The sequence below is a fragment of the Pantoea sp. USHLN298 genome, assembly GCF_037149395.1.
Taxonomy (GTDB): Bacteria; Pseudomonadota; Gammaproteobacteria; order Enterobacterales; family Enterobacteriaceae; genus Pantoea; species Pantoea astica.
The window spans coordinates 282,489-340,159 of record NZ_JBBCRO010000001.1; the positions used below are offsets into that span (position 1 = coordinate 282,489).

At 56.0% G+C, this 57,671-nt stretch carries 52 protein-coding genes and 7 tRNA genes (2 of these 59 cut by a window edge); 24 read left to right on the plus strand and 35 right to left on the minus strand.

Going from position 1 to position 57,671, the window contains the following annotated elements; translation table 11 throughout:
• The 8 genes from mrdB to leuS all read right to left on the minus strand — a co-directional run.
• Window positions 1-710 carry the 5' portion of a peptidoglycan glycosyltransferase MrdB gene (mrdB, locus tag WFK59_RS01450; protein ID WP_233988208.1) on the minus strand. Its footprint begins 403 nt before the window's first position, so 710 of the gene's 1,113 nt are visible here — the first part of the coding sequence; its start codon is at window positions 708-710; its stop codon lies beyond the left edge, outside the window.
• 8 nt (window positions 711-718) lie between these two features.
• Complete coding sequence (gene mrdA / locus WFK59_RS01455) at window positions 719-2,623, minus strand: peptidoglycan DD-transpeptidase MrdA (protein WP_233984931.1); 1,905 nt, start codon at window positions 2,621-2,623, stop codon at window positions 719-721.
• Window positions 2,624-2,657: 34 nt separating this feature from the next.
• A complete protein-coding gene (gene rlmH, locus WFK59_RS01460) occupies window positions 2,658-3,128 on the minus strand; it encodes a 23S rRNA (pseudouridine(1915)-N(3))-methyltransferase RlmH (RefSeq protein WP_031377197.1) in 471 nt (156 codons plus the stop codon).
• A gap of 3 nt (window positions 3,129-3,131) precedes the next feature.
• Window positions 3,132-3,449: a ribosome silencing factor gene (gene rsfS, locus WFK59_RS01465; RefSeq protein WP_336754861.1), complete on the minus strand. Its 318-nt coding sequence runs from the start codon at window positions 3,447-3,449 to the stop codon at window positions 3,132-3,134.
• 92 nt (window positions 3,450-3,541) lie between these two features.
• Window positions 3,542-4,186: a nicotinate-nucleotide adenylyltransferase gene (gene nadD, locus WFK59_RS01470; protein WP_233984929.1), complete on the minus strand. Its 645-nt coding sequence runs from the start codon at window positions 4,184-4,186 to the stop codon at window positions 3,542-3,544.
• Window positions 4,179-5,210 carry a DNA polymerase III subunit delta gene (gene holA / locus WFK59_RS01475; RefSeq protein WP_233984928.1) on the minus strand — a complete coding sequence of 344 codons (1,032 nt, stop codon included), beginning with the start codon at window positions 5,208-5,210 and terminating at the stop codon, window positions 4,179-4,181. Before holA ends, nadD begins: the two co-directional genes overlap by 8 nt.
• Window positions 5,207-5,806, minus strand: a complete 600-nt coding sequence (gene lptE / locus WFK59_RS01480) for an LPS assembly lipoprotein LptE (protein WP_233984927.1) — start codon at window positions 5,804-5,806, stop codon at window positions 5,207-5,209. Before lptE ends, holA begins: the two co-directional genes overlap by 4 nt.
• 14 nt (window positions 5,807-5,820) lie before the next feature.
• Entirely contained in the window at window positions 5,821-8,403 is a 2,583-nt protein-coding gene (gene leuS, locus WFK59_RS01485; protein WP_233984926.1) for a leucine--tRNA ligase, read from the minus strand.
• A gap of 222 nt (window positions 8,404-8,625) precedes the next feature.
• On the opposite strand from leuS, the gene WFK59_RS01490 reads away from it, so the two are divergent.
• Window positions 8,626-9,108 carry a zinc ribbon-containing protein gene (locus WFK59_RS01490; protein ID WP_233984924.1) on the plus strand — a complete coding sequence of 161 codons (483 nt, stop codon included), beginning with the start codon at window positions 8,626-8,628 and terminating at the stop codon, window positions 9,106-9,108.
• 633 nt (window positions 9,109-9,741) lie between these two features.
• Here the strand turns inward: WFK59_RS01490 and WFK59_RS01495 are convergent.
• The 9 genes from WFK59_RS01495 to miaB all read right to left on the minus strand — a co-directional run bounded on the left by WFK59_RS01495 (window position 9,742) and on the right by miaB (window position 19,155).
• Window positions 9,742-10,467 carry an amino acid ABC transporter ATP-binding protein gene (locus WFK59_RS01495; RefSeq protein WP_233984923.1) on the minus strand — a complete coding sequence of 242 codons (726 nt, stop codon included), beginning with the start codon at window positions 10,465-10,467 and terminating at the stop codon, window positions 9,742-9,744.
• Entirely contained in the window at window positions 10,468-11,145 is a 678-nt protein-coding gene (gene gltK, locus WFK59_RS01500; protein ID WP_233984922.1) for a glutamate/aspartate ABC transporter permease GltK, read from the minus strand.
• On the minus strand, window positions 11,145-11,885 hold the full coding sequence (locus tag WFK59_RS01505; RefSeq protein WP_233984921.1) for an amino acid ABC transporter permease: 741 nt from the start codon (window positions 11,883-11,885) through the stop codon (window positions 11,145-11,147). The genes gltK and WFK59_RS01505 overlap by 1 nt, the downstream gene beginning before the upstream one ends.
• Window positions 11,886-12,165: 280 nt before the next feature.
• On the minus strand, window positions 12,166-13,062 hold the full coding sequence (locus tag WFK59_RS01510; protein ID WP_233984920.1) for an amino acid ABC transporter substrate-binding protein: 897 nt from the start codon (window positions 13,060-13,062) through the stop codon (window positions 12,166-12,168).
• Window positions 13,063-13,500: 438 nt separating this feature from the next.
• Window positions 13,501-15,024, minus strand: a complete 1,524-nt coding sequence (gene lnt, locus WFK59_RS01515; protein WP_233984919.1) for an apolipoprotein N-acyltransferase — start codon at window positions 15,022-15,024, stop codon at window positions 13,501-13,503.
• A gap of 4 nt (window positions 15,025-15,028) precedes the next feature.
• Window positions 15,029-15,910, minus strand: coding sequence for a CNNM family magnesium/cobalt transport protein CorC (corC, locus tag WFK59_RS01520; protein WP_094119641.1), 882 nt, complete (start codon window positions 15,908-15,910; stop codon window positions 15,029-15,031).
• Window positions 15,911-15,990: 80 nt separating this feature from the next.
• Entirely contained in the window at window positions 15,991-16,464 is a 474-nt protein-coding gene (gene ybeY, locus WFK59_RS01525; protein WP_336754862.1) for an rRNA maturation RNase YbeY, read from the minus strand.
• Window positions 16,461-17,522, minus strand: coding sequence for a PhoH family protein (locus tag WFK59_RS01530; protein ID WP_233984916.1), 1,062 nt, complete (start codon window positions 17,520-17,522; stop codon window positions 16,461-16,463). The genes ybeY and WFK59_RS01530 overlap by 4 nt, the downstream gene beginning before the upstream one ends.
• Before the next feature lie 208 nt (window positions 17,523-17,730).
• Window positions 17,731-19,155: a tRNA (N6-isopentenyl adenosine(37)-C2)-methylthiotransferase MiaB gene (gene miaB / locus WFK59_RS01535; protein WP_233984915.1), complete on the minus strand. Its 1,425-nt coding sequence runs from the start codon at window positions 19,153-19,155 to the stop codon at window positions 17,731-17,733.
• A gap of 172 nt (window positions 19,156-19,327) precedes the next feature.
• Between miaB and ubiF the strand changes: the two genes are divergently transcribed.
• On the plus strand, window positions 19,328-20,500 hold the full coding sequence (gene ubiF / locus WFK59_RS01540; protein ID WP_233984914.1) for a 3-demethoxyubiquinol 3-hydroxylase: 1,173 nt from the start codon (window positions 19,328-19,330) through the stop codon (window positions 20,498-20,500).
• A gap of 117 nt (window positions 20,501-20,617) precedes the next feature.
• On the opposite strand, the gene WFK59_RS01545 is transcribed toward ubiF, so the two are convergent.
• The 12 genes from WFK59_RS01545 to nagB form a co-directional block, all read right to left on the minus strand.
• Window positions 20,618-20,692 (minus strand) — tRNA-Gln (locus tag WFK59_RS01545).
• A gap of 29 nt (window positions 20,693-20,721) precedes the next feature.
• A tRNA-Gln gene (locus WFK59_RS01550) sits at window positions 20,722-20,796 on the minus strand.
• Between the two features lie 6 nt (window positions 20,797-20,802).
• Window positions 20,803-20,879 (minus strand) — tRNA-Met (locus tag WFK59_RS01555).
• A gap of 22 nt (window positions 20,880-20,901) precedes the next feature.
• Window positions 20,902-20,976: transfer RNA gene (locus WFK59_RS01560), tRNA-Gln, on the minus strand.
• A 34-nt stretch (window positions 20,977-21,010) separates the two neighbouring features.
• Window positions 21,011-21,085 (minus strand) — tRNA-Gln (locus WFK59_RS01565).
• Between the two features lie 22 nt (window positions 21,086-21,107).
• Window positions 21,108-21,192 (minus strand) — tRNA-Leu (locus WFK59_RS01570).
• Between the two features lie 9 nt (window positions 21,193-21,201).
• A tRNA-Met gene (locus WFK59_RS01575) sits at window positions 21,202-21,278 on the minus strand.
• Window positions 21,279-21,497: 219 nt separating this feature from the next.
• Window positions 21,498-23,165, minus strand: coding sequence for an asparagine synthase B (gene asnB, locus WFK59_RS01580; RefSeq protein ID WP_233984913.1), 1,668 nt, complete (start codon window positions 23,163-23,165; stop codon window positions 21,498-21,500).
• Between the two features lie 308 nt (window positions 23,166-23,473).
• Window positions 23,474-24,226 carry an HAD-IIA family hydrolase gene (locus tag WFK59_RS01585; protein WP_233984912.1) on the minus strand — a complete coding sequence of 251 codons (753 nt, stop codon included), beginning with the start codon at window positions 24,224-24,226 and terminating at the stop codon, window positions 23,474-23,476.
• 40 nt (window positions 24,227-24,266) lie between these two features.
• Complete coding sequence (nagC, locus tag WFK59_RS01590; protein WP_233984911.1) at window positions 24,267-25,487, minus strand: DNA-binding transcriptional regulator NagC; 1,221 nt, start codon at window positions 25,485-25,487, stop codon at window positions 24,267-24,269.
• Window positions 25,488-25,494: 7 nt separating this feature from the next.
• Entirely contained in the window at window positions 25,495-26,643 is a 1,149-nt protein-coding gene (gene nagA / locus WFK59_RS01595) for an N-acetylglucosamine-6-phosphate deacetylase (protein ID WP_336754863.1), read from the minus strand.
• Window positions 26,644-26,706: 63 nt separating this feature from the next.
• Window positions 26,707-27,507, minus strand: coding sequence for a glucosamine-6-phosphate deaminase (gene nagB / locus WFK59_RS01600; RefSeq protein WP_094119650.1), 801 nt, complete (start codon window positions 27,505-27,507; stop codon window positions 26,707-26,709).
• Window positions 27,508-27,835: 328 nt separating this feature from the next.
• Between nagB and nagE the strand changes: the two genes are divergently transcribed.
• From nagE to WFK59_RS01615, 3 genes are all read left to right on the plus strand, one after another.
• Window positions 27,836-29,869: an N-acetylglucosamine-specific PTS transporter subunit IIBC gene (nagE, locus tag WFK59_RS01605; RefSeq protein WP_336754864.1), complete on the plus strand. Its 2,034-nt coding sequence runs from the start codon at window positions 27,836-27,838 to the stop codon at window positions 29,867-29,869.
• Window positions 29,870-30,021: 152 nt separating this feature from the next.
• Window positions 30,022-31,689 (plus strand): glutamine--tRNA ligase, encoded by a 1,668-nt coding sequence (gene glnS / locus WFK59_RS01610; RefSeq protein ID WP_336754865.1) that lies wholly within the window; start codon window positions 30,022-30,024, stop codon window positions 31,687-31,689.
• A 232-nt stretch (window positions 31,690-31,921) separates the two neighbouring features.
• Window positions 31,922-32,317, plus strand: coding sequence for a hypothetical protein (locus WFK59_RS01615; RefSeq protein ID WP_233984906.1), 396 nt, complete (start codon window positions 31,922-31,924; stop codon window positions 32,315-32,317).
• Between the two features lie 71 nt (window positions 32,318-32,388).
• On the opposite strand, the gene fur is transcribed toward WFK59_RS01615, so the two are convergent.
• From fur to ybfF, 4 genes are all read right to left on the minus strand, one after another.
• A complete protein-coding gene (fur, locus tag WFK59_RS01620; protein ID WP_031374805.1) occupies window positions 32,389-32,832 on the minus strand; it encodes a ferric iron uptake transcriptional regulator in 444 nt (147 codons plus the stop codon).
• A 352-nt stretch (window positions 32,833-33,184) separates the two neighbouring features.
• Entirely contained in the window at window positions 33,185-33,715 is a 531-nt protein-coding gene (fldA, locus tag WFK59_RS01625; protein ID WP_094119655.1) for a flavodoxin FldA, read from the minus strand.
• A 132-nt stretch (window positions 33,716-33,847) separates the two neighbouring features.
• Entirely contained in the window at window positions 33,848-34,123 is a 276-nt protein-coding gene (gene ybfE / locus WFK59_RS01630) for a LexA regulated protein (RefSeq protein ID WP_069728027.1), read from the minus strand.
• A 166-nt stretch (window positions 34,124-34,289) separates the two neighbouring features.
• Window positions 34,290-35,054: an esterase gene (gene ybfF / locus WFK59_RS01635; RefSeq protein WP_233984905.1), complete on the minus strand. Its 765-nt coding sequence runs from the start codon at window positions 35,052-35,054 to the stop codon at window positions 34,290-34,292.
• A 250-nt stretch (window positions 35,055-35,304) separates the two neighbouring features.
• Here ybfF and seqA point away from each other — a divergent pair, with 250 nt between their 5' ends.
• Together seqA and pgm are read left to right on the plus strand one after the other, a co-directional pair.
• The gene (gene seqA, locus WFK59_RS01640) at window positions 35,305-35,853 is read left to right on the plus strand and encodes a replication initiation negative regulator SeqA (protein WP_233984904.1); all 549 of its coding nucleotides are present in this window, start codon (window positions 35,305-35,307) and stop codon (window positions 35,851-35,853) included.
• Window positions 35,854-35,878: 25 nt separating this feature from the next.
• Complete coding sequence (pgm, locus tag WFK59_RS01645) at window positions 35,879-37,519, plus strand: phosphoglucomutase (alpha-D-glucose-1,6-bisphosphate-dependent) (RefSeq protein ID WP_336754867.1); 1,641 nt, start codon at window positions 35,879-35,881, stop codon at window positions 37,517-37,519.
• Window positions 37,520-37,558: 39 nt separating this feature from the next.
• On the opposite strand, the gene kdpE is transcribed toward pgm, so the two are convergent.
• Window positions 37,559-38,233: a two-component system response regulator KdpE gene (gene kdpE / locus WFK59_RS01650; protein ID WP_233984902.1), complete on the minus strand. Its 675-nt coding sequence runs from the start codon at window positions 38,231-38,233 to the stop codon at window positions 37,559-37,561.
• 257 nt (window positions 38,234-38,490) lie between these two features.
• On the opposite strand from kdpE, the gene WFK59_RS01655 reads away from it, so the two are divergent.
• The 11 genes from WFK59_RS01655 (at window position 38,491) to nei (ending at window position 47,721) form a co-directional block, all read left to right on the plus strand.
• Window positions 38,491-38,691: a DUF2517 family protein gene (locus WFK59_RS01655; RefSeq protein WP_233984901.1), complete on the plus strand. Its 201-nt coding sequence runs from the start codon at window positions 38,491-38,493 to the stop codon at window positions 38,689-38,691.
• Window positions 38,692-38,844: 153 nt separating this feature from the next.
• The gene (locus tag WFK59_RS01660; RefSeq protein WP_336754868.1) at window positions 38,845-39,801 is read left to right on the plus strand and encodes a YbgA family protein; all 957 of its coding nucleotides are present in this window, start codon (window positions 38,845-38,847) and stop codon (window positions 39,799-39,801) included.
• 12 nt (window positions 39,802-39,813) lie between these two features.
• The gene (phrB, locus tag WFK59_RS01665) at window positions 39,814-41,238 is read left to right on the plus strand and encodes a deoxyribodipyrimidine photo-lyase (RefSeq protein WP_336754869.1); all 1,425 of its coding nucleotides are present in this window, start codon (window positions 39,814-39,816) and stop codon (window positions 41,236-41,238) included.
• Window positions 41,239-41,256: 18 nt separating this feature from the next.
• Window positions 41,257-42,000, plus strand: a complete 744-nt coding sequence (locus tag WFK59_RS01670) for a type 2 GTP cyclohydrolase I (protein WP_233984898.1) — start codon at window positions 41,257-41,259, stop codon at window positions 41,998-42,000.
• 160 nt (window positions 42,001-42,160) lie between these two features.
• The gene (gene pxpB / locus WFK59_RS01675) at window positions 42,161-42,817 is read left to right on the plus strand and encodes a 5-oxoprolinase subunit PxpB (protein WP_336754870.1); all 657 of its coding nucleotides are present in this window, start codon (window positions 42,161-42,163) and stop codon (window positions 42,815-42,817) included.
• Window positions 42,811-43,743 carry a 5-oxoprolinase subunit PxpC gene (gene pxpC, locus WFK59_RS01680; RefSeq protein WP_336754871.1) on the plus strand — a complete coding sequence of 311 codons (933 nt, stop codon included), beginning with the start codon at window positions 42,811-42,813 and terminating at the stop codon, window positions 43,741-43,743. The genes pxpB and pxpC overlap by 7 nt, the downstream gene beginning before the upstream one ends.
• Window positions 43,733-44,470, plus strand: a complete 738-nt coding sequence (pxpA, locus tag WFK59_RS01685) for a 5-oxoprolinase subunit PxpA (RefSeq protein WP_336754872.1) — start codon at window positions 43,733-43,735, stop codon at window positions 44,468-44,470. The genes pxpC and pxpA overlap by 11 nt, the downstream gene beginning before the upstream one ends.
• Before the next feature lie 52 nt (window positions 44,471-44,522).
• The gene (locus WFK59_RS01690; protein WP_336754873.1) at window positions 44,523-45,251 is read left to right on the plus strand and encodes a DUF969 domain-containing protein; all 729 of its coding nucleotides are present in this window, start codon (window positions 44,523-44,525) and stop codon (window positions 45,249-45,251) included.
• Window positions 45,248-46,267 (plus strand): DUF979 domain-containing protein, encoded by a 1,020-nt coding sequence (locus WFK59_RS01695; protein WP_336754874.1) that lies wholly within the window; start codon window positions 45,248-45,250, stop codon window positions 46,265-46,267. Before WFK59_RS01690 ends, WFK59_RS01695 begins: the two co-directional genes overlap by 4 nt.
• Before the next feature lie 6 nt (window positions 46,268-46,273).
• The gene (pcp, locus tag WFK59_RS01700) at window positions 46,274-46,921 is read left to right on the plus strand and encodes a pyroglutamyl-peptidase I (RefSeq protein WP_336754875.1); all 648 of its coding nucleotides are present in this window, start codon (window positions 46,274-46,276) and stop codon (window positions 46,919-46,921) included.
• Window positions 46,922-46,932: 11 nt separating this feature from the next.
• Window positions 46,933-47,721 carry an endonuclease VIII gene (gene nei / locus WFK59_RS01705; RefSeq protein WP_336754876.1) on the plus strand — a complete coding sequence of 263 codons (789 nt, stop codon included), beginning with the start codon at window positions 46,933-46,935 and terminating at the stop codon, window positions 47,719-47,721.
• Between the two features lie 638 nt (window positions 47,722-48,359).
• Here the strand turns inward: nei and WFK59_RS01710 are convergent.
• On the minus strand, window positions 48,360-49,643 hold the full coding sequence (locus tag WFK59_RS01710; RefSeq protein WP_233984890.1) for a citrate synthase: 1,284 nt from the start codon (window positions 49,641-49,643) through the stop codon (window positions 48,360-48,362).
• Window positions 49,644-50,275: 632 nt separating this feature from the next.
• Between WFK59_RS01710 and sdhC the strand changes: the two genes are divergently transcribed.
• The 6 genes from sdhC to odhB all read left to right on the plus strand — a co-directional run.
• Window positions 50,276-50,665 carry a succinate dehydrogenase cytochrome b556 subunit gene (gene sdhC / locus WFK59_RS01715; RefSeq protein WP_046288454.1) on the plus strand — a complete coding sequence of 130 codons (390 nt, stop codon included), beginning with the start codon at window positions 50,276-50,278 and terminating at the stop codon, window positions 50,663-50,665.
• Entirely contained in the window at window positions 50,659-51,006 is a 348-nt protein-coding gene (gene sdhD / locus WFK59_RS01720) for a succinate dehydrogenase membrane anchor subunit (protein WP_233984889.1), read from the plus strand. The genes sdhC and sdhD overlap by 7 nt, the downstream gene beginning before the upstream one ends.
• Window positions 51,007-52,773 carry a succinate dehydrogenase flavoprotein subunit gene (sdhA, locus tag WFK59_RS01725; protein WP_336754877.1) on the plus strand — a complete coding sequence of 589 codons (1,767 nt, stop codon included), beginning with the start codon at window positions 51,007-51,009 and terminating at the stop codon, window positions 52,771-52,773.
• Between the two features lie 14 nt (window positions 52,774-52,787).
• Window positions 52,788-53,504: a succinate dehydrogenase iron-sulfur subunit gene (locus WFK59_RS01730; protein ID WP_233988207.1), complete on the plus strand. Its 717-nt coding sequence runs from the start codon at window positions 52,788-52,790 to the stop codon at window positions 53,502-53,504.
• Between the two features lie 205 nt (window positions 53,505-53,709).
• Window positions 53,710-56,517, plus strand: coding sequence for a 2-oxoglutarate dehydrogenase E1 component (gene sucA, locus WFK59_RS01735; RefSeq protein ID WP_233984887.1), 2,808 nt, complete (start codon window positions 53,710-53,712; stop codon window positions 56,515-56,517).
• Window positions 56,518-56,532: 15 nt separating this feature from the next.
• A protein-coding gene (gene odhB, locus WFK59_RS01740) for a 2-oxoglutarate dehydrogenase complex dihydrolipoyllysine-residue succinyltransferase (RefSeq protein WP_233984886.1) crosses the window boundary here: on the plus strand, window positions 56,533-57,671 show its 5' portion. Its footprint extends 82 nt past the window's final position; only the first 1,139 of its 1,221 coding nucleotides appear in the window; its start codon is at window positions 56,533-56,535; its stop codon lies off the right edge, out of view.

Consider the following 57,671-nt stretch of genomic DNA (forward strand, 5'->3'; position numbering starts at 1 on the left):
GAACCAATCGCAATTTTCGACTGAATAATATGGTAACCGGCGCCCAGCGGGTCGCTTTCCGGATCGAGCAGCATCATCACGCGGTCACGTTGATAGTCGTGCATCAGGAAGAACCACAGAATCGGGATAAAGGCCGCCACCAGCAGCACCGCAACGCCAATCAGTTTCCAGCTCATGCCGGACAGGAACAGCACAAACAGTCCCGAAGCGGCAATCAGGATCGAGGTGCCGAGATCGGGCTGCGCCGCCACCAGCAGAGTGGGCACAAAAATCAGGATCAGTGCGATACCGGTATTCTTCAGGGTTGGCGGGCAGACGTCACGGTTAATAAAGCGCGCCACCATCAGCGGCACGGCAATCTTCGCGATCTCCGACGGCTGAAAGCGGACGATACCGAGGTCGAGCCAGCGCTGCGCCCCTTTACTGATCTGCCCAAACGCATCCACCGCAATCAGCAAAATGACGCAGATGATATAGAGGTAGGGCGCCCAGCCTTCGTAGACGCGCGGCGGCACCTGCGCCAGCACAATCATGATCACCAGCCCCATCGCGATCTGACCGATTTTGCGTTCCATCATGCCCGGGTCCTGACCACTGGCGCTCCAGATCACCACGGCGCTGTAAATCAGCAGGCCGAGAATCACCAGCATAAACAGCGGATCAATATGGATGCGGGTCCAGATTGATCGTTTCTGCGGACTATCGTTCATCGACATGTTTATTCACCTTCATAGCCGGGCGGCGTGGGGGCGGCGTCCGGCAGGACAGTATTGTTATCACCTAACATGATGTGATCCAGAATCTGGCGCATAACGGTACCCACAGCCGGTCCGGCGCCGCCGTTTTCCAGGATAATGGTCACCGCGACCCGAGGCTTGTCATAGGGAGCAAACGCGGTCATCAGCTTATGGTCGCGTAATCGTTCGGCAATTTTATGTGCGTTATAGGTTTCATTCTCTTTCAGGCCAAACACCTGCGCCGTTCCCGATTTGGCGGCGATTTTATAGGGTGCGTCAGCAAAGCTCTTGTGCGCGGTGCCGTTAGGGCGATTTGCCACGCCATACATGCCGTCTTTGGCAATTTCCCAGTAGCCGGAATGAATGTCGCCAATCGGCGTGGCTGGCGGCTGGCGATAGGGCACCAGGGTGCGTCCTTCGCGGGTCGCGCGCAGCATGTGCGGCACCCTGATCACGCCGTCGTTAATCAGAATCATCATCGCTTTGTTCATCTGCAGCGGCGTCGCCGTCCAGTAACCCTGGCCGATGCCCACCGGGATGGTGTCGCCCTGATACCACGGCTTTTTAAAGCGTCTGAGCTTCCAGTCACGGGTTGGCATGTTACCGGCGCTCTCCTGCGGCAAATCGATGCCGGTACGGTTGCCGTAGCCAAACTTGTTCATCCATTCCGATAGCCGATCGATGCCCATGTCATAGGCAACCTGATAGAAGAAGGTATCGGCAGACTCTTCCAGCGCTTTGGTGACGTTCAGCCGGCCGTGGCCCCATTTTTTCCAGTCACGAAAACGCTTCTCAGAGCCCGGCAACTGCCACCAGCCCGGATCGAACAGGCTGGTATTGCGGTTAATGACGCCAGCACTTAGCGCAGAGACCGCCACATAAGGTTTCACCGTCGAGGCGGGAGGATAAGCGGCCTGAATGGCACGGTTATACAGCGGTCGGTTTTCATCGCTGAGCAGGCCGCGATAATCCTTGCTGGAGATACCGTCGACAAACAGGTTCGGGTCATAGCTGGGGGTAGAAACCATAGCGAGGATCTCGCCGGTACGCGGATCGCTGACCACCACGGCGGCGCGACTGCCGGTCAGCAGCGTTTCGATATACTGCTGCAGCTTCAGGTCGATGGTCAGGTAGATATCACGGCCCGCCTGCGGCGACTCTTCGTGCAACTGACGGATCACCCGGCCACGGTTGTTGACTTCAACCTCTTCAAAACCGGTTTTGCCATGTAGCAGATCTTCGTAATAGGCTTCAATGCCCAGCTTACCGATGTCGTGCGTGGCTGCGTAGTTCGGCCATTTCCCCTCTTTATCAAGGCGGGCGACGTCACGATCGTTAATTTTTGACACATAACCGACCACGTGCGTCAGGGTCTGGCCAAACGGGTAGTAGCGGCGCTGATAGCCTTTAACTTCAACGCCGGGAAAGCGGTACTGATTAACGGCAAAGCGCGCGACCTGCACTTCGTTCAGGCCAGTCTTCACCGGAATAGAGGTAAAACGACGCGAGCGTTTGCGCTCTTTTTGAAAGTTTTCGAGGTCGTCGTCGGTGAGTTCAAGAATCGGGCGCAGATTATCCAGCGTCTGCTGCAGATTATCGACTTTTTCCGGCACCAGTTCGGCCTGATAGATGGTGCGGTTCAGCGCCAGCGGCGTGCCGGTCCGGTCATAGATAATGCCGCGGCTGGGCGCAACCGGCACCAGCTTGATGCGGTTTTCGTTTGAGCGGGTGCTGTAATCGTCAAAGCGTAAAATTTGCAGGTGGTAAAGGTTAACCACCAGCACGGAGGAGAGCAGTAAGATCCCGACGAAAGCGATAAATGCCCGGCGGACAAAGAGTTTCTGTTCGGCACTGTAATCGCGAAAGGCGTTGCTTTGTAATTTCATCCGCTACTTGTCATGTCTGATGTGGGCTGATCGGTCATTCACGATGATAAGGATGATTTGTCGTTATGCTCCATGCACGATACAGGCTTTCGGCCACCAGCACGCGCACCAGCGGATGGGGCAGCGTCAATGCTGACAGTGACCAGCTCTGTTCGGCCGCCGCTTTACACGCCGGGGCCAGACCTTCAGGACCGCCAATCAACAGGCTGACATCGCGACCATCCAGCTTCCAGCGTTCAAGCTGCTGTGCCAGCTGCGGGGTTTCCCACGGATGTCCGGGAATATCCAGCGTCACGATGCGATTGCCTTTGCCGACCGCCGCTAACATCGCCTCACCCTCTTTTTCAAGGATGCGTTTAATGTCAGCATTTTTGCCGCGTTTACCTGCGGTGACTTCGGTCAGCTCCAGCGGCATATCTTTCGGGAAGCGGCGCAGATACTCCATAAAACCGGTCTGCACCCAGTCAGGCATTTTGGTGCCGACGGCAACAAGTTGCAGTTTCACCGGTTAGCCCCAGAGTTTTTCCAGCTCATACAGCTGGCGACTCTCTTCCTGCATCACATGCACGATGACATCACCGAGATCAACCACAACCCAATCTGCTGTGCTTTTGCCTTCAATGCCTAACGGCATCAGGCCAGCTAAACGCGACTCCTGCTCAACGTGCTCAGCGATCGAGGTGACGTGACGCGTGGAGGTGCCGGTGCAGATGATCATGAAATCGGTGATGCTGGATTTGCCCTGAACGTTGATGGTGACAATGTCCTGGCCTTTGAGATCATCAATCTTATCAATAACGAACTCTTGGAGTGCTTTACCTTGCAAAAGGTTCCCCTCTAAAACTGGTGGTGACGAGCCGGCTGTAAGCCCGGATTATGCAGCCAAAAAATTAAGCGGCGCAGTATAGCATGCCCGGATCAGTCGCGATATAAGCCTGCGCGGTCGATATAATCGATAACCGCAGCGGGCAGCAGGTCGTCGCAGGATTGATGATGATGGCGACGGCGACGGATCTCGGTAGCGGAGATGTCAACCAGCGGCGTTTCTGCCAGCCAGATATGGCCAGCGGGCTGAAGATGGAGCTGTTGTACGTCGTGCGTCACATGCTGATCGAGCCAGCGCTGCATCTCTGGTGACGCCATCTGCGTCGGATAACCCGGCCGCTGGCACACCAGCAGATGACAGAGCGTCAGCAGATCCTGCCAGCGATGCCACTTTGATAAGCTGAGCAGCGAATCCTGACCGATGATAAAGCCCAGCGGTTGCCGGGCACCGCGCTCGGCACGCAGGTTTTCCAGCGTGGCCACGGTCCAGGAAGGCGTATCGCGCTTCAGTTCGCGGGTATCAATGTCAAACAGCGGCAAGTCGGCGATGGCGCAACGCAGCATATCGACCCGCTGATCCGCGCTGGCTTCCGGCTGCGGACGATGCGGCGGGACGTTGTTGGGCAACAGCGTGACTTTTTGCAGCCCGGTCTGCTGCGCCAGCGCTTCAACCGGACGCAGGTGGCCGAAATGAATCGGATCGAAGGTGCCGCCAAACAGCGCGTGTAACTCAGACATGGGCGAAGCTCGCGGGAAACGCGCGGCTGCTGAGCAGCAGCGTCAGGGTTTGCAGCTGCGGCCAGACCGGCTGACCGTAATCCTGCTTTAAGGTGATCTCTATCTGACTCAGCAGATGAATAGCGCGTTGCAGACGCACCGCATCCAGCCGTTGCAGCGCCTCCGTGAACAGGGCACGGCGATTCTGCCAGATGCGCTGCTGATCCATCAGCGTACGCAGCGGCTGTTGTGTTTGATGGCGTTGCAGATGCAGCAGCGTCAGTAAGTCGCGTTGCAGAGTACGCAGCAGGATCACCACTTCGCTCTCTTCCCGCTCCAGCTGATGCAGGATGTGCAACGCGCGGCGACTTTTGCCCGCCAGCACGGCATCAACCCAGTGGAAAGGGGTAAAGTGCGCCGCATCGCTGACCGCTTCTTCAACCCGTGGCAGCGTCAGTTTGCCATCCGGCCACTGCAGCGACAGCCGCTCCAGCGCCTGGGCCAGCGCCAGCAGATTGCCCTCATAGCAGTAGCACAGCAGCTGAATCGCCGCGTCATCTACCGCCAGCTTCAGCGCTTTGGCGCGGTTCGCCACCCAGCGCGGCAGTTGTGCCTGTTCCGGGGTCTGGCAGGGGACTAACACGGCGGAAGCGGAAAGGGCTTTAAACCAGGCGCTGTTTTCCTGCGCTTTGGTCAGCTTCGGCATCCGGCATATCAGCAGAATATCGGCATGCAGCAGTTGTGACAGCTTAACCAGCTGCTCAGCCATCGCGGCATTCGGGCCATTGTCGGGGAATTGCAGGGTGAGCGTCTGCCGCTGGGCAAACAGACTCAGCGACTGACAGCTGACGAACAGGCTCTCCCAGTCGGTCTGGGCATCAAGACTGACGCTGAAGTGCTCTTCAAAGCCCTGCGTGGTGGCGGCTGCCCGGATCGCGTCTGCGCTCTCCTGCAACAGTAAGGGTTCGTTACCGGCTAACAAATAACAGGCGCGCAGCCCCTCACGGAGCTGCGCGCTGAGTTGCTCAGGATAAATCCTGATCATTGCAGACTGGTGGCAGAGGAAGAAGGGACTTCCTCTGAGTCCTGACCCGGCACCGGAATCGTCGTCTGGCGCAGGGTGTCTTTATTGTTGAGCTGGGCGGCATGAACCGTCAGCAGCTTACGCACCAGCTGTTCGGCAGCACGCTGACGCATCTCCTGCGTAATCATGTCCTGCTCAGCATCTTTCGCCAGCGCCGCATTCGGGTTATCGAAGAACGAACGATAGACCGTGGTGCTGATCGGATAGATACCTTTGCCCGGCAACAACACCTGCGCGGTAATGGTCATCACCAGCTGGTACTCGGCGGCGGTACCAGTGATAAAGACCGACGCGGTATCGCGGCCCTGCAATTCGCTACCCAGACGCAGCGTCGGGATATCGGTGCGGTTCTGCTTGCTGTCCTCAACAATGCGCACATTGTTGATACGCAGCTGCTGACGAACGGTACGCGCCAGTGGCCCGTAAGGATCGCCGGTAGAAACAATCAGGGTTTTCAGTTCACTCGGCACCTGGGTGGTGCCGCGTGGATGAAAACCACAGCCAGCGGTGATCACCACCGCCAGCATGACAAACAACCTGATAATCGGATGTCGCACAGTTCCTCCTGAACTTAACCCACGACCAGGTTAAGCAGTTTGCCCGGTACATAAATGACTTTACGAATCGTCACGCCGTTCAGGTACTTCGCCACCAGATGCTCCTGGGCAGCGCGTGCCTGAACCTGTTCCTGTGTGGCATCGGCCGGCACAGTAATTTTACCGCGCACTTTACCGTTAACCTGCACCACCACCAGCAGTGAATCTTCCACCATTGCGGCTTCATCAGCAACCGGCCACGCGGCTTCATCAATCGTGCCTTCGCCACCCAGCGTCTGCCACAGCACATAGCTGGCATGCGGAGTGAACGGATAGAGCAGACGGACGATCGCCAGCAGCGCTTCCTGCATCAGCGCACGATCCTGCTCGCTCTCCTGTGGCGCGCGCGCCAGCTTGTTCATCAGCTCCATAATGGCGGCAATGGCGGTGTTGAACGTCTGACGACGGCCAATGTCATCCGCCACTTTGGCGATGGTTTTGTGCAGATCGCGACGCAGCGATTTCTGCTCATCATTGAGGCTGGCGACGTCGAGCGCTACGGTAGCGCCTTTCTGCGTATGGTCGAACACCAGTTTCCAGACGCGCTTCAGGAAGCGGTTAGCGCCTTCTACGCCTGATTCCTGCCACTCCAGCGTCATATCAGCTGGAGAAGCAAACATCATAAACAGACGCACGGTATCGGCGCCGTAACGCTCGACCATCAGCTGAGGATCGATGCCGTTGTTCTTCGACTTCGACATCTTGCTCATGCCCGCATAGATCACCTCGCGGCCCTGAGTATCAACCGCCTTGATGATGCGGCCTTTCTCATCGCGTTCCACGTTAACGTCGACCGGAGAGACCCAGTTACGCTCGCCGCTGGCACCCAGGTAATAGAAGGCGTCGGCCAGTACCATACCCTGACACAGCAGGCGTTTGGCCGGTTCACTGGAGTTAACCAGACCGGCGTCACGCAGCAGTTTGTGGAAGAAGCGGAAATACATCAGGTGCATGATGGCGTGTTCAATCCCGCCCACATACTGATCGACCGGCAGCCAGTAGTTCGCCGCCGCCGGGTCCAGCATGCCATCTTTGTAGTCTGCACAGGTATAGCGCGCGTAGTACCAGGACGATTCCATAAAGGTATCGAAAGTGTCGGTTTCACGCAGCGCTGGCTGGCCGTTCACCGTGGTTTTTGCCCACTCCGGATCGGCTTTGATCGGGCTGGTAATACCGTCCATCACCACATCTTCCGGCAGGATCACCGGCAGTTGGTCTTCTGGCGCAGGCATGACCGTACCATCTTCCAGCGTGACCATCGGGATTGGCGCACCCCAGTAACGCTGGCGTGAGACACCCCAGTCGCGCAGGCGGTAGTTCACTTTACGCACGCCCACGCCTTTTGCGGCCAGCGCTTCGGCAATGGCGTTGAAGCCGGCGGCATGATCCAGACCGTTAAATTCACCTGAGTTAAACAGCGCACCTTTCTCGGTCATCGCCGCAGTGCTGACGTCTGGCACGCTGCCGTCAAGGTTCAGGACCACGGGCTTGATCGGCAGATCGTATTTGATGGCAAATTCCCAGTCACGCTGATCGTGTGCCGGAACCGCCATGACCGCGCCGGTGCCATATTCCATCAGCACGAAGTTAGCCACCCAGACCGGGATGGGCTCGCCGGTCAGCGGATGGATAGCAGACAGGCCGGTAGCCATGCCTTTCTTCTCCATGGTCGCCATTTCCGCTTCAGCCACTTTGGTATTGCGACATTCGGCGATAAAGTCAGCCAGCGCCGGGTTATTCACCGAAGCCTGGGTAGCCAGCGGGTGACCGGCCGCTACCGCGACATAGGTCGCACCGTAAAAAGTGTCCGGACGGGTGGTATAGACGGTGACTTTTTCTTCACTCTCCGCCACGTCAAAAGTGATTTCTACCCCTTCAGAGCGGCCAATCCAGTTACGCTGCATGGTTTTGACCTGCTCAGGCCACTCTTCCAGCGTATCAAGGTCGTTCAGCAGCTCTTCGGCGTAATCGGTGATTTTAATAAACCACTGCGGGATCTCTTTGCGTTCAACTTTGGTATCACAGCGCCAGCAGCAGCCATCAATCACCTGCTCGTTAGCCAGCACGGTCTGGTCATTCGGGCACCAGTTCACCGCAGATGTTTTCTTATACACCAGGCCTTTTTCATACAGCTTAGTGAAGAACCACTGTTCCCAGCGATAATATTCCGGCTGACAGGTCGCCAGTTCACGGCTCCAGTCATAACCAAAACCCAGCAGTTTAAGCTGGTTTTTCATGTAGGCGATGTTGTCGTAGGTCCAGGGGGCCGGTGCGGTATTGTTTTTGACCGCCGCGCCTTCCGCAGGCAGACCGAAGGCATCCCAGCCGATCGGCTGTAGCACGTTTTTGCCGAGCATACGCTGATAACGCGCGATTACGTCGCCGATGGTGTAGTTACGAACGTGGCCCATATGCAGGCGACCAGAAGGATAGGGCAACATGGAGAGGCAATAGTATTTTTCTTTGCCTTCCTGCTCAGTCACTTTAAACGTTTCGTTTTCATCCCAGTGCTGCTGCACACGGGATTCAATCTCTTCCGGGCGGTATTGCTCTTGCATGGCTGCCTGTGGTCCTTAATGAATAACACTTTGCTGATATTAAGATCCGCATAGCATACCCATAAGGCCGCGCATCAACAACACTTCCCACTTTTGCTGGCGCGATTTCTGCGGAAAGCGTCAATGCCTTCACCCTTTTGTAATTCCCTGTACAGACGACACGGCAAACAGCGCAAAGCGACTAAACTTACTGCAGCGATTATCTACATAAAGGAGAACAAAATGAATAAAGTGGCTCAGGAATATCGCGAGTCGTTAGCGGTGCTGACCGAACGGCTGCGTCAGGGCGATCGGAATATTGATAGTCTGATTAGCGAACGGCGCAGCCAGCTGATGGCGCGTCCGGATCTGACCACCGCTGAGGTCGATCAGGCGCTCAGCTCGGTGCGCCGCGATTTAGAAGAATTTGCACGCAGCTACACCGATGTAGAAGAACCGCTGGCCGATTCCCTGTTTATGCGGATTATCCGCGAAAGCGTCTGGAAAGAGCTGGCGGATATCACCGATAAAAGCCAGCTTGAGTGGCGTGAAGTGTTTCAGGATCTGCATCACCATGGCGTTTATCAGAGCGGCGAGGTGGTGGGGCTGGGCAATCTGGTATGTGAAAAGTGCCAGTTCACCCGGGCGATCTACACGCCGGAAACCCTGTCGCGCTGTCCGGAGTGCGGTCACGATCAGTTTCAGCGTCAGCCATTCGAACCCTGAAAAAAAGGTGAGCTACCTGGCCTGATGCTGGGCAGTTAAGCGACCGGTGATAACGCAGCCTGGTGCCGCTCAGGGGCTGGCGGTCCTCGCGCCGCTGCGCGGTGCCTTCACTTCATTCCTCTGCCTGACGGACCGCCGGGGATGGCACATCCTGTGCCGCCCCGCCTTTCGCCCGCGTCCTGCGGGCTCTCCTGGCAGACTCATTCAGCTCAGCGCTGCGGATTGCCTGCCCCTGATCGGCCCCAGCCTGCTCTGAAACTTCAGTGCGTGTTGTTAAAAAGGGCACAAGAGTGGAGGCCTGGGCGCCTCTGCCGCTGAAAGGGCTATCCGCAGCGCTGAGGCGTGACGTTGGGCCAGAACGCCACGCCGGGAAGCGTGGACAGTTCGGGGCCGGCCAGGGAAGGCCGATCCCCGAACGGTTCGTCGGCACGACGTCAAAGCCGAAGGAACCGCGAAGCGGCGCGAGGACGGCCCGGCAGCAGCAGCGGTGCTCAGGCCCGCACTCCGGCACGTCTGCCAGGAAAAAAGCTGCCACGTTTGACCGTGGCAGCTTTTGCAAATTTAATCTTAACTGACCAGCATCAGGGCAACCGGGCCCGCCTTTCTCTGGTGCAAAAGATCCCGCGCAGAAAATCAGTGCAGAATTTTTGCGAGGAAATCTTTGGCGCGGTCAGACTGCGGGTTATTAAAGAAGTCATCTTTGTTGGTGTCTTCGATAATTTTACCCTCATCCATGAAGATCACGCGATTGGCCACTTTCCGGGCAAAGCCCATCTCATGCGTCACCACCATCATCGTCATCCCTTCCTGCGCCAGTTCAACCATCACATCCAGCACTTCGTTAATCATCTCGGGATCAAGCGCGGAGGTCGGCTCGTCAAACAGCATCGCAATCGGGTCCATGCAAAGCGCGCGGGCAATCGCCACACGCTGCTGCTGGCCGCCCGAGAGCTGACCTGGAAACTTCTCGGCGTGCGCCGATAATCCCACCCGATTGAGCAGCTTCAGCCCCTTATCACGCGCTGCCGCTTTATCGCGCTTCAGCACTTTGACCTGCGCCAGCACCAGGTTGTTGATGATGCTGAGGTGCGGAAACAGTTCGAAGTGCTGGAACACCATCCCGACCTTGCTGCGTAGCTGGGCGAGATTGGTTTTCTTGTTGTTCACTTCGGTGCCGTTTACCGCGATCACGCCTTGCTGAATCGGCTCAAGGCCATTCACTGTCTTAATCAGGGTCGATTTACCGGAGCCGGACGGTCCGCATACCACCACCACTTCACCTTTTTTAACTTCGGTAGAGCAGTCGGTCAGCACCTGAAAGTGACCATACCACTTAGAAACGTTTTTCAGGCTAATCATTTAAACCGTCCTTTTTCTTTTTAGATAACTGACCAGCAGTGACGCGCTCAGGCTGATAACGAAGTAGACCAGACCGGCAAACAGAACCATTTCAACCTGGGTGCCGTCGCGTTCACCAATGGTGGACGCCGTACGGAAGAAGTCCGCCAGGCTTAACACATAGACCAGCGAGGTATCCTGAAACAGCACGATACCCTGGGTCAGCAGCAGCGGAACCATGGCGCGGAACGCCTGTGGCAGGATAATCAGTTTCATCGATTGCCACTGAGTCATGCCCAGCGCCAGCGCGGCGTTGCCCTGACCGCGTGAGATACTGATGATCCCGGCGCGAATAATTTCCGAATAATAGGCGGCTTCAAACAGCGAGAAGGCCACCATGGCGGAAATCAGTCGGATATCAGTTTTGGGTGACAGCCCCAGCACCTGCTGCAGGAAACTTGGCACCACCAGATAGAACCACAGCAGTACCATCACCAGCGGCACCGAGCGGAACAGGTTGACATAAATTCTGGCGAACCAGCTGATGGGCTTAAAGGTCGACAGACGCATCACCGCCAGCAGCGTGCCCCAGAGAATACCGAAGACCACGGCGGTGATGGTGATCTTGAAGGTGATCACCAGACCGTTCAGCAGATAGGGCAGGCTGGGGGTAATTGAACTCCAGTCAAACTCGTACATTACTTGCCTCCCCCATTGCCAGGCAGACGCACTTTGCGTTCGACCAGGCTCATCAACAACATGATCACCAGGTTAATGGCGATGTAGGCCAGCGTAATGGCGGTAAAGGATTCATAGGCGTGCGCGGAGTAGTCGAGCAGTTTGCCCGCCTGCGCCGCCATATCAACCAGACCGATAGTGGAGGCGATGGCGGAGTTCTTGACCAGGTTAAGCATTTCCGAGGTCATCGGCGGCACGATCACCCGATAAGCGTTCGGCAGCAGAACATAGCGGTAGGTCTGCGGCAGCGTTAAACCCATCGCCAGACCGGCATTCTTTTGACCACGCGGCAGCGACTGAATCGCGGCGCGTACCTGCTCGCAGACGCGGGCAGCGGTAAACAGGCCAAGACAGATCACCGATGAGACGAAGAACTGAATATTGGGATCGAGCTCGGCCTTGAACCACATACCGAGGTTCTCGCCCACCAGTTCCGGTGCCACCAGATACCAGAAGAAGAACTGCACAATCAGCGGAATGTTGCGAAACAGTTCGACATAGCAGGTGCCAATGGTCGACAGCAGTCGATTAGGCACGGTGCGCAGAATGCCGAAGAATGAACCCACGCAGAAAGCAATAATCCAGGCGCAGCAGGAGACGGCAATCGTCACCTGAAAACCGGACCACAGCCAGCCGAGGTAGGTCGTGTTACCGAACGGGGCCTGTTCGAGGAAAATGCCCCAGTTCCAATCGATACCCATAACGAGCTCCGGTAAAAAAGGGTAGCTAAGCTACCCTGAAGATTGATGAACGGCGTTTTCTCTCCTGGACCAGGGGAACGACCCGGTTCAGTCTGTCTGTCCGCGCCGCGGTTTCAGCAATCGAGAGGGCAGCCAGGCCGCCCTTGGTATACCCGTCGTCTTTCAGGCTGCATTTTTGTTGGCTACGTTCACTCACCCGAATCACTTACCTGAGTAAGCTCATCGGGATTCATTCTCTTGCCGTCTCAATGCAAACTGAAATCCATTGGGTATTTTGTTGTTAGTTCAGTGCTTTATCATTTGGCGTCTTGAACAGCGCTTTCATGTCATCTGACAGTTCAAAGTTCATGTTCAGGTTTTTCGGTGGGATCGGCTGTTTGAACCAGGTATCGAACCATTTTTCAGCCTGACCTGAGGTCTGGGCTTTGGCGATGGTTTCATCCACTAAGGTTTTAAACTGCGGATCGTCTTTACGCAGCATACAACCGTAAGCCTCTTTGGACTGCGGCGTCCCTAAGATCTCCCAGTTGTCTGGTTTTTTCGCTTTGGCACGTTCACCAGCCAGCAGCGCATCATCCATCATAAAGGCCACGGCACGGCCGGTTTCCAGCGTACGGAACGAGTCACCATGATCCTTCGCGCTGATAATACGCAGGTCCAGTTTCTGTTCATCATTCAGCTTGTGCAGTAACACTTCAGAAGTGGTACCGGAGGTCACCACCACGGTTTTGCCTTTCAGGTCGGTGAAATCTTTAATCGGACCGCCTTTTTTCACCAGCAGACGAGTACCAATGACGAAAATGGTGTCTGAGAACGCGGCTTGTTTCTGGCGCTCCAGGTTGTTGGTGGTAGAGCCACACTCAAAATCGTAGGTGCCGTTTTGCAACAGCGGAATACGGTTTTGTGAGGTGATTGGGATCATTTTGATCTGCAGATCAGGCTTGTTCAGCTTCGCTTTAATGGCGTCCACAATGGCTGCGGAATAGGCCTGTGAGTAGCCGACGACTTTTTGCTGGTTGTCATAGTAAGAAAAGGGAACTGATGATTCGCGATGCCCGACCACAATGACGCCATTGTCATTGATCTTCTTCAGGGTGCCGCTGAGATCTTCCGCCTGGGCCGCTCCCGCTGCTGCGCCGATCAGCAGAAGAGATAATGCCACTTTGCGTAGTTGCATGTTCCAACTCCTTCGTATGGAAAATGCACAGGATATAACCTGTGCTGATTATGATGTTGTGTGTATTTGCTGCTGCTTTTCTTCGGTTTACCCTGCAGCGCGGCTGCGCGCAGAATAGTCACTAACATAGCGGATTGTTAACGCGATGAAACAAAAAAGTTTCTTTTTTGCGAGGTGATACGCACCAAAAAAAGGCAGTTTTTCCTGCCTGCGCGGTAAAGGTGCAGGCGAAGTAACTATTTTGGTGCAACCGGACTCACGTCAGCGCGTACAACGAGCCTGTTTGCGAAAAACACTGAAATATTTAGCAATCATCGTGCCAGAAACGGGTTCAGACGCGATAACGCAGCAGAGTCTGCGGTCAGGGAAGGGGAAAATAGCGGGGAAAAGCGATAAAAAAAGGCGAAGCAACCGCTTCGCCTTTCAGCATACTGGCAATCAGCGGCGGCGACGCAGCAGGGCAATCAGCGCCGCCAGGGCGGTGAGGATCCAGACTGGCCAGACGCCAGCCTGCGCATACGGTGTTTCACCGGTAGTCGGAGTGACCTTGTCGGTTAAGACGCCGCGGGTGAACTGTGGCAGCATCTTTTCCACGTCACCACGGGCATTAACCACCGCCGTCACACCATTATTAGTGCTGCGTAACAGTGGACGACCCAGCTCCAGCGCCCGCATCCGCGCCATCTGGAAATGCTGCCACGGACCAATAGAGTGACCAAACCAGGCATCGTTAGAAACCGTCAGCAGGAAATTGGTATCGGGATGGAAGTTGGCGCGCACCTGTTCACCGAGCACGATCTCGTAGCAGATGGCGCTGGTCAGGTTGTAGCCCGCGACCCGAAGCTGCGGCTGAAGATAAGCGCCACGGCTGAACGCCGACATCGGCAGATCGAAGAACGGCGCGAGGGGACGCAGCAGATCGGCCAGCGGCACAAATTCACCAAACGGCACCAGATGGTTTTTCTGGTAGCGGTTACCGCTGAAGTAGTTATACGGCGCATGACCGCCCAGCACGATCACCGTGTTGTAATCGTGGTAACGGTTCTGCTCCAGTCGCGAGTCGACGATGCCGGTAACCAGCGAGCTGCCACGTGCGCGCAGTTCATCGTCCAGCGAGCGCAGAAACGGCTGCTGATTACTCTCCAGATCGGTAATGGCCGATTCCGGCCAGATGATAATCGGCGTTTTGCCCATCAGCGGCTGACTGAGCTCGCTATAGATGCGCAGCGTGTTCAGTAACTGCTGCGGGTCCCACTTCATCGACTGGGGAATATTGCCCTGTACCAGCGCCACATCCACCGCGCGTGCCGGTAACGGCTGTACCCACTGAACGTAGCGCAGCGGCCACGGCAGGGCCAGCAGCAGCAGTGCCGCCACCAGGCTTTTCATATTGCGCTGTTGCAGGGCATAGACCAGCAGGCCAGCGATTGCCATCAGCAGGAAAGTCAGCGTTTCCACGCCGCCCAGTGGCGCCACGCCTTTCAGCGGGCCATCTATCTGGCTGTAGCCAAACTGCAGCCACGGAAAGCCGGTCAGGATCCAGCCGCGCAGAAACTCGGTGATCTGCCATAACGCCGGTGCGGCCAGCGCCAGACGCCACAGCGTCGTGCGCGGCCAGAGGCGATTCAGTACGCCGGCAAACAGCGCCGGGTAGATCGACAGATAAGCTGCCAGCAATGCCACGATAAAGACATTAACCGGGCCAGGCATGCCGCCAAAGGTGGCGACACTGACGTAAACCCAGTTGATGCCGCTGCCGAACAGACCCAGTCCCCAGACAAAGCCAATCGCGGTGGCCTGCGGGCTGGAGCGGTTCAGGGTCAGAAGCTGTAAACCGCACAGCGACAGCAGCGCGGCGGGCCAGAAATCGTAAGGAGAGAAGGCGAGGGTGCCAGACGCACCCGTTAATAAAGCCAGCAGCAGGCGAACCCGCTGACGCGGGTAAAGTGAGGCTAAAGCCATAGACTTATTCGTCATCCAGTTGAGGTTGTGGCGAGTTTTCCGGAATTGTGACATGAACCTGGATGATACGGCGGCTATCGGCCATCGCTATTTTGAACTGGTAACCCTCAATTTCGATGCTCTCACCGCGCGCCGGCAGATGACCGAATCCCTGCATCACCAGACCACCGATGGTATCGACCTCATCATCGCTGAACTGCGTGCCGAACACCTCATTGAAATCTTCAATCGCGGTCAATGCCCGCACCGTAAAGGTGTGGCGGTTGAGCTGACGGATATCACGATCTTCTTCGTCGTCATACTCATCCTCAATTTCACCGACAATCAGTTCCAGAATGTCTTCGATGGTCACCAGGCCTGAGACGCCACCAAATTCATCGATCACAATCGCCATGTGATAACGCTGAGAACGGAACTCTTTCAGCATCCGGTCTACGCGCTTGCTTTCAGGCACCACTACCGCCGGACGCAGCACTTTTTCAATGCTGAACGGTTCAGATTCGCTGCTCATAAACGGCAGTAAATCTTTGGCCATCAGAATCCCTTCAACGTGATCTTTGTCTTCGCTGATCACCGGGAAGCGCGAATGGGCCGACTCGATAATCACATCCAGACACTCTTCGAGGTTCTGATTGCGTTTCAGGGTAATCATCTGCGAGCGCGGGATCATGATGTCACGCACGCGCTGCTCCGCAATATCCAGCACCCCTTCGAGCATGTCGCGGGTATCCTGGTCAATCAGGTCTTTATGATTTGAGTCGCGGATCAGCTCCAGTAGCTCATCACGGTTTTTCGGTTCACCGTGAAAAAGTTGGTTGATCAACAGGGAAAAGAATCCCTTTTTACTACTGGGTGCATCGCTGTTTTGAGAATGGTCGTCGCTCATGGCGGTTTTTAAAGATCTCTCTGGTGAGGAATTAACGCTGCCAGCAAAGCACTGGCAGCAGGATAGCCGGAACCCAGGGTTCAGGCGTCTTGTTTCTCCGAAATGTACGGATCAGGATAACCAAGAGCAAGCATTATCTCGGTCTCCAGTGACTCCATCTCTTCGGCTTCGTCGTCTTCAATATGGTCGTAACCCAGCAGGTGAAGCGTGCCGTGGACCACCATATGCGCCCAGTGGGCTTCTACACTTTTGTTTTGCTCAGCCGCTTCCTGCTCCACCACCTGACGACAAATAATCAGGTCGCCCAGCAGCGGCAGTTCGATGCCCGGCGGAGCCTCGAACGGGAAAGAGAGCACGTTGGTGGGTTTATCTTTACCGCGATAGGTCAGATTCAGCTCATGACTTTCCGCTTCATCCACCAGACGCACCGTGACTTCGCTTTCCGGCTGAAAAGGAGTGACCGCCGCTGACAGCCAGCGGTGAAACTGGCTTTCAGTGGGCAGATCGGCGCTGCTTTCACAGGCGATCTGCAGGTCAAGAATCACCGCGCTCATTTGCTCTCCTGCGTCACGCTCTGGGCGGCCAGCGCCTCACGTTTACGCTCTTCAGCCTGCTGATCGCGGCGTTTCTGATCGGCCTCTTCCCAGGCTTCATAGGCGGTGACGATACGCGCCACAACCGGATGTCGCACCACATCTTCACTGTGGAAGAAGTTGAAGCTGATCTCTTCCACGTCCGACAGCACTTCAATCGCATGGCGCAGACCCGATTTAACGTGGCGTGGCAGGTCAATCTGGGTCACGTCACCGGTGATCACCGCTTTCGAGTTGAAGCCGATGCGCGTCAGGAACATCTTCATCTGTTCGATGGTGGTGTTCTGGCTCTCATCAAGAATGATAAAGGCGTCATTCAGCGTACGGCCGCGCATGTAAGCCAGCGGAGCTACTTCGATGACGTTGCGCTCCATCAGCTTCTCAACCCGTTCAAATCCAAGCATCTCGAACAGCGCGTCATACAGCGGGCGCAGATACGGGTCTACCTTCTGGCTCAGATCGCCGGGCAGAAAGCCGAGCTTCTCACCTGCTTCTACCGCCGGACGGGTCAGCAGGATACGGCGAATCTCCTGACGTTCCAGCGCATCCACGGCTGCTGCCACCGCCAGATAGGTTTTACCGGTACCGGCAGGACCGACGCCAAAGGTGATGTCATGGTCGAGCACGTTGGCGATATACTGCGCCTGGTTTGGCGTGCGTGGTTTGATCACGCCGCGCCTGGTCTTGATATTGACCGCTTTGCCATACTCCGGCACGCTTTCGGCAGTCTGCTCCAGCACCCGGCTCTCTTTGATCGCCAGATGGATCTGGTCCGGCTCAATATCCGGAATGTCACCGCGTACCGGCGCGGTATCCACATAGAGTGTTTTCAGAATGTCAGCCGCCGCATTCACGCAGAGTGCGCGCCCGACCAGCTTAAAGACGTTGTCCCGACGATTGATCTCAATACCCAGACGACGTTCAAGCTGTTTCACATTATCGTCAAATGGACCGCACAGGCTCATCAGACGACGATTATCGGCCGGTTCAAGGGCGATTTCACGAGTTTCGATATTCAAACGAATCCTTTGGGTCACTCAGGGCCAGTTATGAAGGTTGTCTGACGCACCGTTGGGCTTAAACGGATGCACCATAACGAAATTATTTATGCCGTAACGCCTGGGCGCAAGCTTAAGGAAAGATATTTGGGCGGCACTTTCAGAAACCAAGTGCAACAAAGTGAAATTGGCGGCAATGCTGCGCGCATTGCCGCAAGTATGGCAGGCATCAAGGCTGGAACAGACCCACGCCGATCTCGTTCTCTTTACGGGTGCGGGCAATGACGGAAGCCGGGCTTTCGGCCATGCGCAGCCCCATCTCTTCTTCAGTACGCACCAGCTTACCGCGCAGCGAGTTGGTGTAGACATCGACGATTTCGACATCAACGAACTTGCCGATCATCTCAGGCGAACCTTCAAAGTTCACCACCCGATTATTTTCGGTGCGACCAGAGACTTCCATCACGTTCTTACGGGAGATGCCTTCCACCAGAATACGCTGCACCGTGCCGAGCATCCGGCGGCTGATCGCCTGCGCCTGCTGGTTGATGCGATCCTGCAGAATCCACAGGCGCTGCTTTTTCTCCTCTTCGCTGACGTCATCCGGCAGGTCAGCTGCCGGCGTGCCCGGTCGCGCCGAGTAGATAAAGCTGAAGCTGACGTCGAAATTGACATCGGCGATGAGCTTCATGGTCTGCTCGAAATCCTGCTGGGTTTCACCCGGGAAGCCGATGATGAAGTCGGAACTGATCTCAATATCCGGGCGCGCCGCGCGCAGCTTACGGATAATCGCCTTATACTCCAGCGCAGTGTGCGCCCGTTTCATCAGCGTCAGGATCCGGTCGGCGCCGCTCTGGACCGGCAGATGCAGGAAGCTCACCAGTTCCGGCGTATCACGGTAGACCTCGATGATGTCATCGGTGAACTCAATCGGGTGACTGGTGGTGAAGCGAATGCGGTCGATACCGTCAATGGCCGCCACCAGGCGCAGCAGTTCCGCGAAGGTGCAGACGCCGCCATCAAAGGTAGCCCCGCGATAGGCGTTAACGTTCTGGCCGAGCAGGTTGACTTCGCGCACGCCCTGGGCCGCCAGCTGGGCGATCTCCAGCAGAATGTCGTCGCTCGGACGGCTGACTTCTTCACCACGGGTATAGGGCACCACGCAGAAGGTACAGTATTTGTTGCAGCCTTCCATGATCGAGACGAACGCGGTAGGACCTTCTGCGCGCGGGTCCGGCAGACGGTCAAATTTCTCGATTTCCGGGAAGCTGATGTCAACCACCGGGCTTTTACTGCCGCGTACGGTGTTAATCATTTCCGGCAGACGGTGCAGCGTCTGCGGGCCAAAAACGATATCCACGCAGGGCGCACGCTGGCGAATGTGATCCCCTTCCTGCGACGCCACGCAGCCGCCGACGCCGATGATCAAATCCGGGTTACGCTCTTTTAACTTTTTCCAGCGTCCCAACTGGTGGAAAACCTTCTCCTGCGCTTTCTCGCGAATAGAACAGGTGTTGAGCAGCAGAATATCCGCCTCTTCAGCGACCTCGGTCAGCGTGTAGCCGTGCGTACTGTTCAGCAGGTCAGACATCTTAGATGAATCATACTCATTCATCTGACATCCCCAGGTTTTGATATGCAGTTTTTTTGTCATCGAACTAGCCATTGATTCAGTGCAGTGAAGTGCAGGGCGCGTATTGTAATGCTTTGATGCTGTTGTGACCAGCCTAAGGGCTTTTCTGATCGTGCCAGAATTTTCCGGTACACTTTGCTTCAATCAGACCCGTGTTGCGCAGGCTGGCGGGAAAAGAAGAAGGATAAAAGCAATGCAGGATAACCAGTTTGATGTGGTGATCGTCGGCGGCGGCATGGTGGGTGCGGCGCTGGCGTGTGGACTGACGCAGCATAAATTTCGCGTGGCGGTGATTGAGCGCGCGGAGCCGGCCCCTTTTGCCGCGGAGAGCGATCCCGATCTGCGGATCTCAGCGATCGGTTCATCCTCGGTGGCGTTATTAAAGCAGCTTAACGTCTGGTCCCGGGTTGAAGCGATGCGCTGTGCGCCCTATCGCAAGCTGGAAACCTGGGAGTGGCAATCCGCGCAGGTCAGCTTTGATGCCGCCTCGCTCGGGCTGCCGGAACTCGGTTTTATGGTAGAGAATAGCGTGCTGCAACGGGCGCTGTGGGAAGAGATGCAGGCGCTTGGCGTCACGCTCTGTTGCCCGGCCACGCTGGAGAACCTGCAGCAGGAGAATGGCGGCTGGCGTGTTGATCTGAGCGGCGGCGAGACGCTGCATAGCCGGCTGGTGGTGGGCGCAGATGGCGCTAACTCTCAGGTGCGGCAGATGGCGGGGATTGGCATTCACGGCTGGAGCTATGCCCAGTCCTGTTTGCTGATTAGCGTCAGCTGTGAACATCCGGCAGGCGATGCCACCTGGCAACACTTTACCCCGCAGGGACCGCGCGCCTTCCTGCCGCTGTATGACAATCGCGCCTCGCTGGTGTGGTATGACGCCCCTGCGCGGATACGTCAGTTGCAGGCGATGGCGCTGCCTCAGCTTGAGAAAGAGGTTGCCAGCCACTTCCCGGCGCGTCTGGGGCGGTTTAAAGCCCACGCCGCGGGCGGGTTTCCGCTGGTGCGACGTCATGCGGCGCGTTATGTGCTGCCCGGGCTGGCGCTGGTGGGCGATGCGGCCCACACCATCAACCCGCTGGCGGGGCAGGGCGTCAATCTTGGCTATCGCGATATTGATGCGTTGATCGATGTGCTGGTCACCGCGCGCGGTGCGGCGGAAGACTGGGCGGCGGAGCGGATATTACAACGCTATCAGCGACAGCGCCGTACCGACAACATGCTGATGCAGGGCGGGATGGATCTCTTCTATTTCGCCTTCAGCAATCAGCTGGCGCCGCTGCGGTTTGCGCGTAATCTGGGGTTGATTGCGGCCGAGCACTCCGGGGTACTGAAGCGGCAGGTGCTGCGCTATGCGCTGGGGTTATAAGCTGGCCTGACAAAGCCGAACGGCTCGGAGTAAGACCGGGCCGTCTCACTGGCTGGCAGCGTTCAGGGAAAGCACAAAAACAACAAAGCCCGCAAAAGCGGGCTTTGTTGTGCAATTTGGCTGGGGTGCAGGGATTCGAACCCCGGAATGCTGGTATCAGAAACCAGTGCCTTACCGCTTGGCGACACCCCAATAGGTGTTAATTCAAATTGTCTTTTGTGTGGCTGGGGTGCAGGGATTCGAACCCCGGAATGCTGGTATCAGAAACCAGTGCCTTACCGCTTGGCGACACCCCAATAATATGGTGGCTACGACGGGAATCGAACCTGTGACCCCAGCATTATGAGTGCTGTGCTCTAACCAGCTGAGCTACGTAGCCAAATTGTACTGCATTTCGATGATGGCTGGGATACCTGGATTCGAACCAGGGAATGCCGGTATCAAAAACCGGTGCCTTACCGCTTGGCGATATCCCATTCGTCCACTCGCAGCCACGAGATTCATCGAAATTGGCTGGGGTACCTGGATTCGAACCAGGGAATGCCGGTATCAAAAACCGGTGCCTTACCGCTTGGCGATACCCCATCCATGCTGCCGAATAATGAAATGGTGCGGGAGGCGAGACTTGAACTCGCACACCTTGCGGCGCCAGAACCTAAATCTGGTGCGTCTACCAATTTCGCCACTCCCGCAAAAAAAGATGGTGGCTACGACGGGAATCGAACCTGTGACCCCAGCATTATGAGTGCTGTGCTCTAACCAGCTGAGCTACGTAGCCATCTTTTTTTCGCGTTACCTTCATCGGCGTTGCGGGGCGCATTATGCGGAGTTGACTTAACAGCGTCAACAAGTTTTTTGCCGTTTTTTTACGGATAACCGCTGTTTGACCGGCTTATAACCAGGCTGCTGGTTTATTCAACAATTTTACAGTGAATACAACGCTGATGATGAAAAAAATGGGCCCGCAACGGCCCATTTTTCTTCTGTTTCAACGCCCTTATTTATAGGCTGACTGATGGACGCCGACGGCGCGACCAGAAGGATCGTCCATGTTTTTAAATGCTTCGTCCCACTCAATCGCCTTGGCTGAGGAGCAGGCCACGGATGGACCACCAGGCACGCACTCTGCCGCGCTCGGTAACGGGAACAGCTCTTCAAAGATTTCACGGTACAGATAGGCTTCTTTCGAACCCGGCGTGTTGAACGGGAAACGGAAGTGCGCGGTGGCCAGCTGCTGGTCGCTGATTTGCTTCGCGGCAACCTCTTTCAGCGAGTCGATCCAGCTATAACCCACGCCATCGGAGAACTGCTCTTTCTGACGCCATGCTACGCTTTCCGGCAGGTAGGACGAGAAACATTCACGCAGGATGTGCTTCTCCATTTTGCCGTTGCTGCCACACATTTTGTCGGCCGGGTTGATGCGCATCGCCACGTCGAGGAATTTTTTATCCAGGAAAGGTACACGCGCTTCCACGCCCCAGGCTGACATCGCCTTGTTGGCACGGGCGCAGTCGAACATGTGCAACGCCTGCAGTTTACGCACGTTTTCTTCGTGGAACTCTTTGGCGTTCGGCGCTTTATGGAAATAGAGGTAGCCGCCGAAGACTTCATCCGCGCCTTCACCCGACAGCACCATCTTGATGCCCATCGCTTTAATCTTACGTGACATCAGGTACATCGGCGTGGACGCGCGGATGGTGGTGACGTCGTACGTTTCGATGTGGTAAATCACATCGCGAATCGCATCCAGACCTTCCTGCACGGTGAAATGAATTTCGTGGTGCACCGTGCCGAGATGTTCTGCAACCGATTTGGCCGCTTTCAGATCGGGCGATCCTTCCAGGCCCACTGCGAATGAGTGCAGCTGTGGCCACCAGGCATCACTTTTATCCTGATCTTCTACCCGCTTAGCGGCAAAGCGCTTGGTGACGGCAGAGATGATTGAGGAATCGAGTCCGCCCGACAGCAGCACACCGTAAGGCACATCAGACATCAGATGGCTTTTCACTGACTCTTCCAGCGCATGTTTCAGGCCGGCAGCGTCGGTGGTGTTGTGTTCGACATTTTTATATTCCATCCAGTCACGCTGCCAGTAGCGACGGATTTCACCATCGGTGCTGGAGAGATAGCTTCCCGGCGGGAACTCTTTGATTGAACGGCAGGCCGGCACCAGCGCTTTCATCTCTGACGCGACATAGAGGTTGCCATGCTCATCGTTACCCATATAGAGCGGGATGATGCCGATGTGATCGCGGCCAATCAGGTAACTGTTTTTAACGCTGTCATACAGAATGAAGGCGAACATACCTTCCAGATCGTCGAGGAAATCAACGCCTTTTTCCTGATACAGCGCCAGGATGACTTCACAGTCAGATCCGGTCTGGAACTGATAGCGGTCGCTCAGCTCTGCGCGCAGCGCCTGATGGTTATAGATTTCGCCGTTAACCGCCAGGACGTGAGTGTGGTCGGCGTTGTACAGCGGCTGTGCGCCATTGTTGACGTCAACGATTGAGAGGCGTTCATGCGCCAGGATGGCGTGGTCATCGGCATAGACGCCAGACCAGTCCGGGCCGCGATGACGCATTAAGCGTGAACATTCCAGCGCTTTTTTGCGCAGCTCAACAGGATCGGTTTTCAGATCCAGCACACCAAAAATTGAACACATAACTGACTCCTGATCTCACCTTACGGCGATGTTATCTTTTGCGTTTGTCCGGCAGCCTGACGCTGCGTGATGTATAAGAAAATGCGCTATTTGGTGCATTCAATGCAAGAAGAATCACGATTTACTGACAAAAAGATTGTTGGTATGGCGATAAAATTGAATAAACTTCAATTTAACGGCAATTTTATTGTCGAATCGATAATGAAATGCATTTTCTGGCTGAATTTTAGCCGAAGGAAAGGGTGGGTAATCGGTCGAAAAGAGGGGACGCATCACGCTTTAGCCCGATGCGTCATAAGAAAAAGGCATCAGAACAGGTCAATATCCGCGACGGAAGGGTAGATCCAGTCTGGCCGGAATGGCATGGCATCAATATCGCTTAAGGTTGATACGCCAGACAGCACCAGCACCGTCTCCAGCCCGGCCTGAAAACCGGCCAGAATATCGGTGCGCAGATTGTCACCGACAATCACCGTCTCTTCCGAGTGCGCCTGCATCTTGTTCAGGGCCGCACGCATAATGTACGGACTCGGTTTACCGACGTAGAACGGGCGGCGGCCGGAAATCTTCTCAATGCCGGCACAGAGCGCGCCACAGGCGGGAACAAAGCCGCGCGCATGGGTATCCGGGTTTGTGGCAATGAACCGCGCGCCGTTGGCGACAAAAAAAGCGGCCTTGTGCATCATGTCCCAGTTGAACGAGCGCGTTTCCCCAACGATAACAAAATCGGGGTTGATATCGGTGATGGTAAAGCCCGCTTTGTAGAGTTCATGGATCAGCGCGCCTTCACCAATCACATAGGCTTTTTTGCCTTCCTGGCGGCGCAGAAAGTCTGCCGTGGCCATCGCCGAGGTATAGAACACCGAATCCGGCACTTCAACGCCCGCCGAAGCAAAACGGTTCGCCAGATCCTGCTCGGTTTGCGAAGGGTAGTTGGTCAGCAGCACCAGCGGCATCTCTTTCGCCAGAATGCGCTGCAAAAACTCCTGCGCGCCGGGAACTGCCGTATTGTCGTGCATCAGCACGCCATCAATGTCACAAATTACGCTTTTAATGGTCATAGTCAGATCCGATGTGGCCCGCCAGAGCGGCAGGCTGAGCTTATTCTTCGAGAAGATGTTGCAGCAGAATGCCGTTAAGCATGGCACGTTTTGCCAGCGCAAAGGCGCCGATTGCCGAACGATGATCCAGGGTTGAGCGGACCACCGGCAGATTTTTGCGGAACGCGGCGAGAGCCTGGGTATTAATGCAGCCTTCAATTGCCGGCAGCAACACTTTCTCCGCGTCGGTGATTTCACCGGCCAGTACCACTTTTTGCGGATTAAACAGGTTGATGGCAATGGCGATGGCTTTGCCGAGGTAACGGCCAACATATTCAACCACTTCACAGGCCAGCGCATCGCCCTGATTGGCCGCTTTACAGATGTGCGACATCTGGCACGCCTCGAGCGTCAGTACGCTGGGATAGCCCTGATTCAGCAGGTGACGCACCCGGTTTTCAATCGCGCCGTTGGCGGCGATGGTTTCAAGGCAGCCAAAATTACCGCAGTGGCAGCGTTCCCCCAGCGGATCGACCTGAATGTGACCAATCTCCCCGACGTTACCGTTGCTGCCGAGAAAAATATGGCCGTTGGCAATAATGCCGGCTCCGGTGCCGCGATGTAAGCGCACCAGAATGGAGTCGGCACAGTCGCGGCTTGCGCCAAAATAGTGCTCAGCCAGCGCCAGGCTGCGAATGTCGTGACCGACAAAGCTGGTCACGTTAAATCGCGCTTTCAGGCTGGAAACCAGCGGCCAGTGACTGACGGCAATGTGCGGCATATAGCGGATCACGCCGTTAATCGGGTCAACCAATCCGGGCAGGATGACCGAGATGGCAATCAGCTCGCGGATCTTGCGCTGGTGCTGCTCAATGAAGGCGCTGATGGCGTTGAACAGTGCATGCTGCAGCGTCTCCTGAGTACGTTCCGGCAGCGCATAATCTTCCTGCGCCAGGGATTTACCGCTCAGATCAAACAGCGTCAGGGTGGCATCATTGCGTCCGAGCCGGACGCCGATGGTGTGGAAATGGCGGGTTTCAGTGATGATAGAGATGGCGCGGCGACCGCCGGTAGAGGCTTGCTGATCGACCTCTTTGATCAAGCCGCGCTCAATCAACTGACGCGTAATTTTAGTGACGCTGGCGGGCGCAAGCTGACTGAGTTCGGCTATCTGAATGCGCGATATCGGCCCCTGTTGATCAATCAGCCGGTAAACGGCTGCGCTATTGAGTTGCTTAACAAGATCGACATTTCCTATTTGTGACTGGCCGCCAGTGGTCATTCAGTGCTTACTCGCTCAGGACGTCGTCTCCGTTGACAAACGTCTTAATGATTTTAAAGTCGCGCGTAAACACAGTCAGGTTCGCGATTTTTCCTGCTTCGATCGATCCCAACTGCCTTTCCACGCCCATCGCCCGTGCCGGGTAGAGTGACGCCATGCGCAACGCTTCATCCAGTGCAATGCCAGCATGTTCAACACTGTTTTGTACTGCTTCGATCATGGTGAGGGCAGAGCCGCTCAGCGTGCCGTTTTCATCAACGCACAGACCATCACGATAATAGATTGTTTTACCAGCAAAAATAAATTCGCTGATCGCCGCGCCAGCGGGTGCAGTGGCATCGGTTACCAGCACCAGCTTATCGCCTTTAATGCGTTTTGCGTTGCGGACATTGGCGTAATGAACATGTAAACCATCCGCAATGATGCCGCAGTATACATCAGGCGAATCAAACAGCGCACCGATAAGACCCGGTTCACGACCGGCAAAGGTCGGCATGGCGTTATACAGGTGCGTAGCAAAGCTGACGCCAGCGGAGAAACCAGCTTTAGCCTCTTCATAGGTGGCGTTTGAATGCCCGGCAGAGACGATGATACCCGCTTCAGTCAGCTGACGAATCACATCGCTGCCCGCATTTTCCGGGGCCAGCGTCACTTTTGTGATCACATCCGCGTTTTCGCACAGGTATTGCACCAGCGCAGCATCCGGCAGGCGAATCAGCGCCGGATTATGGGTGCCTTTCTTCGCTTTGCTCAGCCACGGGCCTTCCAGATGCAGTCCCAGCGCCTGATGCTGATGTTTCTGCAGATAAGCGCGCATGGTTTCAATTGCGCGCTGCATTAATTCGTCGCTGCTGGTGATCAGCGTCGGTAAAAAGCTGGTGCAGCCTGACTTCTGATTAGCGCGCTGCATAATTTCCAGCGTCTCAACGCTGAGCGCGTCAATGTCGTCATTAAACTGAACGCCGCCGCAGCCATTGAGCTGCAGATCGATAAAGCCGGGAGCAATGATGGCGCCGGCCATATCGCGCTGCTCCACCTCTGTGGGCAGCGACTCACGTGGGATCACGCGGTCAATGCGGCCATTGGCAATCACCACGGCGTGATTATCCAGAATCTGGTGGCCGCTATAGATCCGGCCATTAACTAGTGCGTACATCTCTTCTCTCCCGTCCTGACCTGCTGCTGCCTGTGGCAACAGCAGGTATGACAACGTTTTGTGTTACACGCCTTTCATATTTTCCGCTTCCATCTCGCGGAAATACTTCACGGTTTTCACTTTCAGTTCCATGGTGGCCGGCTCATCACACACCACCACCGATTTCGGGTGCAGTTGCAGACAGCTGATGGTCCACATGTGATTCACGTTTCCTTCAACCGCCGCCTGCAGCGCCTGGGCTTTAACGTGTCCGGTAACCAGAATCATCACTTCTTCCGCGTCCAGCAGAGTACCGACACCCACCGTCAGCGCATATTTTGGCACCTGATCCACATCGCCGTTAAAGAAGCGCGAGTTTGCCACGCGGGTGTCATGGGTCAGAGTTTTAATCCGGGTACGGGAAGCCAGTGAAGAGGCCGGTTCATTAAAGGCAATGTGACCATCGTTACCGACGCCGCCCATAAACAGGTGAATTTTGCCCAGCGCGCGAATTTTCTCTTCGTACTGGCGACATTCTGCGTCAATATCCGGCGCATTACCATTCAGAAGATTGATGTTTTCTGGTTGAATATCAACATGATCAAAGAAGTTGCGATACATGAAGCTGTGGTAGCTTTCCGGATGCTCTTTCGGCAGGCCGACATATTCGTCCATATTGAAAGTGATAACATGTTTAAAGCTAACCTGGCCCGCTTTATGCATCTCAATCAGGTGCTTGTAGGCTTCGAGCGGGGTTCCGCCGGTCGGCAGTCCCAGCACAAAGGGTTTGTCTGCCGTTGGGTTGAAGGCATTAATCCGGTTCACAATGTGGCGTGCAGCCCATTTGCCGACCTGGGTCGGGGTGGCTAAAGGAATCAGTCTCATGTTTCACCTCAATTAGGAAATGGATAGGAGGGCGCGAATCGGTTGTGTTACTCATTAGCCTAAACGGATTATGTCATCCCGCCACGGTCTGAGTGCGCCTCAATATTTCGGATCATAAAATAAGTTTGCGGCTATAGCCAGATGTTGCCGTATCAAAGGATGTTTTTTGGTGATAAAAGTCACAATAGTGGTGGTTTTAATTTGCGAGGCGAATTAATTTATCATTACACTTCGCAGCGTGATATGAAGTGTCATTAAGGTCTTTGCTGCCGACATAACAACATTAAGCGGCGCAGAGCGATAAGCAGGCTCATAGGGGGAAGGGTAAATGTTAGGTTACTTACAGAAGGTAGGCCGTGCGCTAATGGTGCCGGTGGCGACCCTGCCAGCGGCAGCGATATTAATGGGGGTCGGTTACTATCTCGATCCCGTCAGCTGGGGTGCGGATAATGCGCTGGCCGCGCTGCTGATTAAATCCGGTGCCGCTATCATCGAACACATGTCAGTGCTGTTCGCTATCGGTATCGCTTACGGAATGTCCAAAGACAAGGACGGCGCAGCGGCGCTGACCGGCTTCGTCGGATTTTTAGTGGTCACCACGCTCTGTTCACCGGCTGCGGTGGCGATGATTCAGAAAATACCGCTGGAGCAGGTGCCTGCTGCCTTTGGCAAAATCGAAAACCAGTTTGTCGGTATCCTGGTCGGTATTTTATCAGCGGAAGTCTATAACCGCTTCAGTCACGTCGAGCTGCCTAAAGCGCTCTCGTTCTTCAGCGGACGCCGACTGGTACCGATTCTGGTGTCGTTCCTGATGATCTTAGTCGCCTTTATCCTGATGTATATCTGGCCGGTCGTGTTTAACGGTCTGGTCAATTTCGGCGAACATATCCAGAAACTTGGCTCGGCTGGTGCGGGCATCTACGCCTTCTTTAACCGTCTGCTGATTCCGGTCGGTTTACATCATGCCCTGAACTCGGTGTTCTGGTTCGACGTGGCCGGTATTAACGATATTCCTAAATTCCTCGGCGGTGCTCAGTCGCTGGCTGACGGATCGGCAACGGTCGGCATCACCGGTCGTTATCAGGCGGGCTTCTTCCCGATTATGATGTTCGGTCTGCCGGGTGCCGCGCTGGCGATTTACCACTGCGCACGGCCGGAAAACCGCGTAAAAGTCGGCAGTATCATGCTGGCGGCAGCCTTTGCGGCCTTCTTCACCGGTATTACCGAACCACTGGAATTTTCCTTTATGTTCGTGGCACCGGTGCTCTATCTGATCCACGCCGTGCTGACCGGTATTTCGGTCTTCATCGCGGCCAGTATGCACTGGATTGCCGGTTTCGGCTTCAGCGCCGGGCTGGTGGATATGTTTCTGTCGACCCGCAACCCGCTGGCAACCCACTGGTACATGCTGATTCCGCAGGGGCTGGTGTTCTTCGTCATCTACTATGTGGTGTTCCGTTTCACCATCAAAAAATTCAACCTGATGACCCCAGGCCGTGAGCTGGCGGTAGCCGGTGATGAAAGCGATGGCTACGACGTTAACGTCGATAAAACTGACAACGGTGAAAGTGCAACAGAGACGCTGGCGCGCCGTTACATCGGTGCGATTGGCGGCTCTGAAAACTTAACCAGCATCGATGCCTGTATTACCCGTCTGCGCCTTAACGTCAATGATTCGGCCCAGGTTAATGAAAGCGTGGCGAAACGTCTTGGCGCGTCCGGGGTGATTCGTCTTAACAAGCAGAGCGTGCAGATCATCGTCGGTACCCAGGCAGAAAGCATCGCTTCGGCGATGAAAAAAGTGCTGACTAAAGGCCCGGTCGCCGCAACGGCCAGCAGCAGCGCTACGCCAGCCGCCGCCCCGGAAGTGAAACCGCAGGCGGTGCTGAACAGTGAAAAGCGAGTGATTGCTACGTTACTGGCACCGGTCAGCGGTGAAGTCGTGGCGCTGGATGATGTGCCGGATGAAGCCTTTGCCAGCAAAGCGGTGGGCGACGGTCTGGCGATCAAACCCAGCGATAAATGGGTAGTGGCACCGATCGCCGGTACGCTGGTGAAAATCTTTAATACCAATCACGCCTTCTGTCTGGAAACTGACAACGGCGTTGAGATTGTGGTGCACATGGGGCTGGACACCGTGGCGCTGGAAGGAAAAGGCTTTACCCGCCTGGTGGAAGAGGGCGCCAGCGTGGTGGCCGGTCAGCCTGTGCTGGAGATGGACCTTGATTTCCTGAATGCCAATGCCCGCTCGATGGTGAGTCCGGTGGTGGTCAGCAACAGCGATGATTTCGCTGGTCTGACATTGCTGGCCAGCGGCCAGGTGGTGGCGGGTGAAACCCCGCTGTATGAAGTGAAAGGCTAATCCCCGCAACAGAACCCACAAGGCAGGAAGCGATTCCTGCCTTTTTTGTTTTAAAGGCTTAACAAACGGTTGTTTCCCTCTGGCGCTTTGTGGATCATACTCCGTTACTTCGTGGTACAAATCACCCGCTATTCGTATTGAGGATTTTTGAGATGAGTGAGGCTGAAGCCCGCCCAACTAACTTTATTCGTCAGATCATCGACGAAGATTTGGCGAGCGGTAAGCACAGCAGCGTGCATACCCGTTTTCCGCCGGAGCCCAATGGCTATCTGCACATTGGTCATGCGAAATCGATCTGTCTGAATTTTGGCATCGCCCAGGATTACCAGGGGCAATGTAACCTGCGTTTCGACGATACCAATCCGGTAAAAGAGGATGTGGAGTTCGTCGAATCCATCAAGCGTGACGTCAAATGGCTGGGCTTTGAGTGGAGCGGTGAGGTTTGTTACTCATCAAACTATTTTGATCAGCTCTTCAACTATGCGATTGAACTGATCAATAAAGGGCTGGCTTACGTCGACGAGCTGACCCCGGAAGCGATCCGCGAATATCGTGGCACTCTGACCGCGCCGGGCAAAAACAGTCCCTATCGCGACCGCAGCGTGGAAGAGAACCTGGCTCTGTTCGAGAAAATGCGTAACGGGGAATTTGCTGAAGGTACAGCCTGTCTGCGCGCAAAAATCGATATGGCCTCTAACTTTATCGTGATGCGCGATCCGGTGCTGTACCGGATTAAGTTCGCTGAACACCACCAGACCGGTAACAAGTGGTGCATCTATCCGATGTATGACTTTACCCACTGCATCTCCGATGCGCTGGAAGGCATCACGCATTCACTCTGTACGCTGGAGTTCCAGGATAACCGTCGTCTCTACGACTGGGTGCTGGACAACATCACTATTCCGGTGCATCCACGTCAGTATGAGTTCTCTCGCCTGAATCTTGAGTATGCGGTGATGTCGAAACGCAAACTGACTCAGCTGGTGACCGAGAAGCACGTTGAAGGCTGGGATGATCCGCGCATGCTGACCGTTTCTGGCTTACGCCGTCGCGGTTATACCGCCGCCTCAATCCGCGAGTTCTGCCGCCGTATTGGTGTTACCAAGCAGGACAATATTGTGGAAATGGCGTCGCTGGAATCGTGCATTCGTGACGATCTCAACGAGAATGCGCCACGCGCGATGGCGGTGCTTGATCCACTGAAAGTGGTGATTGAAAACCTGCCAGCGGGCCATCATGAAACCATCACCATGCCTAACCATCCTTCTAAACCGGAGATGGGAACGCGTGAGGTGCCGTTCAGCCGTGAGATCTGGATCGATCGGGCGGATTTCCGCGAAGAGGCTAACAAGCAATATAAGCGTCTGGTGCTGGGCAAAGAAGTTCGCCTGCGCAACGCTTATGTGATCCGTGCTGAGCGGGTGGCGAAAGATGATGCGGGCAACATCACCTGCATCTACTGCACCAGCGATGTGGATACCCTGAGCAAAGATCCTGCAGATGGCCGTAAGGTAAAAGGCGTGATCCACTGGGTATCAGCAGACCATGCGCAGCCCGCAGAGTTTCGTCTCTACGACCGCCTGTTCAGCGTGCCAAACCCGGCCGCGGCAGACGATTTCCTGTCGGTCATCAACCCGGATTCACTGACCATCAAACAGGGCTTTGTTGAGCCGGGCCTGCGCGATGTGGAAGCAACCACACCGTACCAGTTTGAGCGTGAAGGGTATTTCTGTGCCGACAGCGTCTATTCGAAGCCGTCACAGCTGGTGTTTAACCGTACCGTCGGTTTGCGAGACACCTGGACTAAAAGCGGCGAATAATCATTAACGCTGGCTGATAAAATGACAAAAGGGCGACTTATCGCCCTTTTTTATTGTCCTGATTTCTGCCATCGCCGAGGTTTGTGCTGCAAGCCTGGCTCCGTGGTTGTTACAAATTTGTGAGAGAAATCTGAGTTTAAAAAAATTAATCAATTACCAGATGTGAATTATCGGCGTTCAGGTAGGCTATGCGCACTCAGACAGAGCGCAGCGAGTGATATAAGGAAAAAAAATGACCGTTCTCGCCCAGGAAGCCAAACACAGTGTCGTCGTTTTACATCAGCTTATTGAACGTATTTTCAATCAGCCTGCCGGATCCGATGACAGTTTTGAACTGATGATGTCCTATTTCCACCCTGAATTTCGCATGGTAACGCCACGGGGAAATCAGCTAAACCTGAACGAAGTGGAAGAACTTTTCCGTCAGCTGCACGGCAAGCGGGAAGGCATGCGTATCGCCACCTGTGAGCACGTCATTATTTCACATCACGATCAGGAAGTGACGGTACAGTATCGGGAGATGCAGATGCTGAATGGCGATAATCAGAGCCGCATCGCGCTGGCGATTCTCGACTGCAGCACCTCGATTCCGCGCTGGCGTTACCTGCAGGAAACGCTGGTCGCCTGACGACCCGGCGTAGTAAGGACGAAAAAAAACCGGTCTGTGAACCGGTTTTTTTATATCAGGCAGGATCAGTGTTACTGATCGTGCAGCGTTTCATCTTCACGGCAGTCACCCAGCGCGCAGTGACCATAGAGATAAAGGCTGTGGTTCGTCAGCTTAATGCCGTGGCGGGTCGCGATTTCCCGCTGACGGGTTTCGATCGACTCATCGCTGAACTCGATCACTTTACCGCAGTCCAGGCAGATCAGGTGATCGTGGTGATGCTGCTGAGTCAGTTCAAACACCGACTTGCCGCCTTCGAAATTGTGACGGGTCACAATGCCGGCATCATCAAACTGGTTCAGCACACGGTAAACGGTGGCCAGACCAATCTCTTCGCCGATATCGATCAGGCGTTTGTACAAATCTTCCGCGCTGACGTGATGGCACTCAGGTTCCTGAAGCACTTCCAGAATTTTCAGTCTGGGCAGCGTGACTTTCAGGCCAGCCTTCTTTAATGCGGTATTGTTGTCAGTCATGCGGATTTTGTCCTGTTACTAATATTCACTTTTGTGGCGCTTGGCCTTGAATGTCGATCTACACCCATTCTCATTTGCGTCTCATTATAGAACTGAAGCCGTGAAATGAAAACCGAGGGGAGTGCCTAAATCACCATGGGCTGTATGGGATACGTCACCGAGCCGGGGAGGATTTCTGCAGGAGTCTGTTAACATTTCGCTTAGCCCTATCTGCTGCCAGAGAAAATAAGCGGAAGATCGATGCGGGTATTCTACAGATTAAACGAAAAAAGTTAAAAAAATGTGGCTATTATTTCTATAGGAATTTCCATTGCCTCAATGTGAGCTGGCGCTCACATTGAGGCGGAGAGCATCAGGCTTCGAGGATCTCTTTGAGCTGCAGTTCATCAAAGATCTGCTTCACCCACTGCTCAACGCGCGCATTGGTCAGCTCAGGCTGGCGATCTTCATCAATGGCCAGGCCCAGGAAGTGCGTATCATCCGCCAGACCTTTTGAGGCCTCGAAGTGATAACCTTCGGTTGGCCAGTGACCGACGATCACGGCGCCATGCGGCTCAATGATGTCGCGGATGGTGCCCATCGCGTCACAAAAATACTCGGCATAATCTTCCTGATCGCCACAGCCAAACAGGGCAACCAGTTTGCCGTTGAAATCGATCTCTTCCAGCGTCGGGAAAAAGTCATCCCAGTCGCACTGCGCTTCACCGTAATACCAGGTCGGGATACCCAGCAGCAGGATGTCAAACGCTTCCAGATCTTCTTTAGTGCTTTTCGCGATGTCGTGGACTTCTGCAACGTCTTTACCCAGCTGTTTCTGGATCATTTTTGCAATGTTTTCGGTGTTGCCGGTATCGCTGCCAAAGAAGATGCCTACGAGTGCCATGAGTAAAATAACCTCTTAAATCCTGATGATGAGATGTGTGCCGCAGCACAATTCAGCGAATAATAGCAGACGAGGCAAACCCGCGGAACGGTTAAAGCCTCGACATTTGCCTCTGCGTGCGTTTTGCCCGCATTAATCCAGTTTGAGTTGCGCCAGCAGCATTTGTTCAATCAATTCGCTACGGCTGAGATTACGCTGTTCTGCCAGCGTATTGAGCGCTTCGACGGCTTCACTGTTCATTTTCAGTTCGACACGGCGAAGCCCGCGTCCTTTGTCACGTTTCAGTTGATTGCGCTTATTGATGCGCAGCTGTTCATCACGCGAAAGCGGACTGGTTTTGGGTCGACCAGGGCGGCGCTCATCAGCAAACAGATCGAGCGTCGTGCGGTCAGTGTGTTCTTTTGCCATGGCTTAGTGAAACTGAATGGTGCGGGCGCCAGACGCTCGCCGCGCAGATTATAAATTATTGGCCGTTACCGCGGCAAAATGACCGGCGGCAAAATTTTAGCGCGCCATCATACTCCAGGCTAACTTCCGACGCCAATCCTAAACATTTACCGCCAGGTATTTGCTTTTAAAGCGCAAAAAAGCGACGAACGCTGCGTAATACCGCATCCGGTTTCTCTGCGTGTACCCAGTGTCCCGCGCCGCTGATCACATGCGCATGGGCCGCCGGGAACTGTGCAATCAACGCATCCCGGTACTGATTATCCAGATAGCTGGAGTCGCCGCCGCGGATAAACAACGCCGGATGCGGCCAGGCGGGCACCGGCTGCCAGCCAGAGATGGTGGCATAGTTGTCCCACAGTACCGGCACGTTGAAGCGCCATTCGCCCTGCTGGAACGATTTCAGCAGAAACTGGATTACGCCTTCTTCATCAATGACGCCGCGCATGATCTGTGCCGCCTCACTGCGCGAGGTGACGCCCGCTTCCGTGACCGCGCGGATCGCCGCAAAAATGGTGTCGTGGCGGCGGGTCTGATAATCCACCGGGGCGATATCGATCATCACCAGACGGGCAATGCGCGCCGGTGCCAGTGCGCTCATGGTCATGGCGATTTTACCGCCCATCGAATGACCGATCACCGCCACCCGATCGATGCCGTGGGCATCCAGCGTGTCAAACATATCCTGTGCCATCACAGCGTAGTTCATCTCATCGGATCGCGGTGATAATCCATGATTGCGCACATCAACCTGCAGCAGCGGGCCGGCATCTTTCAGCCCGCGAGCCAGCACGCCAAGGTTATCCAGCGTCCCGAACAGGCCGTGGATCAGCAGGATGGGCAGGGAATCGGTGGGGGATTGTTCAGTTTGCAGACGGGCGTTCAAAATCATGGCAAAGTTCTTAAGTTTGAGACCTAAGCTTAGGTTATCATGGATTCACCTTTTCAGGCGCGCCGGTTCCGGCGGCATTAGGACATATTCTGACTTTTGCCCGTAAACCGTTTGATTGCTAACAACCCGCCTGAATTTAACTTTATAATCCTCATGTTAGAACCCGCTCACCTTTCGAATCGCCAAACTATGTTAAGGGCTTTTCAGGATACAGGTGGTTCTGTCATGAGAAAGAACCGTACGGAATAAGATGAAAACGATCGAAGTTGACGAAGAGCTCTACCGTTATATTGCCAGCCACACGCAACACATTGGTGAAAGCGCATCCGACATTCTGCGTCGTATGCTGAAGTTCACGGCCGGTCAGACTGCGCCCGCGGCGCCTGCGCAAAACGCGGCATCCGGTGCGGCGAAAGAGACTCAGCCTGCGGTGGTCGGTTCACGTCCACAGGATCGGGTACGCGCCATGCGCGAGCTGATGCTGTCTGATGAATATGCGGAGCAGAAGCGGGCGGTTAATCGCTTTATGCTAATCTTGTCAACGCTCTATCGTCTTGATACCGCAGCCTTTGCTGAGGCGACTGCATCTCTGCAGGGCCGTACCCGCGTCTATTTTGCGGGTGATGAGCATACGCTGTTGCAAAATGGCACCCATACTAAGCCGAAGCACGTACCCGGCACACCGTACTGGGTGATCACCAATACCAATACTGGTCGCAAATGCAGCATGGTCGAACACATCATGCTCTCCATGCAGTTCCCGCAGGAACTGACAGAGAAAGTTTGCGGCACCATTTAAACTGAAGCGTCAGGGAGAAGCGCCAATGGCCAATCACCCCCGTGCCGGGCAACCCGCCCAGCAGAGCGATTTGATTAACGTTGCACAATTAACGTCACAATATTATGTCCTGCAGCCCGATGTGGCGAACCCGGAACATGCGGTGAAGTTTGGTACCTCTGGCCATCGCGGTAGTGCAGGGCGTCACAGCTTCAACGAGATGCACATTCTGGCGATTGCTCAGGCGATCGCTGAAGAGCGTAAAAAGAACGGCATCACCGGTCCGTGCTACGTCGGTAAAGATACGCACGCGCTGTCCGAGCCGGCGATTCTGTCGGTACTGGAAGTGCTGGCAGCGAACGGTGTTGATGTGATCGTGCAGCAGGACAATGGTTATACGCCAACGCCTGCTATCTCGAACGCCATTCTTGAGCACAATAAAGCGGGTGGCGCACTGGCCGACGGCATCGTGATTACCCCTTCGCACAACCCACCAGAAGATGGCGGCATCAAGTACAATCCACCTAACGGCGGACCGGCTGATACCAACGTCACCAAAGTGGTTGAAGATCGTGCCAATCAGCTGATCAAAGATGGCCTGAAAGAGGTCAAACGTCTGCCGATCGATCAGGCACTGGCCAGCGGCCATGTGGTCGAGAAAGATCTGATCCAGCCTTACGTTGAAGGTCTGGCGCAGGTGATCGACTTCCCGGCGATTCAGAAAGCTGGTCTGAAAATCGGCGTTGATCCGCTGGGTGGTTCCGGTATTGCTTACTGGCAGCGTATCGCCGAGCACTACAAGCTGGACCTGACGCTGGTGAATGACGCGGTCGATCAGACTTTCCGCTTCATGCATCTGGATAAAGATGGCGTGGTTCGTATGGACTGCTCATCAGAGTGCGCCATGGCAGGCCTGCTGGCTTACCGTGACAAGTTCGATCTGGCATTCGGTAACGATCCCGATTATGACCGTCACGGCATTGTGACCCCGGCGGGTCTGATGAATCCTAACCACTATCTGGCGGTGGCGATCAACTACCTGTTCCAGCATCGTCCGCAGTGGGGCCAGGACGTTGCCGTGGGTAAAACGCTGGTTTCCAGCGCAATGATCGACCGTGTGGTTAACGACATCGGTCGTAAGCTGGTTGAAGTCCCGGTTGGCTTTAAATGGTTCGTTGATGGTCTGTATGACGGCAGCTTTGGTTTCGGCGGCGAAGAGAGCGCCGGTGCCTCATTCCTGCGCTTCGATGGTACGCCATGGTCAACCGACAAAGACGGCATCATCATGTGCCTGCTGGCAGCAGAGATCACCGCTGTCACCGGTAAAAACCCGCAGCAGCACTACGATGAACTGGCTGAGCGCTTTGGTGCGCCAAGCTACAACCGTCTGCAGGCCTCAGCGACTTCTGCGCAGAAAGCCGCGCTGTCGAAGCTGTCCCCTGAGATGGTGAGCGCCGATACGCTGGCCGGTGATCCAATCACCGCGCGACTGACCGCTGCACCAGGTAATGGCGCATCGATTGGTGGTCTGAAAGTGATGACGGACAACGGCTGGTTCGCTGCCCGTCCGTCAGGCACCGAAGACGCCTACAAAATCTACTGTGAAAGCTTCCTGGGTGCTGAACACCGCGCGCAGATCGAGAAAGAAGCGGTTGAGATTGTCAGCGAAGTGCTGAAAAACGCCTGAGTCATCGGGCAGTGAAAAAGGCGCCGCGGGCGCCTTTTTTTATGGCATAAAGCGGTAGCCAATGCCGGTTTCGGTCAGCAGATGTACCGGCTGGGTTGGGTTCGCTTCCAGCTTTTGCCGCAGATGTCCCATATAGATGCGCAGATAGTGGCTGTGCTCTACCGCATTCGGTCCCCATACCTGGCTCAGCAGCTGGCGCTGGGTCAGCACTTTGCCGGCATTGTTAAGCAGGATGCTTAACAGGCGAAACTCTATCGGGGTGAGATGGATCTCCTCACCGCTACGCTGTACCCGCCGCGCAGCAAAATCGACACTGACATCCGCAAAACTGACGCGGGCATCGGGCTGCTGGCTGCTGTGACGCCGCAACGCCACCCGGACGCGTGCCAGCAGTTCACCAATGCCGAACGGCTTGGTCAGATAGTCATCAGCTCCGGCGTCCAGCGCCGCGATTTTATCCTGCTCGTCGCTGCGCGCTGACAGTACAATCACCGGCACCGCGCTCCACTGACGCAGGTCACGGATAAAATCGGTGCCATCACCATCCGGCAGGCCTAAATCAAGGATCACCAGATCGGGCTTACGCGTTGCGGCCTCAATCAAGCCGCGTTGCAACGTATCGGCATCGAAGACTTTCAGGGCTTCATTTTCCAGCGCCAGCCGGACAAAGCGGCGGATCTCTTTTTCATCTTCAACGATTAAAACCGTGGTCACGCAAACCTGCCTTGAGTAAACAGTGAGGTCATACTTTACCAATAAATTATTCCGCCGTCCGTGCCGGTTGCGCAGGGCTGGGTTCAACCTGACGGTAACTCACGGGTAACAATTATGTAACTTAATTACAGGTTAATTCTTAAACGGCAAAATTCCGGTCAAATAAGTGGTCAGATGAGTAGTAAAATTACACAATACGGCGTAATCTTAGACACAGATCACACTCACACCTTTTAACTGACCGGGAGGCGATAACCATGTATCAGGCTTATCCACGTTCCAAAATCATTTTGCGTCGCACGCTGGTGGTGCTTCTCGGCGTCGTGGCGTTACCGGTGATGCTGTTTCGTCAGGATCGCGCGCGCTTCTACAGCTATCTGCATCGGATGTGGTGCAAAACCAGCGCGAAGCCGGTATGGCTGGCGCAATCTGAAGCTGCCGGCGGCGCTTTCTGGTAAGGGCGTTTCCTGCTGAATCAGCCTGGTCACCTGACCAGGCTTTTTTTTGCGTTTTTTCTTAGGTTCCGGCGACAAAACTACCGGGCCACCCTGTTTTCCTGACCATTTTACGCTACACTTAAACCTCTACAAGATTTCGGAGGTTGTACAAGTATGAGCGAAAAAATCCCGGTGGGAATCAGTGCCTGCTTGCTTGGTGAAAGCGTCAGATTTGACGGTGGACACAAGCGCCTTACTTTTGCTACCGAAGATCTCACGCCTTTTGTGCGGTTCGAGCCGATCTGCCCTGAAATGGCGATCGGTCTGCCCACACCGCGTCCCGCTTTACGCCTGGTTGACCAGGGCGATGAGGCACTGCATCTGTGCTTCAGTAAAGATGGCGGGGAAGAGGTGACTGACCGGATGCGTGACTGGTCAGCCGAGCGCGTGAAATCGTTGCATCATCTGTCAGGTTATATCCTGTGCGCCAAATCTCCCAGCTGCGGCATGGAGCGGGTGCGGGTTTACGAGCCAGAGACCAATAACAATCGTAAAGCCGGCACCGGTATTTATGCTGAGTTTTTGCAGCGTGAAATGCCGTGGCTGCCGCTGGAAGAGGATGGGCGACTGCACGATCCTGCGCTACGTGAAAATTTCATTGGCCGTATCTGCGCGCTGCATGAGTTTAACCAGATGTGGCAAAGCGGCCTGACCCGTCACCGTCTGATTGCCTTCCACAGCCGCTATAAGTTACTGATGCTGGCCCATTCGCAGGAAAAATACCGCGAGCTGGGGCCGTTTGTGGCCTCAATGAGCGAGTGGGCGTCGCTGGAGGCGTTCGCCTTCGAATACCGCAACCGGATGATGGCGCTGATGTCACGGCCCGCTTCACGCCGGAACCATACTAACGTTCTGATGCACGTTCAGGGCTATTTCCGCCGTCAGTTAAGTTCACCACAGCGTCAGGAGCTGGCGACGCTGATTGATCGTTACCGTCAGGGGACGCAACCGCTGCTGGTGCCGATCACCATTCTTAAACATTACATGGCGGAGTTTCCGCATCCCTGGCTGGCTGAGCAACGCTACTTCGATCCCTATCCCGAAGCGCTGCGTTTACGTTACGGACAATAATTCAGGAGTGTTATGACCACCCATCTGGTCTGGCTGCGTAACGATTTACGCCTCAACGATAATCTGGCCCTGCACGCCGCCTGCCGCGACAGTGAAGCCAGGGTGATTGCCCTTTATCTCGCCACGCCGAAACAGTGGCAGCAGCATGATATGTCACCGAGGCAGGCGGCTTTCATCCATGCCAGCCTGCAACTGCTGGCGGAATCGCTGGCCGAGCGCGGCATTGCGCTGCATTATCAGGCGTGTGAAACCTTTAGCGATGCGGTCGATTCTCTGGTGGCGTTTTGCCAGCAGCAGCAGGTCGACCAGTTGTTCTATAACTATCAGTATGAAGTCAACGAACGCCAGCGTGATGCCGATGCCGAGAAGCGTCTCGACGCCGCCGGCGTGATCTGTCAGGGATTTGATGACAGTCTGCTGCTGCCGCCCGGCAGCGTGCAGAGCGGTGACCGCTCGATGTATAAAGTCTTTACCCCTTTCAGTAAGGCTTTTGTCCGAAGGCTGCAGCAAGGCCTGCCGGAATGCGTGCCTGCGCCCAAAGCGCGTCACGGTGCGCCACTGAAAAGCACCCCGATACCGCCCTTTGATTATCCTGTCGACAGCGTTGATGAAACGCTGTTTCCGCCCGGCGAAGCGGCGGCCCTGAAACGCCTGCGGCAGTTTGCGACCGGGTCCGTGCTCGACTATCCCGCTGAGCGCGATCTGCCGTCGCGGGACAGCACCAGTCGGTTGTCGGTTTATCTGGCAACCGGTGTACTGTCGCCTCGTCAGTGTCTGCATCGGGTGCTGCATGAACACCCGGACGCGCTGGATAACAGCCGTGCCTTTAGCTGGCTGAATGAGCTGATCTGGCGCGAGTTTTATCGTCATCTGCTGGTGGCCTGGCCAGCGCTGTGCAAACATCAGCCGTTTATCGGCTGGACGCGGCATGTTGAATGGCAGCGTAACTCTGCCCATTTTGAGGCCTGGAAAGCGGGGAAAACCGGCTATCCGATTGTCGATGCGGCAATGCGGCAGATGAACACGCTGGGCTGGATGCATAACCGGCTGCGGATGATCACCGCCAGCTTTCTGGTTAAAGACCTGCTGATCGACTGGCGCGAAGGCGAACGCTACTTCATGCAGCAGCTGATTGATGGCGACCTGGCGGCGAATAATGGCGGCTGGCAGTGGGCAGCTTCAACCGGTACCGATGCCGCACCCTATTTCCGCATCTTTAATCCGACCACCCAGGGCGAACGCTTTGATCCGCAGGGCGCCTTTATTCGTCACTATCTGCCGGAGCTGGCGGAAGTGCCGGACAGCGACATTCATCAGCCGCTGCTGTGGGCCGTGAAAAATCAGAAGAAACTCGATTATCCGGCACCGATCGTGGAACATAAGGACGCACGTAAAAAGACATTAGACGCCTTTGAGCGGGCAAAAAGCGCTGCCTGAGGCGATCAAGGAGCCACGATGAATCATTACCAACTTGAAACGCTGATCAATCAGCAACTGGAAAGCCAGAACTTCAGCGATTACGCCCCGAATGGTTTGCAGGTCGAAGGCCGCAGCGAAGTGAAAAAAGTGATCACCGGCGTCACCGCCTGTCAGGCGCTGCTGGATGAAGCGGTGGCGCGCCAGGCGGATGCGATCGTGGTGCATCACGGCTATTTCTGGAAAAACGAACCTGCCGCGATTAAAGGCATGAAGCGGCGTCGCCTGCGCACGCTGCTGGCGAATGATATCAACCTGTATGGCTGGCATCTGCCGCTCGATGCGCATCCGCAGCTCGGCAATAACGCCCAGCTGGCGAAGCTGCTGGAGATCGACGTGCGCGGCGAAGTGATGCCGCTGGTGTTCTGGGGTGAACTGGCTGAGCCCCTTTCCGGTCAGCAGCTGGCGCAGCGCATCGCCGATAAGCTGGGACGTGAACCGCTGCACTGCGGTGATAACGCGCCCGCGCTGATTCGTCGTATCGCCTGGTGCAGCGGCGGCGGACAGGGCTTTATCGATCAGGCCGCTGCCTTTGGCGTCGATGCCTATATCACCGGCGAAGTGTCGGAGCAGACGATTCACAGCGCGCGTGAACAGGGGCTGCACTTCTTCGCCGCCGGTCACCATGCGACCGAACGCGGTGGCGTTAAAGCACTGGGCGAGTGGCTGGCACAGCACCACGGCCTGGATGTCACTTTTATCGATATTCCCAACCCTGCCTGATCCTACTCCACAGGTCCTGCATCCCGTGCAGGACCTAAATCTGTTGACACGCCTCTGTCACTTTCGCATAACTATTTGCTTTGAGTAGATAAGCAAACGGCTGAGCCGTGCGCCTGAATGTTTCTGGCGCGCCGGATTTCAGCTTAACGGGAGGTCGCTGTTGCAACGAGCACGTTGTTATTTACTGGGTGAGCGCGCGGTGGTGCTGGAGCTTGAACCCCCGATATCGCTGGCCAGCCAGCAACGAATCTGGGGACTGAATCAGCGCCTGCAGGCGTTCGGGAGCGTGCTGGAGGTGATCCCCGGCATGAACAACATCACCCTGATACTGCGTGATCCGCAGCAGAGCGCGCTGGACGCCATTGAGCGTTTACAGCGCTGGTGGGAGGAGAGTGAAGCGCAGTTGCCAGCGTCGCGTCAGGTTGATATTCCGGTGATCTATGGCGGCGAAGCGGGTCCGGACCTGGCGGTGGTGGCGGAGCAGGCCTTGCTCTCGATCAGTCAGGTAGTTGAGCTGCACAGCAGCAGCGAATATGTGGTCTATTTTATCGGTTTCCAGCCCGGCTTCCCCTATCTGGGTGGGCTTGATCCGCGCCTGCATACGCCACGGCGGGCAGAGCCACGGGTCTCAGTACCCGCGGGCTCGGTGGGTATCGGCGGCAGCCAGACCGGTGTTTATCCGCTGGCGTCACCGGGCGGCTGGCAGTTAATCGGTCAGACGCCCATCGCGCTGTTCGATCCGCTGCAACAACCGCCGACGTTACTGCGTCCCGGCGATACCGTGCGCTTTGTACCGCAAAAGGAGGGCGTATGTTGAGGATTCTGCGGGCCGGACTGGCAGCGACGATTCAGGATGCGGGCCGTCACGGCTGGCGACAGTATGGCATCAGCCTCGGTGGGGTGCTGGATCAGCCCGCCATGACCACCGCTAACTTGCTGGTGGGTAATTCCCCTGATAGCGCGGTGGTGGAGATGGTGCTGGGCCAGTTCAAAGCGGAATTTACCCGCGCAGGCTGGTTTGCGCTGACCGGCGCAGGCTGTAACGCCGAGCTGGACGGTAAGCCGGTGTGGACCGGCTGGCGTACCCCGGTTAAAAAAGGGCAGGTGCTGTCACTGGCGATGCCGGTGCGCGGGATGCGCAGTTATCTGGCGGTGCAGGGTGGCTTCGATCTGCCTGAAATGCTCGGTTCATTCAGCACCGATCTGAAAGCCGGATTTGGCGGTTTCCACGGACGTAAACTGCAGGATGGCGACTGTCTGCCGCTCGGGAAACCGACCCGCCAGTTTGCGCGCAAGGCGGGCGTGCGGCAACTGCTGTGGGGCAACCGCATCCGGGCGCTGCCTGGGCCGGAATATCACGAATTTAGTCGCGAGGCGCAGCAGGCATTCTGGCGCACCGCCTGGAAACTCAGCCCGCAAAGCAACCGGATGGGTTACCGGCTGGAGGGGCGTCAGCTCAACCGGGAAACCTCGCGCGAACTGCTGTCGCACGGTCTGGTGCCTGGCGTGGTGCAGGTGCCGCCTAACGGTCAGCCGATCGTGCTGATGGCGGATGCCCAGACCACCGGCGGCTATCCGCGTATCGCCTGCATCATTGAGGCCGATCTCTATCACCTGGCGCAAATCCGCCTGGGTGAACCGATTCACTTTATTCATTGCACCTTGCCGGAGGCGATGCAGGCGCGTCAGCACCAGCAACGGGCGCTGGATCAGATGGTATGGGGACTCGCTGATGAAGATTGATTTAAATGCCGATCTGGGCGAAGGCTGCGACAGCGATCGCGCACTGCTGCAACTGGTCAGCTCCGCTAACATCGCCTGTGGCTTTCACGCCGGTGATGCACAGACCATGCTGCAATCGGTGCGCTGGGCGCAGGCGGCGGGTGTGGCCATTGGGGCGCATCCGGCTTACCCCGATCGCGAGAACTTTGGCCGCAGCGCGATGCAGTTGCCGCCGGAAACGGTCTACGCCCAGATGATCTATCAGATTGGGGCGCTGAAAAGTCTGGCAGAAAGCGAAGGCGCGCGGCTGGTGCATGTTAAGCCGCACGGTATGCTCTACAACCAGGCGGCGGCAGACGCGGTGCTGGCTGATGCCATTGCCCGCGCGATCAAGGCAGTGGACAGCCAGCTGATTGTGGTTGGACTGGCGGGCAGCGAATCGATTCGGGCGGCGGCGCACTACGGTCTGCGTACCCGTGAAGAGGTGTTTGCTGACCGCGGTTACCTCAGCAGCGGAGCGCTGGTGCCGCGCAGTCAGCCCGGTGCGCTGATTGAGGATGAACAGCAGGCGATTGATCAAACGCTGAATATGGTACAGCAGGGCAGAGTACAGAGTATCAGCGGGGAATGGGTCGCGGTTAAGGCGCAAACCGTCTGCCTGCATGGCGACGGTGCACATGCGCTGCAGTTTGCCCGGCGACTGCGTGATGCTTTTGCCGCTCAGCAAATCTGCGTCACCAGCGCCTGAAATACTTTTAGCCCGGCTCTATCCGGGCTTTTTCATACTCTAAGGGGAAAAGATGGATAGCGTGGTAAATCTCTGGCCGCTGCTTGGCATTGCAGCCATTATCATCGGCTTCGTATTACGTTTTAATCCGGTACTGGTGGTGATTGTCGCCGGTTTCGTCACTGGTTTAGCGGCCATGATGCCGCTAGCCGACATTCTGGAAAAGCTCGGTTCAGGCTTTCTTAACACCCGTAACCTGCCGCTGATTCTGTTGCTGCCGCTGGCGGTCATTGGTCTGCTGGAACGTCACGGTCTGAAAGAGCGGGCGCAGGCGTGGATCGCCCAGATTAAGACGGCTACCGCCGGACGTCTGCTGATCGTCTATCTGCTGGTGCGCGAACTGACTGCAGCGCTGGGGCTGACCAGCCTCGGCGGGCATCCGCAGATGGTGCGCCCGCTGCTGGCACCGATGGCGGAAGGGGCGACGGAAAATCGCTACGGTGACGTCTCGCCAGAGGTGCGCCATCGCCTGCGCGCCATGTCAGCGGCCACCGATAACGTCGGCCTGTTCTTTGGCGAGGATATTTTTGTCGCCTTTGGCGCCATCATCTTCATGCACAACTTTATGCAGGAGTCGGCCGGGATCCAGACCGAACCGCTGCATATCGCCCTGTGGGGCATCCCGACCGCTGTGGCCGCCTTTCTGATCCACTCGGCCCGTCTGGTGCGGCTGGATCGTCGCCTGGCGCGTGAGTTACAGACGCTGAACGGTCAGGCATTGAAAGCCAAAGGAGGGCAGTGATGTTTCAGCAACAATATCTGATGTGGCTGGCAGGCCTGATCCTGCTGGTGGTGGCCATTCTTTCCTGGGGCGATCGCGCCAATCCGCGCCGCGTAACCACCGGTCTGTTCTGGGCGCTGTATGGACTGATTTTTCTGGTCGGCGACTGGACCACGCACCTGATGACGCAGTGGATGGGATCGGCGGCAGCCGGCACCCGAATGCTGAACATTGGCGTCGGCGTCGCGGTGGTGGTGATGGCCTTGATCGCTGGCTTAGGCGGCGTGAAGCTGGGCCGCTATCATCAGCGCACTGATGAAGAAAAACAGGCCAGCGCGCTGCGACTGCGCAATAAACTGTTCCTGCCAGCGCTGGCGATCCCGGTGGTGACGGTGGCAGGCGTGCTGGCTTTTAACCATATTCCAGGCTTACAGGAGTGGGTGTTTGGTCCCGGTAACCATGCGACGCTGGTAACGCTGTTTTCGATGATGATCGGCTGCCTGATTGGCTGGCTGGTGGCGCTGAAACTGACTCATGAGAAACCGGTGCAGTCGATGCAGGAGACGCGACGGCTGCTCGATGCGATCGGCTGGGCGTTTATTCTGCCGCAAATCCTCGCCACCCTCGGCCTGTTGTTTACCACGGCTGGGGTCGGCAGTGCGATTTCTCATCTTACGGAAACGTATCTGGCGGTGGACAGCCGCTTTATCGCGGTGGCGGTTTATGCCGGCGGTATGGCGCTGCTGACCATGGTGATGGGTAACGCCTTTGCTGCGTTTCCGATTATCACCGCTGGCGTGGGCATTCCGATTCTGGTGCTGCAGCACGGCGGCAACCCGGCGGTGATGGCCGCCATCGGGATGTTCTCCGGTTACTGCGGCACGCTGATGACGCCGATGGCGGCTAACTTTAACATCGTCCCGGCGGCGCTGCTGGAGCTGCCGGACCGTAACGCGGTGATCAAAGCTCAGGTCCCGACCGGTGTGCTACTGTTAATCGTTAACATTTTCCTGCTCTATTTTCTGATGTTCCTGTGAGGCTGAATGAAAACTGTCCTGATGACCGCCTTTGAACCCTTTGGCGGTGAAAGCATTAACCCCTCGTGGGAATCGGTCAGTGCGCTGGAAGGCAAAGAGATTGCTGGCGCGCGGATCGTTATCCGTCAGCTGCCGGTGGTCTTTTCTGACGTGCTGGATGTGCTTTACCAGGCGCTGGATGAGGTAAAACCGGATGCGATTCTGTCGGTCGGGCAAGCGGGCGGGCGCAGCGACATTACCGTTGAACGCATCGGTATTAACGTTGATGACGCGCGTATCCCCGATAATGCCGGCCGTCAGCCGGTGGATGAAGCGATTGTCGCGGATGGCCCGGCGGCCTATTTCTCGCGTCTGCCGATCAAGGCGATTGTCGCCGCACTGCGTGAGGCGGGGATTCCCGCCTCGGTCTCCCAGACTGCCGGCACCTTTACCTGCAACCGGGTGATGTATGGCCTGCTGCACTGGCTGGCACAGCAGGAGACGCCGGTGCGCGGCGGTTTCATCCACATTCCTTATCTGCCGGAACAGGCGGCGCAGCATCCGGGCGCGCCAAGCATGTCGGCCGCGAATGTGATTCAGGCGCTGGAGATTGCGGTCCGGATCACGCTGGAAACCGCTGAGGATCTGAAACTGGCTGGCGGCGCCACCCATTAAGAGGATTCACCATGCCTGAAGGACCAGAGATTCGCCGGGTGGCGGATCAGCTTGAAACAGCGATTGTTGGCCAGCCGTTAACCGAGGCGTGGTTTGCCTTTCCCGAACTGAAAACCTATGAACCGGCGCTGATGGGTGAACAGGTAGAGGCGATTGAGACGCGCGGCAAGGCGTTGCTGACACATTTCAGCAACGGTCTGACGCTCTACAGCCATAATCAGCTATATGGCGTCTGGCGCATTGTGACACCGGAAACGGTATTACAGACCACCCGGCAGCTACGGGTGCGGCTGGCCACGGCCAGTCAGGCGATTCTGCTGTATAGCGCGTCAGATATTGAACTACTGAATGCCGACACGCTGGCCGCGCACCCGTTTCTTAACCGCATCGGGCCGGATGTGCTCAACAGTGCGCTGACAGGGGAGGAGGTGAAGCTGCGGCTGCTGTCACCGCGTTTCCGGCGGCGTCAGTTCAGTGGGCTGTTGCTCGATCAGGCTTTTCTGGCCGGGCTGGGCAATTACCTGCGCGCTGAGATCCTCTGGCTGGCGCAGTTGCTGCCGCATCACCGGGCGCAGGCGCTGAACGAGGATCAGCTGACTGCATTCAGCGAGGCGCTGTTATCGGTGCCGCGCCACGCCTATCGAATGCGTGGCACCATGAAGAAATATCACCACGAGGCGGCGTTTCAGTTTGAGGTGTTTCACCGGCAGGGCAAGAAATGCCGGCGCTGTGGCACGGTGATTGAGAAGGGCACGCTTTCATCACGCCCTTTTTACTGGTGTCCGGGCTGTCAGCACTGAATGCCTGACGGTGACATTAAAAAAACGGGGCCAGATGGCCTGATGCTCGTCAGTTAATCGACAGGTGATAACGCAGCCTGGTGCCGCTCAGGGGCTGGCGGTCCTCGCGCCGCTGCGCGGTACCTTCACTTCATTCCTCTGCCTGACGGACCGCCGGGGATGGCACATCCTGTGCCGCCCCGCCTTTCGCCCGCGTCCTGCGGGCTCTCCTGGCAGACTCATTCCGTTCAGCGCTGCGGATTGCCTGCCCCTGATCGCCCCCCGCCTGCTCTGAAACTTCAGTGCGTGCTGTTAAAAAGGGCACGATAGTGGAGGCCTGAGCGCCTCTGCTGCTGAAAGGGCTATCCGCAGCGCTGAGGCGTGACGTTGAGCCAGAAGTCCACGCCGGGAAGCGTGGACAGTTCGGGGCCGGCCAGGTAAGGCCGATCCCCGAACGGTTCGTCGGCACGACGTCAAAGCCGAAGGAACCGCGCAGCGGCGCGAGGACGGCCCGGCAGCAGCAGAGGTGCTCAGGCCCGCACTCCGGCACGCTCGCGCAGAAAAAAAGCTGCCACGTGACCGTGACAGCTTTTGCAAATTTAACCTTAACTGACAAGCATCAGGCCAGATGGCCCCGTTTTTATGTTGGGAAATAACGTTTATTTGTCCAGCTGCGAGTTAAATTCGCGCTCGGTATAACCGGTGTAGAGCTGACGTGGACGGGCAATTTTCATCCCTTCGTCGTGCATCTCTTTCCAGTGTGCAATCCAGCCAACGGTACGCGCCATCGCGAAGATCACGGTAAACATGGATGACGGGATACCCATCGCTTTCAGAATAATGCCAGAGTAGAAATCGACGTTTGGATAGAGTTTGCGCTCGATGAAGTACGGGTCGTTCAGCGCAATGTGTTCCAGCTCCATCGCCACTTCCAGCAGATCGTCCTTCATACCCAGCTCATTCAGCACTTCATGGCAGGTATCGCGCATCACGGTCGCGCGCGGATCGTAGTTCTTGTAGACCCGGTGACCAAAGCCCATCAGGCGGAAGGAGTCATTTTTATCTTTGGCACGCTTCACAAATTCAGGAATGTGCTCAACGGTGCTGATCTCTTCCAGCATACGCAGCGTAGCTTCGTTCGCGCCGCCGTGCGCCGGTCCCCACAGGGAGGCGATGCCCGCCGCGATACAGGCAAATGGGTTCGCGCCAGAAGAACCAGCGGTACGCACGGTCGAGGTTGAGGCGTTCTGCTCATGGTCAGCATGCAGGATCAGGATACGGTCCATGGCGCGTTCCAGTACCGGGTTAACCTTGTACTCTTCGCACGGCGTGGCGAACATCATGTGCAGGAAGTTACCGGCATAAGAGAGGTCATTACGCGGATAAACGAACGGCTGGCCGATGGAGTATTTGTAGCACATCGCGGCCATGGTCGGCATTTTGGAAAGCAGGCGGAACGCGGCGATTTCGCGGTGACGCTCAATGTTTACGTCCAGCGAATCGTGGTAAAACGCCGCCAGTGCGCCGGTCACACCACACATCACCGCCATCGGATGCGAATCACGACGGAAACCGTGGAACAGACGGGTGATCTGCTCATGAATCATGGTATGACGGGTAACGGTGGTACGAAATTCTTCAAACTGCTTCTGATTTGGCGCTTCGCCATTCAGCAGGATGTAGCAAACTTCCAGATAGTTAGAGTGGGTCGCCAGCTGGGCGATCGGGAAGCCGCGGTGCAACAGGATACCTTCATCACCATCAATAAAGGTGATTTTTGATTCGCAGGATGCGGTAGAGGTGAAACCCGGATCGAAGGTAAAGAGTCCACTGGAGCCGAGGGCGCGGACATCAACCACATCCTGGCCCAGCGTGCCTTGCAGCACATCCAGTTCAACGGACGTTTCATCTTGTAGGGTTAGCGTCACTTTTTTATCTGTCATTTTCGTCTCCATAGCGCCTTAGGCAGGTAAAGATCTTTAGACACCTGAAACGCGTTCATGTTGCGGTTGGCAAAACTTCACAGCATCACTCTGCTGTCTTATGGCTGGTGCAGGGTACAGAGTGAGAGGCGCGTTCCCAGCAGGAACCGTAGAGCCATGGACATGCTGCATATCGCGGTTGTTAAAGATCCGGTCAGGACATAACTTCTTGGTAACCAATAACCTGATGCTTTTTAATGCTTACGTTCGCAATGTTACATAACTTGCGCTTAGGGGAAAGTGTATCCCCATAACTTTTGTGCATCATAGGAATTTGTAGCGTTAGTTTGTAACTGAATTGTTGAACTATTGTCAAATCAGATAATTAAAATTGTATCATTTGTGAAAATCGTGAGTAGGATCACTGTTCCACCTAAAATTTACCAAAGAGTTTGTAGGGGAATTGTAATCAGAATGTGATCCTCCTATACTCCAGCCAGGTCTCCGGAACACCCTGACACCAGGAGCCACCCAGCGTTTCTACCGCGTCAATTAACACTGGATGTTGCTTTTTTGGTGACGGTTAAAGTCTGCCACGCGTTGTGATTAGACTCCGCCTCAGGTCCGGAGGAAGCAAAATAAAAAAGAGCTGTGTGGGCAAAACCGTGAAAAAACAAAGACCTGTCAACTTGGATCTCTCGACGATCCGGTTTCCCGTTACTGCAATATCGTCCATTCTTCACCGCGTCTCCGGCGTAATCACATTGGTTGCCCTTGGCATCCTGCTGTGGCTGCTCGGTCTCTCTCTCTCCTCTCCGGAAGGTTTCCAGCACGCTGCAACCATCATGGATGGCTTCTTCGCGAAGTTCATCATGTGGGGCATTTTAACGGCGCTGGCCTATCACGCGGTGAGCGGGATTCGTCATATGTTGATGGATTTTGGTTATCTGGCTGAAACCCTGCAGGTGGGTAAACGTTCGGCTTATATGACTTTTGTGATCACTGTCGTGCTGGCAATTCTGGCGGGAGTCCTCGTATGGTAAGCAATGCATCCGCGTTGGGTCGCAACGGCATTCAGGACTGGCTGCTGCTGCGGGCAACGTCAATTCTGATTACGCTCTACATCGTCTATATCCTCGGTTTTGTGGTGATGACAGACACGCTGACGTATGAGCTGTGGCGTGGCTTCTTCGCTTCCGCATTCACCAAAGTGTTCACCCTGCTGACGCTGTTTTCCATTCTGATCCACGGCTGGATCGGTATGTGGCAGGTGTTGACTGACTACGTCAAACCACTGGCAACCCGTCTGTTGTTGCAGTTTGTGATTGTGGTGGCGCTGTTGTGGTATGCGATCTATGGATTTGTTGTGGTGTGGGGTGTGTAAATGAGTTTGCCAATCAGAGAGTTTGATGCCGTGGTGATCGGCGCAGGTGGCGCAGGAATGCGAGCCGCACTGCAAATCTCCCAGGCCGGCCAGAGCTGTGCCCTGTTATCCAAAGTTTTCCCGACCCGTTCCCACACCGTATCTGCGCAGGGCGGTATTACCGTCGCGCTGGGTAATACCCATGAAGATAACTGGGAATGGCACATGTACGACACCGTCAAAGGCTCCGACTATATCGGTGACCAGGACGCGATTGAATATATGTGTAAAACCGGCCCGGAAGCGATTCTGGAGCTGGAGCACATGGGTCTGCCGTTCTCGCGTCTGGATGATGGCCGTGTCTATCAGCGTCCGTTTGGTGGTCAGTCGAAGAACTTCGGCGGCGAGCAGGCGGCACGTACCGCGGCGGCAGCGGACCGTACCGGTCACGCCCTGCTGCACACGCTCTACCAGCAGAACCTGAAAAATAAGACCACTATCTTTTCTGAGTGGTATGCGCTGGATCTGGTGAAAAATGCCGACGGCGCCGTGGTTGGCTGTACCGCGATTTGTATCGAAACCGGTGAAACCGTTTACTTCAAAGCCAAAGCTACCGTGCTGGCCACTGGCGGCGCGGGGCGTATCTACCAGTCCACCACCAATGCGCACATCAACACCGGTGACGGTGTCGGCATGGCGCTGCGCGCCGGCGTACCGGTGCAGGATATGGAAATGTGGCAGTTCCACCCAACCGGCATCGCCGGCGCTGGCGTGCTGGTGACTGAAGGCTGCCGTGGTGAAGGTGGTTATCTGCTGAATAAACATGGCGAGCGCTTCATGGAGCGTTATGCGCCGAATGCCAAAGATCTGGCGGGCCGTGACGTAGTTGCGCGCTCGATGATGATCGAAATCCGTGAAGGTCGCGGCTGCGATGGTCCGTGGGGCCCGCACATTAAACTGAAGCTCGATCACCTGGGTAAAGAGGTGCTGGAGTCACGTCTGCCAGGCATTCTTGAGCTGTCGCGCACCTTTGCTCATGCTGACCCGATTAAAGAGCCGATCCCGGTAATTCCGACCTGTCACTACATGATGGGCGGCATTCCAACCAAAGTGACCGGACAGGCACTGCGGGTGAATGAGCAGGGCGAAGACGTGGTGATTCCAGGGCTGTTTGCGGTGGGCGAAATCGCCTGCGTATCGGTTCACGGTGCCAACCGTCTGGGCGGCAACTCGCTGCTCGACCTGGTGGTCTTTGGCCGTGCGGCCGGTCTGCATCTGCTGGAAAGCATTCAGGAGCAGGGCGATCTGCGTGATGCCTCTGAAGAGGAAATTGATGCGGCGATGGCGCGCTTCAACCGCTGGGAAAACAACACCAGCGGTGAAGACCCGGTTGAGATTCGTAAAGCACTGCAGCGTTGCATGCAGAATAACTTCTCGGTCTTCCGTGAAGGCGATGCCATGGCGCAGGGCCTGGAAGAGCTGAAAGTGATTCGTGAACGCCTGAAATCGGCGCGTCTGGATGACCGCTCACCGGACTTCAACACCCAGCGTATTGAGTGTCTGGAACTGGATAACCTGATGGAGACGGCGTTTGCCACGGCGGTGGCGGCTAACTATCGCACCGAGAGCCGCGGTGCGCATAGTCGCTTCGACTTCCCGGATCGTGATGATGAAAACTGGCTGTGCCACAGTCTTTATGTCCCGGAAACCGAAAGCATGACGCGCCGTGAGGTGAACATGCAGCCGAAACTGCGCGCGGCCTTCCCGCCGAAAGTGCGTACCTACTAATTTCGGAGACGATGATGAGACTCGAGTTTTCAATTTATCGCTACAATCCAGAGGTCGATGACAAACCGCGGATGCAGGAGTACAGCCTGGAAGCGGAAGATGGTCGCGACATGATGCTGCTGGATGCGCTGATCCGTCTGAAAGAGAAAGATCCGACGCTGGCGTTTCGTCGCTCCTGCCGTGAAGGCGTGTGCGGCTCTGACGGCCTCAACATGAACGGTAAAAACGGTCTGGCCTGTATCACGCCAGTCTCGGCGTTAGGCAACGGTAAACAGAAAATTGTTATCCGTCCGCTGCCCGGTTTACCGGTGGTGCGTGACCTGGTGGTAGACATGAGCCAGTTTTATGCACAATATGAGAAAATTAAGCCTTTCCTGTTGAATAATGGGGAAAATCCGCCGGCACGCGAGCATCTGCAATCGCCGGATGAGCGCGAGCATCTGGACGGATTATATGAATGTATTCTCTGTGCCTGTTGTTCAACCTCATGCCCATCGTTCTGGTGGAATCCGGAGAAGTTTATCGGACCTGCTGGCCTGCTGGCCGCGTACCGCTTCCTGATCGACAGCCGCGACACCGAAACCGATGCGCGTCTCGACAATCTGAACGACGCTTTCAGTGTATTCCGCTGTCACAGCATTATGAACTGTGTGAGCGTATGCCCGAAAGGGCTGAACCCGACGCGCGCCATCGGCCACATTAAGTCGATGCTGCTGCAACGCGGGGCATAAGCACCACACCATCCGGGAACCTCAGGTTCCCGGTGGTTTACGGAAGCCTCTGTAAGCGCGGTCTGGTACCACGTTTACAAAGGTTCCCTTACGGGCCACGCGCGCGCTGCGCACAGTGCTCGTATCGCTGAACTCACTACGGCAAACCGCGAAAGCGGCAACAAATGAAACCTCAAAAAAGCATAGCAATGCTTAAGGGATCACAATGCAGAACAGCGCGATGAAGCCCTGGCTGGACTCCTCCTGGCTGGCCGGCGCGAACCAGTCTTACATAGAGCAACTCTATGAGGATTTCCTGACCGATCCTGACTCTGTCGATGCAGTGTGGCGCTCGATGTTCCAACAGTTACCGGGCACCGGAATGAAACCTGAGCAGTTTCACTCCACCACACGTGAGTACTTCCGTCGCCTGGCGAAAGACGCATCTCGTTACACCTCATCTGTCTCCGATCCAGAAACCAACTCCAAGCAAGTGAAAGTGCTGCAGCTGATTAACGCGTTCCGTTTCCGCGGCCATCAGCACGCCAATCTCGATCCGCTCGGCCTGTGGAAGCAGGATCGGGTTGCCGATCTGGACCCGGCTTTTCACGATCTGACCGACGCCGATTTTCAGGAAAGCTTTAACGTAGGTTCGTTTGCCATCGGCAAAGAGACCATGAAGCTGGCCGATCTGTTCGAGGCGCTGACCCAGACTTACTGTGGCTCGATTGGTGCGGAGTATATGCACATCAACAACACCGACGAGAAACGCTGGATTCAGCAGCGTCTTGAATCGGCGGTGGGCCATGCGTCATTCAGCAGCGAAGAGAAAAAAGGTTTCCTGAAAGAGCTGACCGCGGCAGAAGGTCTGGAAAAATATCTCGGGGCTAAATTCCCGGGCGCCAAACGCTTCTCGCTGGAAGGCGGCGATGCGCTGGTGCCGATGCTGCGCGAAATGATTCGCCATGCCGGTAAAAGCGGTACCCGTGAAGTGGTACTGGGTATGGCGCACCGTGGTCGTCTCAACGTTCTGATCAACGTGCTGGGTAAAAAGCCGCAGGATCTGTTCGACGAGTTCGCCGGTAAGCATAAAGAGCACCTCGGTACCGGTGACGTGAAGTACCACATGGGCTTCTCGTCTGACGTCGAAACCGAAGGCGGCCTGGTCCACCTGGCGCTGGCGTTTAACCCATCGCACCTGGAGATCGTCAGCCCGGTGGTGATGGGGTCAGTGCGTGCCCGTCTGGATCGTCTGGAAGAGCCAAGCAGCAACAAAGTGTTACCGATCACCATTCACGGTGATGCCGCTGTGATCGGCCAGGGCGTGGTGCAGGAAACCCTGAACATGTCCCAGGCGCGCGGTTACGAAGTGGGCGGTACCGTTCGCATCGTGATCAACAACCAGGTTGGCTTCACCACCTCCAACCCGAAAGATGCGCGCTCAACGCCTTATTGCACCGACATCGGCAAAATGGTGCTGGCACCGATTTTCCACGTCAATGCGGATGATCCGGAAGCGGTGGCGTTTGTTACCCGTCTGGCGCTCGATTATCGCAACACCTTTAAGCGTGATGTGTTTATCGATCTGGTCTGCTATCGCCGTCATGGTCACAACGAAGCCGATGAGCCGAGTGCGACCCAGCCGCTGATGTACCAGAAAATCAAAAAGCATCCGACGCCGCGTAAAATCTACGCTGACCGTCTGGAGAGCGAAGGGGTTGCCACTCAGGAAGATGCGACCGAGATGGTCAATCTCTACCGCGATGCGCTGGATGCCGGCGAATGCGTGGTGCCGGAATGGCGTCCGATGAGCCTGCACTCCTTTACCTGGTCGCCTTACCTCAACCACGAGTGGGATGAGCCATATCCGGCCCAGGTCGACATGAAACGTCTGAAGGAACTGGCGCTGCGTATCAGCCAGGTGCCGGAAGAGGTTGAAGTCCAGTCACGCGTTGCCAAGATCTACAACGATCGCCGACTGATGGCCGAAGGTGAAAAAGCCTTTGACTGGGGCGGCGCGGAAAACCTGGCCTATGCCACGCTGGTAGATGAAGGTATCCCGGTTCGCCTGTCGGGCGAAGATACTGGTCGCGGTACCTTCTTCCACCGTCACGCAGTGGTCCACAACCAGGCGAACGGCTCAACCTATACCCCGCTGCACCATGTGCACAGTGGTCAGGGCCAGTTCAAAGTCTGGGACTCCGTGCTGTCAGAAGAGGCGGTGCTGGCGTTTGAATATGGTTATGCCACTGCAGAACCGCGTATCCTGACCATCTGGGAAGCGCAGTTTGGTGACTTCGCCAACGGTGCCCAGGTGGTGATCGACCAGTTCATCAGCTCCGGTGAGCAGAAATGGGGCCGGATGTGTGGCCTGGTGATGCTGCTGCCGCACGGCTATGAAGGTCAGGGTCCTGAGCACTCCTCAGCACGCCTTGAGCGCTATCTGCAACTCTGCGCTGAGCAGAACATGCAGGTCTGCGTGCCGTCTACGCCAGCGCAGGTTTATCACATGCTGCGTCGTCAGGCGCTGCGCGGAATGCGTCGTCCACTGATTGTGATGTCACCGAAATCGCTGCTGCGTCATCCGCTGGCGATCTCCACGCTGGATGAGCTGGCTAACGGCAGCTTCAAACCGGCGATTGGCGAAATCGACGATCTCGATCCGCAGGGCGTGAAACGCGTGGTGTTGTGCTCCGGTAAAGTCTATTACGACCTGCTGGAACAGCGCCGTAAAAATGAGCAGACCGATGTGGCTATCGTGCGCATCGAGCAGCTCTATCCGTTCCCGCATCAAGCGGTACAGGAAGCTTTAAAAGCGTATTCCCACGTGCAGGATTTTGTCTGGTGTCAGGAAGAGCCACTGAATCAGGGTGCATGGTACTGCAGTCAGCACCATTTCCGCGAAGTCGTGCCGTTTGGCGCCACCTTGCGTTATGCAGGCCGTCCGGCATCCGCTTCACCGGCCGTGGGTTACATGTCCGTACACCAAAAACAGCAGCAAGACCTGGTTAATGACGCGCTGAACGTTAATTAATTAAAAGGAAAGATAATGAGTAGCGTAGATATTCTCGTTCCCGACCTGCCTGAATCGGTTGCCGATGCCTCCGTGGCAACCTGGCACAAAAAACCAGGCGATGCAGTGACTCGCGATGAAGTGCTGGTTGAAATTGAAACTGACAAAGTGGTGCTGGAAGTGCCGGCATCCGCTGACGGCATCTTAGAAGCCGTGCTGGAAGATGAGGGCGCAACCGTCACTTCACGCCAGATCCTGGGCCGTCTGAAAGAGGGCAACAGCGGCGGTAAAGAGAGCAGCGCGAAGTCTGAAAGCAAAGAGTCGACTCCGGCTCAGCGTCAGACCGCCTCCCTGGAAGAAGAGAGCAATGATGCGCTCAGCCCGGCCATTCGCCGTCTGATCGCGGAACATAACCTCGACGCTTCGCAGATCAAAGGCAGCGGTGTTGGTGGTCGTCTGACCCGTGAAGATGTTGAAAAACATCTGGCCAACAAGCCTGCTGCGCCGAAAGCCGCTGCACCTGCCGCTGACAGCGCGCCGCAGCCTGCTGTGGCAAACCGCAGCGAAAAACGCGTGCCGATGACCCGTCTGCGTAAGCGCGTGGCTGAACGTCTGCTGGAAGCGAAGAACAGCACTGCGATGCTGACCACCTTCAACGAAATCAACATGAAGCCAATCATGGATCTGCGTAAGCAGTATGGTGAGGCGTTCGAGAAGCGTCACGGCGTGCGTCTGGGCTTCATGTCGTTCTACATTAAAGCGGTTGTTGAAGCGCTGAAACGCTATCCGGAAGTGAATGCCTCCATCGATGGCGAAGATGTGGTTTACCACAACTACTTCGACGTCAGCATTGCCGTCTCGACGCCACGCGGTCTGGTCACGCCAGTGCTGCGCGATGTTGATGCACTGAGCATGGCTGACATCGAGAAGAAAATTAAAGAACTGGCGGTGAAAGGCCGTGACGGCAAGCTGACGGTTGAGGATCTGACCGGCGGTAACTTCACCATCACCAACGGCGGTGTGTTCGGTTCCCTGATGTCTACACCGATCATCAACCCGCCACAGAGTGCCATCCTCGGTATGCACGCCATCAAAGATCGTCCGATGGCGGTCAATGGTCAGGTGGTGGTGCTGCCAATGATGTATCTGGCGCTCTCCTACGATCACCGTCTGAT

What these genes read in the sequence shown, in the direction of transcription:
- leuS (WP_233984926.1), bottom strand. Translation starts at nt 8,403, where the DNA reads ATGCAAGAGCAATACCGCCCGGAAGAGATTGAATCCCGTGTGCAGCAG.
- pcp (WP_336754875.1), top strand. Translation starts at nt 46,274, where the DNA reads ATGAAAACTGTCCTGATGACCGCCTTTGAACCCTTTGGCGGTGAAAGC.
- fur (WP_031374805.1), bottom strand. Translation starts at nt 32,832, where the DNA reads ATGACTGACAACAATACCGCATTAAAGAAGGCTGGCCTGAAAGTCACG.
- lnt (WP_233984919.1), bottom strand. Translation starts at nt 15,024, where the DNA reads ATGGCTTTAGCCTCACTTTACCCGCGTCAGCGGGTTCGCCTGCTGCTG.
- ybfE (WP_069728027.1), bottom strand. Translation starts at nt 34,123, where the DNA reads ATGGCAAAAGAACACACTGACCGCACGACGCTCGATCTGTTTGCTGAT.
- WFK59_RS01505 (WP_233984921.1), bottom strand. Translation starts at nt 11,885, where the DNA reads ATGGGTATCGATTGGAACTGGGGCATTTTCCTCGAACAGGCCCCGTTC.
- ybeY (WP_336754862.1), bottom strand. Translation starts at nt 16,464, where the DNA reads ATGAGCGCGGTGATTCTTGACCTGCAGATCGCCTGTGAAAGCAGCGCC.
- WFK59_RS01615 (WP_233984906.1), top strand. Translation starts at nt 31,922, where the DNA reads ATGACCGTTCTCGCCCAGGAAGCCAAACACAGTGTCGTCGTTTTACAT.
- mrdA (WP_233984931.1), bottom strand. Translation starts at nt 2,623, where the DNA reads ATGAAATTACAAAGCAACGCCTTTCGCGATTACAGTGCCGAACAGAAA.
- pgm (WP_336754867.1), top strand. Translation starts at nt 35,879, where the DNA reads ATGGCCAATCACCCCCGTGCCGGGCAACCCGCCCAGCAGAGCGATTTG.
- nei (WP_336754876.1), top strand. Translation starts at nt 46,933, where the DNA reads ATGCCTGAAGGACCAGAGATTCGCCGGGTGGCGGATCAGCTTGAAACA.
- holA (WP_233984928.1), bottom strand. Translation starts at nt 5,210, where the DNA reads ATGATCAGGATTTATCCTGAGCAACTCAGCGCGCAGCTCCGTGAGGGG.
- sdhD (WP_233984889.1), top strand. Translation starts at nt 50,659, where the DNA reads ATGGTAAGCAATGCATCCGCGTTGGGTCGCAACGGCATTCAGGACTGG.
- WFK59_RS01655 (WP_233984901.1), top strand. Translation starts at nt 38,491, where the DNA reads ATGTATCAGGCTTATCCACGTTCCAAAATCATTTTGCGTCGCACGCTG.
- nagC (WP_233984911.1), bottom strand. Translation starts at nt 25,487, where the DNA reads ATGACCACTGGCGGCCAGTCACAAATAGGAAATGTCGATCTTGTTAAG.
- sucA (WP_233984887.1), top strand. Translation starts at nt 53,710, where the DNA reads ATGCAGAACAGCGCGATGAAGCCCTGGCTGGACTCCTCCTGGCTGGCC.
- corC (WP_094119641.1), bottom strand. Translation starts at nt 15,910, where the DNA reads ATGAGCGACGACCATTCTCAAAACAGCGATGCACCCAGTAGTAAAAAG.
- WFK59_RS01730 (WP_233988207.1), top strand. Translation starts at nt 52,788, where the DNA reads ATGAGACTCGAGTTTTCAATTTATCGCTACAATCCAGAGGTCGATGAC.
- nagB (WP_094119650.1), bottom strand. Translation starts at nt 27,507, where the DNA reads ATGAGACTGATTCCTTTAGCCACCCCGACCCAGGTCGGCAAATGGGCT.
- WFK59_RS01670 (WP_233984898.1), top strand. Translation starts at nt 41,257, where the DNA reads ATGAATCATTACCAACTTGAAACGCTGATCAATCAGCAACTGGAAAGC.
- pxpC (WP_336754871.1), top strand. Translation starts at nt 42,811, where the DNA reads ATGTTGAGGATTCTGCGGGCCGGACTGGCAGCGACGATTCAGGATGCG.
- nadD (WP_233984929.1), bottom strand. Translation starts at nt 4,186, where the DNA reads ATGTCTGAGTTACACGCGCTGTTTGGCGGCACCTTCGATCCGATTCAT.
- ubiF (WP_233984914.1), top strand. Translation starts at nt 19,328, where the DNA reads ATGCAGGATAACCAGTTTGATGTGGTGATCGTCGGCGGCGGCATGGTG.
- asnB (WP_233984913.1), bottom strand. Translation starts at nt 23,165, where the DNA reads ATGTGTTCAATTTTTGGTGTGCTGGATCTGAAAACCGATCCTGTTGAG.
- pxpA (WP_336754872.1), top strand. Translation starts at nt 43,733, where the DNA reads ATGAAGATTGATTTAAATGCCGATCTGGGCGAAGGCTGCGACAGCGAT.
- ybfF (WP_233984905.1), bottom strand. Translation starts at nt 35,054, where the DNA reads ATGATTTTGAACGCCCGTCTGCAAACTGAACAATCCCCCACCGATTCC.
- miaB (WP_233984915.1), bottom strand. Translation starts at nt 19,155, where the DNA reads ATGACAAAAAAACTGCATATCAAAACCTGGGGATGTCAGATGAATGAG.
- WFK59_RS01660 (WP_336754868.1), top strand. Translation starts at nt 38,845, where the DNA reads ATGAGCGAAAAAATCCCGGTGGGAATCAGTGCCTGCTTGCTTGGTGAA.
- glnS (WP_336754865.1), top strand. Translation starts at nt 30,022, where the DNA reads ATGAGTGAGGCTGAAGCCCGCCCAACTAACTTTATTCGTCAGATCATC.
- WFK59_RS01585 (WP_233984912.1), bottom strand. Translation starts at nt 24,226, where the DNA reads ATGACCATTAAAAGCGTAATTTGTGACATTGATGGCGTGCTGATGCAC.
- WFK59_RS01510 (WP_233984920.1), bottom strand. Translation starts at nt 13,062, where the DNA reads ATGCAACTACGCAAAGTGGCATTATCTCTTCTGCTGATCGGCGCAGCA.
- WFK59_RS01490 (WP_233984924.1), top strand. Translation starts at nt 8,626, where the DNA reads ATGAATAAAGTGGCTCAGGAATATCGCGAGTCGTTAGCGGTGCTGACC.
- gltK (WP_233984922.1), bottom strand. Translation starts at nt 11,145, where the DNA reads ATGTACGAGTTTGACTGGAGTTCAATTACCCCCAGCCTGCCCTATCTG.
- WFK59_RS01690 (WP_336754873.1), top strand. Translation starts at nt 44,523, where the DNA reads ATGGATAGCGTGGTAAATCTCTGGCCGCTGCTTGGCATTGCAGCCATT.
- nagE (WP_336754864.1), top strand. Translation starts at nt 27,836, where the DNA reads ATGTTAGGTTACTTACAGAAGGTAGGCCGTGCGCTAATGGTGCCGGTG.
- seqA (WP_233984904.1), top strand. Translation starts at nt 35,305, where the DNA reads ATGAAAACGATCGAAGTTGACGAAGAGCTCTACCGTTATATTGCCAGC.
- sdhA (WP_336754877.1), top strand. Translation starts at nt 51,007, where the DNA reads ATGAGTTTGCCAATCAGAGAGTTTGATGCCGTGGTGATCGGCGCAGGT.
- fldA (WP_094119655.1), bottom strand. Translation starts at nt 33,715, where the DNA reads ATGGCACTCGTAGGCATCTTCTTTGGCAGCGATACCGGCAACACCGAA.
- nagA (WP_336754863.1), bottom strand. Translation starts at nt 26,643, where the DNA reads ATGTACGCACTAGTTAATGGCCGGATCTATAGCGGCCACCAGATTCTG.
- WFK59_RS01495 (WP_233984923.1), bottom strand. Translation starts at nt 10,467, where the DNA reads ATGATTAGCCTGAAAAACGTTTCTAAGTGGTATGGTCACTTTCAGGTG.
- phrB (WP_336754869.1), top strand. Translation starts at nt 39,814, where the DNA reads ATGACCACCCATCTGGTCTGGCTGCGTAACGATTTACGCCTCAACGAT.
- WFK59_RS01710 (WP_233984890.1), bottom strand. Translation starts at nt 49,643, where the DNA reads ATGACAGATAAAAAAGTGACGCTAACCCTACAAGATGAAACGTCCGTT.